The organism is Desulforamulus profundi (genome assembly GCF_002607855.1).
Genome location: NZ_AWQQ01000055.1, coordinates 57,672 through 115,342, shown reverse-complemented (window position 1 = coordinate 115,342; position 57,671 = coordinate 57,672). Strand labels below are relative to the sequence as shown.

Sequence of the window (57,671 nt, the reverse complement as noted above, 5' to 3'; positions counted from 1 at the left end):
TTTCCCGGACTTGATTAATATACATTTTAAAAATGTTAAAAGCCAAAAGAAAAGGGGTGGACTTTTTGGCTAGGAAAAGAAAAAGAAACGCCAGGATAACCAAAGAGCAAACCAGGGAAATAAAAAAGAAAGACATCATCCTCTATAAAGCAGCCACGGAGCAGGTGATAATCCCTGATTTTGTACAGTTGTCGAAGAAGAAGCAAAGGGCAACCGGTGAGGCCTTTGTTCATACAAGTTGTGTTCAGGATCGAGTTTCTCTTCCGCTGGTTTGTGGAGCATGTTCGGTTCCTGCCAGGGAGGGTGCCGGTAAACGTAAACAACGCAGCAGGCAAAGCCATACGACCTCGAATCCCTTTGTTCCAATCAGTTGCATCACACCCTCCACAACCCCGGTGTGTCATTTTTACGGTAAAAGTGTAGAACAAACGAAACTGTCCTTACCTCCAAAGAAAAGGTATAAAAGGAAAAGATCCAGCGGAAACGCAGAATTTGTGCCGGCAAGCTGTATCACCGCCCACGTTTCCCCGGGCGGCTCCAGAAATAACCGGGCAAGACCCGGGAATAATTGCCTGTTCATCCCTGAATGCTGCATTACCGCGGATGTCTCCAAACCATATCTCCCCGCTGTAAAAACGGAGAAAAGTCCTGCCATAACCTATCGCTATATAGACCGTCCCAACAGCCCGGATATCCTGGGTCCTGCCAACAAAAAGAACAAAAGAAAAAGAACCAACGGGGTCCCCTTCGTACCCAAAAGCTGTACCATTGATACAGAAAAACCGGCCCCGGCGGTTCTGCCGAGAAATGAAGCGTTGGCAAAACCGGCTCCGGAGACCCAGCCGAGGGAAGCCAACTCCATTGGCTGGCTGCCGGTGGGAGCATTTGTTCTGGTCATTCTGGTAATTATTGGTTACCTTTTTTACAAATAATTTAATGTCCTTTGTGCCTGCATGTGAAAAGAAAAAATCCTCAATTACTCCAGCGTAAGGTTCGGACTATAATTTTTACATGGGATAGCAACATTGGTTTCTGCTTATACTGCAAATAGAGTAAGATAACTTTAATTTTTCGCCATTTTTGCTCCAGTATACAAAAAATGCCTCTCATATACTAATAGTAAAGGAAGGGGTGATAGAGGAGATGAATCAATGTCTCTCCATAGGAGCCACCCAGCATATAGATTTGTTGAAGGACCGACTTGGTAGAGAGCTGCGCATGCATGAAGGCGATCATATACTCATCAAACTCACGGAAAACCCGGCGGGCAACATTACGTTTTTATCCTGCAACTTCAACGGAACATTATGCGGTGGCAGACAGCTTGATGATGAGTTGCTGTTCAGGCACTTTGTGGCCGATATTATTTCCGATCTTATCTTAAATCATTGGGAGAAGGCCATTTTACTGGACATTATTCGGGAGAATTATTACTACTTCAATGATGAAGAGAAAAAAGTCATCCTCCAATATTCCCTGGATTACACAAATGGCGAAAAAGTCTATCCCGGCAGGATGGACCGGCTGGACAGAAAAAACTTTATTATTAAAAGAATGGTAGAATTTCTGGAACAAAGTGACAGTATCGTCATTGACGGTTTTATCCGTTTCCGTCTCAAGGAATACATTAACGACATCAAAGAGGCCGTGGACCAGGCAGTGGATGAATTTTTGATGGAGCGAGAGTACCGGGAGTTTATTCAGCTTCTCAAATATTTTGTTGAGATTCAGGAACCCAAGGTTGACCTGGTCAACGTTTTGATAAACTCCAGAGGGACCTATAAGCTTTTTGATGAAAATCACAATCCCATCAGCAGTGATTTTCTGGAAGGGTTCATTTTGGACGTCATGGATCATGAAATCAATTATGAAGACCTGCTTATCAGCGCTTTGATTACCATGGCTCCTAATAAAATAGTATTTCACTCTGGTCCCCAATACAAAACCGGCTCCACCATTGAGACCATCAAGAATGTTTTTGAGGGCAAGGTAGCCGAATGCAGCGGCTGCAAATTATGTCAGAAACAGCAGCAGTAAAACAAACCAGGTGCCGGTTGTTGAATTCAACAGCCGGCATTTTAGTTTGTTTTTTGTATTCCCTTGCGCCTCCTGTGACATTTTGATATAGTTAATGTCGTTGATTAACGAATGGAGGGAAACGCAGGATGCAGTGGTGGTCGGTAATCTTAATACCTGTTATTGGGGCCTTTATTGGTTGGATTACGAACCTCATTGCTGTTAAGGCAATTTTCAAACCATACCAGCCGGTGCGCATCTTTGGCCTGCCCTGGGCCATACAAGGCGTGGTACCGAAAAGAAGGGCGGAACTGGCCAGAAGTATCGGCCAGGTGGTGGAAAAGGAACTGTTAAAAGTAGAAGACCTGATCGACCAGATGAAATCCCCCGAGATTTTTAATAAAATTGTACAGTCCGCCAGCGATTCCATCCGCTGTATGGTGGTGGATCGCATCCCCGCCTGGGTGCCGACCACTGTCAGAATGGTGATTCTGGAAATGATGGGGGACATGTTGAATAAACAAATGCCCCAGGTGATTAGCCAGATTGTGGACCAGGCAGGGCACAGTGTCATCGAAAAGGTGAAGCTGGCCCAACTGGTGGAGGACCGGATGAATGCCTATGATATAAGGCACCTGGAAAAAATCATTCTGTCGGTGGCCGCCAGGGAACTGAAGCATATTGAAATGATCGGCGGTGTACTGGGTTTTATCATTGGGCTGGTGCAGGTGGCCATTGTATACCTGGCAACTTGACATTTCTTATAAGTGTCACTATAATTATCCCGTAGGTAAATATCTGCTATGAAGAGGAAAAGTAAGTCAGTACGGTCGTCTAGAGAGGAAGCGCCACAGGCTGTAAGTGCTTCCCGATGCAGCTGTCTGAAAACCACCTTGGAGCAGCTTGCTGAACAAGAGTAAGCAGGCCGGTCAGGCGCCGTTACCGTCGACGAGGTGGGAGATTTTTTCTCCAACCAGGGTGGAACCGCGGAAATATCCCGTCCCTGAACGATTTCAGGGGCGGGTTTTTGTTTTTTCTTGTTTGCATACTGAAAGGAGAGAATTTGCATGATTAAAGTAACGTTAAAGGACGGTTCCGTCAGGGAATACCCGGCAGGAACCACCGTGCTGGAAGTGGCCAAGAGCATCAGCCAGGGTTTGGCCAAAGAAGCTCTGGCGGGCAAGGTGAACGGCAAAACCGTGGATCTCCATTACCCGCTGCAGGAAGATGCTGCTTTAGAATTATTAACCTTTAATGATGAAGAGGGAAGGGCGGTTTACCGTCACAGTTCTGCCCACGTGCTGGCCCAGGCCGTTAAAAGATTGTTCCCCGAGGCCAAACTGGCCATCGGCCCCGCCATTCAGGACGGGTTTTATTACGACTTTGATGTGCCGCAGCCCTTTACGCCCGCCCAGCTTGAGCAAATTGAAGAGGAAATGAACAAGATTATTAAGGAAGACCTCCCCTTTAAGCGGGTGGAACTGTCCCGGGAAGAGGCTCTGGAGCACTTTAAAAAACAGGGTGAGCTTTACAAGGTTGAGCTGATTAATGACCTGCCGGAGGATGCGGTGATTTCCTGTTACCATCAGGGGGATTTTGATGACCTGTGCGCCGGCCCCCACGTGCCAACCACCGGTCGCCTGAAAAGCTTTAAACTGATGAACATTGCCGGCGCTTACTGGCGTGGCAGCGAGAAGAACAAGATGCTGCAGCGCATCTACGGCACTTCTTTCCCCAAGAAGGCGCTGCTGGACGAGCACCTGTTCCGCATTGAGGAAGCCAAACGCCGTGACCACCGTAAACTGGGCCAGGAGTTGGACCTATTCAGCATCCAGGAAGAAGGCCCCGGATTTCCTTTTTTCCATCCCAAAGGGATGATCATCCGTAATGAATTGGAAAATTTCTGGCGCCAGGAACACAAAAAGCGGGGCTACCAGGAGATCCGCACCCCCATTATTTTGAACCGCAGCCTGTGGGAGCAGTCCGGTCACTGGGCCCATTACAAAGAAAATATGTATTTCACCAAAATCGATGAAGGGGATTATGCCGTCAAGCCCATGAACTGCCCCGGCAGTATCCTGGTTTACAAAACCAGTTTGCACAGTTACCGTGATCTCCCCTTGAGATGGGGCGAGCTGGGATTGGTGCACCGCCACGAGCTTTCCGGCGCCCTGCACGGGTTGATGCGGGTGCGCTGCTTTACCCAGGACGACGCCCATATTTTTATGCTGCCCAGCCAAATTAAGGACGAAATTATCGGGGTTATCGACCTGTTTGATTATTTCTATAACACCTTTGGCTTGAGTTATCATGTGGAACTGTCCACCCGCCCGGAAAAATCCATGGGTTCCGATGAGATGTGGGAAACTGCCACCAACTCCCTGCGGAACGCCCTGGAAGCCAAACACATGCAGTATAAGGTTAACGAAGGGGACGGGGCATTTTATGGTCCCAAGATCGACTTCCACCTTACAGACAGCCTGGGACGGACCTGGCAGTGCGGCACCATCCAGCTTGATTTCCAAATGCCGGAGAAATTTGACCTTACCTATGTGGGGGAAGACGGTCAGAAACACCGCCCGGTCATGATCCACAGGGTTGTCTTTGGCAGCATTGAACGTTTTATCGGCATCCTGACCGAGCACTTTGCGGGCGCCTTCCCGGTTTGGCTGGTCCCGGTCCAGGTGCGGGTCATGCCCATCACCGACAAGCACCACGATTACGCCAGGGAGTTGGTCAAGAAAATGGAAGCCCTGGACATTCGGGCGGAACTGGACGCCAGGAACGAGAAAATCAACTACAAGATCCGGGAGGCCCAGACCCAGAAAATCCCTTACATGCTGGTCATCGGCGACCGGGAAATGGAGCAGGGCACCGTGGCTGTCCGCCAGCGCGGCAAAGGGGATATCGGGGCCATTCAAGCCGATGAGTTCATCAAAATGGTGCAAAACGACATCAAGAACAAGACCATCTTCTAGGTCCCGGGTTAGAGGTTGGAAGTTTGAATAGGGACCCCGTAGAAATACCTTTGTCAACTAGAACTTCCTTGGAGAAATCCTTGACTCATCAGGTAGAGTATGGTACACTAATTCAGGTACAATATAAAAGTGCAATGTTTTAAGAAGAAGCATCCGCTTCTCACCTTACAACCGTGGTTCGTAAGGTTATGAGGTTTATTACAATAGGTCTACCTTATTGTATTGCGTCTCTAAGCGGGTGATTTCACCCGCTTTTATTATTCTATCCTTATCTTACTATGTGGAGGTGATCGTGTATTTCCAAAGAGCAGCGCATCAATGAAGAAATTCGAGCACGCGAGGTACGGGTTGTAGACGCCAACAACAACCAGCTGGGTATTATGCCTGTTAAGGAAGCCCTTCGTATCGCTGAGGAAAGACAGCTGGACCTGGTGGAAGTTGCCCCCCAGGCCAAACCCCCGGTCTGCCGTATTATGGATTTTGGAAAATTCAAGTACGAGCAGAGTAAACGGGAAAAAGAGGCCAAGAAAAAGCAGCGTATTATCCAGGTTAAAGAGGTCAAACTGCGCCCCCGTATTGAGGACCATGACTATACAGTCAAAGCCAAAAATGCCGAGCGTTTCTTAAAGGATGGCGACAAGGTTAAGGTTACCATTATGTTCCGAGGCAGGGAAATCGTTCATACAGACCTGGGGAAAAAGCTGTTGGACCGTCTGGCCCAAGATTTGAAAGATCTCTGCACCGTGGAAAGGCAACCTAAACTTGAAGGAAAAAATATGATTATGATCTTAGCACCAAAAAATGAGAAGCAGGACTAGAAAGGAGTTGCCCTAGATGCCCAAAATCAAAACCCACCGCGGGGCTGCTAAGAGATTTAAGAAGACTGCCACTGGCAAAATCCGTGGTTGGCACGCTTTTCATAGCCATATTCTTGGCAAGAAGACTGCCAAACGTAAGCGTAACCTGCGCAAGTCTACCATTATCAGCGAGGCAGATGCTGGTCGTCTGAGCAGACTGCTGCCCTATTAATCGCTGGATACTTTGTTTCAACTAGAAGGAGGTAATAATCATGCCACGGGCGAAAAGCAGTGTGGTTTCTCGTAATAGACACAGAAAAATTCTCAAGCTGGCCAAGGGTTACAGAGGTTCCCGCAGCAAGCTGTTCAGGGTAGCCAACCAGGCGGTTATGAAGGCCCTGTTCTACGCTTACAGAGACCGTCGTCAGAAGAAGCGTGATTTCCGTAAGCTCTGGATTGCCCGCATTAACGCCGCTACCCGTCTGAACGGCCTGTCCTACAGCCGCTTCATCAACGGTTTGAAAAAAGCCGGCGTAGAAGTAAACCGCAAGATGCTGGCTGACCTGGCCGTCAACGATGCCAAGACTTTCAGCCAACTGGTAGAGGTTGCGAAAGCCAACCTGGCCTAAGGGTTTGTATAAAAAGATAAATTCGATTAACAATAAAGCATGGTCATACTGCCATGCTTTTTATTTATCCTCTAGCATAAATTGTATGATTTGTTATAATTTATCCGTTACTATAAACATTTTAGAAGAGGCGATCCTTTGCAAATCAGGAACGGGTTTCTCAGTCACCCGCCCAGGGTGCTGGTCACTGGCTTTGCTGTTCTTATCTTTATCGGTGCGCTGCTTTTAATGCTGCCGGTCTCATCGGCCAGCGGGCAGCCTACGGGTTTCCTGACAGCCCTTTTCACCTCCACCTCCGCCGTCTGTGTGACCGGGCTGGTGGTGGTTGACACCGGGACCTACTGGAGCACCTTTGGGCAAATCGTTATTATCAGTTTAATACAGGTGGGCGGACTGGGGTTCATGACCATGGCGGTTTTATTTTGGCTGATCATGGGCCGTCGTGTTACCTTCAGAGAACGCATGCTGATTCAGGAATCCCTGAACGTCATTGAACTGAGTGGTTTAATACGGCTGGCCAAGCAGGTGATCCTATTAACCCTTGTGATTCAATTCATAATTACCCTGCTGCTGGCGATACGGTTTATTCCCCATTTGGGTTTTTTGAAGGGCATCGGGTACAGCCTGTTTCACGCTGTTTCCGGGTTTAATAACGCGGGGTTTGACCTGTTTGGTGAATTCCGCAGCCTGACGCAGTTTGTGGACGACCCCATCGTAAATTTTGCCATCGGTTCTGACATTATTTTAGGCGGCATTGGTTTTACCGTGATGGCGGACCTGCTGCGGTACAGAAAAAAGAAAAAACTGTCGGTCCATACACGCCTGACCCTGCTGGTGACCGGGGCCTTGCTGTTACTAGGCATGATCGTTATTTTTTTGTTGGAGTTTAACAACACCCTGGCCTCGCTGAATTGGAGCGGCAAATTGTGGGCCAGCTGGTTTCAATCGGTGGTTCCCCGCACAGCGGGCTTCAATACCCTGGATATGACAGCCCTGCGTCCGGCCACCCTGTTCTTCATACTTATTCTAATGTTCATCGGGGCATCCCCCGGTTCCACCGGCGGCGGTATTAAAACGACCACCTTTGGCATGGTTATGTTAGCGGTGATCTCCATGGCCAGGGGTAAAGAGGATGCCGAGATATTTGGCCGCAGAATACCCAAGGAGCAAATCTACAAAGGCTTGGGAATTATCCTTTTGGCCATCAGCTGGATTGTTTTTGCCACGTTGGTGTTGGATGTTGTGGAAAAGGCGGACTTTTTGGCTGTTTTGTTTGAAGTGGTTTCTGCCCTGGCCACGGTGGGGCTTTCTGCAGGGCTTACCCCCAAGCTTTCCGGCGCGGGTCAGGTGATTATCATACTGACCATGTTCCTTGGCCGGTTGGGGCCTTTGACGGTGGCCTATGCGCTGGCCACCCGGCAGCAGAGAAAACAGCAATATCGCTATCCCGAGGAGCGAATCATCATTGGTTAGGAGGCTGCTCGTCATGAAACAGTTTGCCGTTATCGGACTGGGCAGGTTTGGCACCAGCGTGGCCATCACCCTTTCTAAGATGGGCTACGAGGTTCTGGCCCTTGACAGTGACGAAGAACGTGTCAATGAGATTATTGAGGAAGTGACCCACGGGGTTCAGATCGATGCCCTGGACGATCATGCCCTAAAGGCGGTGGGCATTCGCAACTTTGACGTGGTGGTGGTGTCCATTGGCCAGGATGTACAGGCCAGCATACTGGTTACGGTCATGCTGAAGGAGATGGGTGTTAAAAACGTGGTGGCCAAGGCCCAAAATGCCCTGCATGGCAAAGTGTTGGAACGGGTGGGAGCAGACAAGGTTGTTTTTCCCGAAAGGGATATGGGAGTCAAGGTGGCCCACGCCCTGGTTTCCAAAAACATCATGGAACAGATCTCCCTCTCACCCGAGTACAGCCTGGTTGAGATGCTGGCGCCCTCCCAATTTGTTAATAAAACCCTGGAACAGTCCGGCGCCAGAAACAAGTACGGTGTAAGCATACTGGCCATCCGGAGAGGCGAAGAAATGATTATTTCCCCCGGAGCCAGTCAAATGATTAAAGAAGGGGATGTGCTGATTGTGATCGGCAGGGCGGAAAAACTGCAGCATTTCGAGACGGTAGAGATATGATCATTATATCTGCCCAGAACCCAAAAATAAAATACATACGCAGACTATCCCAGCGAAATTTCCGGCAAAAGGAAAGAAGTTTTTGGTCGAGGGTGTCCGCCTGGTGGAAGAGGCCCTGCACAGTCCCTGGCGTACCGAGTGTTTTGTTTATACTCCCCAGGTCATTCAGTCCCGGCGGGGAGCCGGTCTGTTGGAAGCCGCCATGAGTAAAGGGGTCGAAGTATTCCAGGTGCCCGACAGTATCATGGCGGAACTGGCAGATACCGAAACGCCCCAGGGTGTACTGGCGGTGCTCTGGCAGCCGGATTACACCCTGGCCGATGTGCTGCCGCCGGGGCAGCCGCCGCTGGTTGTGGTGGTGGACGGCGTGCAGGACCCGGGCAACCTGGGGACCATCATCCGTTCCGCAGATGCTGCCGGAGCCGGCGGAGTGGTTTTACTGAAGGGAACCGTGGACCTCTACAACCCGAAAACTCTCCGGTCCACCATGGGGTCCCTGTTTCACCTGCCGGTGGTGACGGCGGAGGATGTGACAGGAGCGTTGGCCTACCTGGCTTCGGTGGGGGTTACCCTGGTGGTGGGAAACCCCGCCGGCGGAGAGCCGATTTCTCATGTGGACCTCAAGGTTCCCGTGGGGTTTGTGGTTGGCAATGAAGGGGCCGGACCAAGGGCGTCCGTCTATGAATATAAGCACCGGAAAGTTACCATTCCCATGCCGGCCGGCCGAATCCCTCAATGTGGCCATGGCCACGTCCATCATGCTTTACGAAGCTGTCCGGCAGAGGACATAAAATTCAGTAAACTTCCTTGTTTTGCAAAATGCCATATGGTATAATCAGTGTCGAAAGGTCCCCAAAAAAGGATGAAAGGTCGTGGTTACATGCTGTTAACCGCCGAATTTTTTTGGAGGCTGTTCGAAGCAACTGGATCGGTAAATGCTTACATGATCTACAGGCGACTGGTTATACATTAAATATTGTTTTAAAGTTATGACGGGGAAAAGTACGTTGATTATTTCTTTGCAGGGAGAGAGGGTCGTGACTGGAAGCCCTCTTAAAGAAACTCTTCGGAAAGTTCACCCCTGAGCTGCGGTCTGAACGTATGGTTCCATACCAGTAGGTTGCGCCGGTGCTTCTACCGTTATCAGAAGAGGATAAATTGTGTTTTTATCCTCTAAGTGGTTCTTTACAGCGTTGAAAGAACAATTTGGGTGGTACCACGGAGACATTCCGTCCCTACATTCTAGGGGCGGTTTTTATTTTTTACAATGGATTCAACAGGAGGTTGTCATGGAACAGAGGTTAAGAGAACTGGCCCAGGAAGCATTAAAAGCCCTGGAGGGGGTCAATACCCTGGAGGAAATCAATGAGATCCGGGTGAAATACCTGGGCAAAAAAGGAGAAGTGACCCAGGTTCTGAGGGGCATGGGGGCGCTGTCCGCCGAGGAAAGACCCCGTATCGGTCAGATTGCCAATGAAGTGAGGGAAGAAATCGAATCTGCTCTGGAAGACAGAAATAAACAGGTGAAAGAGGGGCAAAAGGCCCAAAAGCTGGCTGCCGAAACCCTGGATGTAACCCTGCCGGGTGTTCGTTTTAACCTGGGCAAACTGCACCCCCTGACCCAGGTGATGCAAGAAATAGAAAATATCTTCCTGGGTCTTGGCTTCAAAATTGCCGAAGGCCCGGAGATTGAACTGGATTACTATAATTTTGAAGCATTAAACCTGCCCAAGGACCATCCGGCCCGGGACATGCAGGATACCTTTTTCATCAATCCCGAGGTGCTGCTCAGGACCCACACATCCCCTGTGCAGGTACGGACCATGGAAAAGACCGTACCCCATGTGCCGGTCAAGGTCATTTGCCCGGGACGGGTATACCGCCGGGATGACGATGCCACTCACTCCCCCATGTTCCACCAGGTGGAAGGACTGGTGGTGGATAAGCATATTACCTTTGCCGATTTAAAGGGAGTGCTGGCAACATTCGCACGCCAGATGTTCGGACCGGATACCCGTACCCGCCTGCGTCCCAGTTATTTCCCCTTCACTGAGCCCAGTGCGGAAGTGGATATTTCTTGCTTTAGCTGCAAAGGCAACGGCTGCCGGGTATGCAAAGGCAGCGGCTGGCTGGAAATTCTGGGTTCCGGCATGGTGCATCCCAGGGTGCTGGAGATGTCCGGTTACAACCCGGAGGAGGTCACCGGTTTTGCCTTTGGCATGGGGGTTGAGCGGATTGCCATGTTAAAATACGGTATTGACGATCTCCGCCTGCTCTTTGACAATGATTTACGATTCCTGGCGCAATTCTAAGATAAATCGGGAGGTTTACAGATAACCATGCGTGTTTCCTACAATTGGCTGAAAGATTACGTTGATGTTGACCTGACACCCCAGGAGTTGTCCGACCGGCTAACCATGGCCGGGCTGGCAGTGGACGCGGTGGATGAACTGGGGGCGGAAATAGAAAAAGTTGTAACCGGCCGCATTCGAAAAATAGAAAAGCACCCCAACGCCGATAAACTGCTGGTATGTACGGTGGATGTCGGCCAGGGGGAACCCTTGCAGATTGTTACCGGAGCCACCAATGTCCGGGAGGGGCATGTGGTGCCGGTGGCCATCGAAGGGGCTAAACTGGCAGGAGGGCTTCAGATTAAGTGCTCTAAACTGAGAGGCGTGGAATCCAGGGGGATGCTTTGTTCCGGTCAGGAATTGGGGATGGAAACCAAACTGATGTCCTCTGATATGGCCCATGGCATTCTGATCTTATCAGAAGATGTCCCTGTAGGTCTGGATGCCAAGGAAGTGCTGGGACTGAATGATGCCGTGCTGGAACTTGATCTAACGCCCAACCGTGGAGATGCTTTAAGTATCACCGGTGTTGCCAGGGATGTGGCTGCTATCCTGAAGAAGGAGCTAAAAATGCCGTCTCCTCAATTTACAGAGGGTGAGGAAAAGATTGAGGATCTGGCTAAAATTGATATAGAGGATCCAGATTTATGCCGCCGTTACGTAGCCCGGGTGATCAAAGGAATTAAAATTGGCCCGTCACCCATGTGGCTGCAAAACAGGCTGCGGGCGGCAGGTATCCGGCCCATCAGCAACGTGGTGGATATCACCAACTATGTCATGCTGGAGTTGGGTCAGCCTCTGCACGCCTTTGACTACGATAAACTGACCAACGGTCATATTATTGTTCGCCGGGCTAAGGAAGAAGAAAAAATCGTTTCCCTGGATGGCGCGGAACGAACATTAAATCCGGACATGCTGGCCATTACCGATGAGTCAGGTCCGGTGGCCGTAGCAGGTGTGATGGGTGGCCTGGACAGTGAAGTGACCGGGGATACAGTAAATGTACTGATTGAGTCCGCTTATTTCCATCCCATTAATATTCGTCGCACCTCCAAGGCACTGGGTCTGCGTTCCGAATCCTCCATGCGGTTTGAAAAGGGTATTGATATTAACGGCTCCCTCCGGGCGGCAGACCGGGCCGTGCAACTGATCCAGCAATTGGCCGGGGGAACCGTAGTGGCAGGGGCCATCGATAATTTTCCAAGCCCCATTACTGAGAAAACCATCCAACTGAGACCCTGGCGAGTGAACTGGGTGCTGGGGGTAGATATTCCCAAAGAACAAATCAAAGATATTATGGAACGCTTACAGTTCAGAGTACAGGAGCAGGGGGATGATTTGCTGGTAACCATTCCAACTTTCCGACCGGACATCACCGGAGAATGGGACATGGTGGAAGAAGTGGCACGGTTGTACGGATTTAACCAGATTCCTGAGACCCTGCCCTTCGGGGCTTCTACCCAGGGTATCCGGACACCGGAACAGCAATTAACCTGGAATATGAGAAAAGTGATGACCGGCTGCGGGTTTACCGAAGTTATCACCTACAGCTTTGTTCATCCCAGGATCTTTGATTTGATGAATTTACCCCAGGACAGCAGGTTCCGTAACGTGGTAAAACTGCAGAACCCGCTGAGTGAGGAACAGTCCGTCATGCGTACGGTGCTGGTGCCCAGCTTGCTGGAAGTCCTGCAGCGAAACCTGAATCGCCGGGCCCAGAACGGGGCCATCTTTGAAATTGCCCGGGTATTCTACCCGGTGGAAGGACAGCCGCTGCCGGAGGAAGTTCCGGTATTGGCAGCGGTCGCCATTGGCAATACCCCGAAAACCTGGAACCAGCCCGCCCGACCCATGGATTTCTTCTTTATGAAAGGAGTCGCCGAACAGCTGATTGACTCTTTAGGCGTAGTGGGGGCGGAGTTTTTCCGTCATCAGGACCCCAGTTTCCACCCCGGACGCTGCGCCAAGATAGAAATAAACGGTCAATTACTGGGGGTTGTGGGGGAACTGCATCCCAACGTGATCGAGAATTACGACCTGCCTGCCAGGGCCGTGGCCATGAAGTTGGACTTGAATGTACTGAATCAAGCCAACCGCCCGGTTAAACAATACCAGGGTCTGCCCAAATTCCCCATGGTAGAACGGGATCTGGCTGTTCTGGTCAAACAAGATGTGCTGGCCGCAGAGATGTTATCAATCATCAAAAAGGCCGGCGGCAGCCTGTTAAGGGAGATAGACATTTTTGACTTGTACCAGGGTGCCCAGGTGCCGGAAGGTTACAAGAGTGTGGCCTTCTCCATGAAATTCCAAGCCCCGGACAGAACCCTCACCGACGAAGTAATCAACGACAAAATGCAGCGCATTACCAGTTCCCTGACGGCCCAAACAGGTGCCGAGTTAAGGAAATAGGCAAATTAAAACCCGGAAACAATCTGTCTCCGGGTTTCCTGTTTGCTTATTGGCGTACAATTAACATCACGCCGGCAATGACCGCTACAAAAGCTCATTTTGTTAGTTTGCCCGGATCGTTGCCAACAATAATCCTATCGATTTTCATTTTGTACAGTAAATTGTTAAAACATGAAGGAATTTGCAGGTTGACAGCGAATAGACATACAGCAAAGGTTTGAGGGGGTACGTTTATGTCCGATCAGGCAAACAGGGTGGAGGTCGAAATATTTGGTGAGTACTACACCTTAAAAGGCAATGAACCCCCGGAATATATGGTGACGGTAGCGCAGATTGTCAATAAAAAATGGCTGAGATAAGCCAGCGGAACAGAAAATTATCCACCAACAAAGTGGCGGTCCTGACGGCTGTCAACCTGGTGGATGAACTGTTGAAACTGCAGGAGCAGTACAATAACCTGTTGCAAATGATGGATCCGGAAAAAGAAAACTCCAGCAACTCATGAACATTCATGAGTTTTATTTTTGTTAACTTAGGAAGCATAAGAAAAACGGAAGGCTTCCGCTTTCGCCGGCGTACCCACAGGGCGTACCCACAGGGCATACCCACAGGGCACAGGCAGGCAGGCAGGCAAGTAAGCCAGGTTTTTCTTAGTAACCTTTATAAGTTTTTCAGGTTCAGTAAAATATAGTAGTACGACAGAAACGGAGCGGTGTGAATGCAAAATATTGAAATTGCCTGGATTTTCACCGAACTGGCCGATCTGCTGGAGATAAAGGGCGAGGATTTTTTTAAGGTGAGGGCTTACCGCCGGGCGGCCCAAGTGCTGGCAAATCTGGAGCAACCGGTGGATGAATTGTACCGTCGGCGCCTGCTGTCCAAGATTCCGGGCGTGGGCAAAGCCATTGAAGGAAAAATAAAGGAAATCCTGGAGACAGGGCAAATGGCAAAGCACCAGGAACTTCTTAAAGAAATACCGCCAGGAGTTCTGGCCATTAAACAACTGCCCGGCATAGGTCCGAACCGGGCCAGGGTCTTGTTTGAGGAACTGGGCATCAGCAATTTGGACCAACTGGAGCAGGCTGTGAAAGAACGCCGGGTGCGTGCCCTGAAGGGTTTTAGTTCCAAACTGGAATGGGATATCCTGAACGGCATCGAAATGGTGCGCAACCGCCAGGGCAGGACCCGCCTGTCGGTAGCGCTGGAACTGGCGGAAGACATCATAAAGTTTATCAAACTGCTGCCCGGTGTGCAGGAAATGTCCGTGGCAGGCAGTACCCGGCGTTGGAGAGAAACCGTCGGTGACCTGGATCTGGTGGCCGCCGCTGCGGACACTGAACCACTGCTAACCGCTCTGGCCAGCCATCCCAGGGTGAAAGAAGTCATCGAGCAGCAGAGCAACCGTATCCGGGTCTATACCTGGTGGGGGCTGTCCGTGGACCTACAGGTGGTCTCCCCGGAGGAATACATACCCACCCTGCACCGTGGCACAGGGTCCAAAGCCCATTATACCAAACTGCAGGAGATAGCCCAAAACCGGGGCTTTAAACTGAATCACCATGGCCTGTTCGACCCGGCAGGGGAAAGCCTGCCCATTCAACAGGAGGAGGACATTTATAAAGCTCTGCAGATGGAGTATATTCCACCGGAGCTGAGGGAAGACCGCGGTGAGGTAGAGGCAGCCCTGTCCAATAGTCTACCGTCCATCATCCAGTTGGAGGACATTCAGGGGGATTTGCATATCCATACCACCTGGAGCGACTCGGTGATGGAATTGGAGGATGTGGTGAAACGCTGCCTGGAAAAGGGGTATGCCTATGCGGCCATCACCGATCATTCCCGCTCCCTGAAGATCGCCAACGGCCTGGAACCGGACCGGCTGCAGCAGCAGCACCGGATCATCCGGGAAATGAATAAAAAACTGAAGGATTTTACACTGCTCACCGGGGTGGAAATGGATATTCTGCCAAACGGCGATTTGGATTACCCGGATGAAATTTTAGAGCAGATGGATGTGGTCATTGCTTCGGTGCACAGCGGCTTCAAACAGGGCAGAAAAGAAATGACGGCACGTATTACCAGGGCCATGGAAAATGAACACGTAGACATCATTGCCCATATGACCGGCCGCATTTTGGGAAGAAGAGAGTCCTATGATCTGGATGTGGAAGCGCTCATTGAAACAGCGGCAAAGACGGGCACCATCCTGGAAATTAACGCGTCACCGGACCGGTTGGATATCAATGAAGTCTATGCTCGGATGGCCCGAGATGCGGGTGTAAAGATAAGCATCAATACAGATGCCCACGACGCCAGGAGACTGGATGAAATGCCCTACGGGGTGGCGGTGGCCCGCAGGGCCTGGTTGGAACCCCGGGATGTGGTCAATACTTTCGATATTGAATCATTGCTCGAGGTGCTGCGATAATGTTACTGCCGCTTCCTGTGGAGTTTTATGCCCGGGATACCACCCTGGTGGCCAGGGAATTACTGGGTACATTACTGGTCCATGTCACGGCTGAAGGGACCACCATAGGAAAAATTGTGGAAACCGAGGCCTACCTGCAGGGAGACCCCGCCTGCCATGCGGCCAGGGGTATGACACCCCGCAACAGCGTCATGTTCGGCCCGCCGGGCCGGGCCTATGTTTATTTCACCTACGGCATGCACTACTGTTTTAATGCCGTAACCGCTGCCGAAGGTGTGGGTGAGGCGGTGTTGATCCGGGCGGTGGAACCCCTGAAAGGGCTTGACTTAATGAGAAAACGCCGGGGCCGGGAGCGTCTGAATGAATTATGTGCCGGCCCGGCCCGGTTGGTACAGGCCTTTGGCATCACGAAAGAGCACAACAAGGCGGACTTGACCCGTGGGCCGCTGTTTATTGCCCCTGCCCCGGAACCGCCGCCGGAGATCTATGTGACCACCCGTATCGGCATCAAAGAAGGGGCAGACTTACCATTGCGGTTTTATAGTAAGGGCAATAAATTTATCTCCAAGAAGTAACTGTTGGTAGATAAAATGATAGAGAGGGGACCGATCAAGATGAAGTTAAAGGAAATCTACGATTTGATCATTAAAATGGGCATTGAACACGATCCCAGAGGTGTGCAGGCAGTTCAAAAACAGCTGGAAAAAGAAAGAAAGAAAATCGAGGAGCTCAAAGAAGAGGAAAAGAAAGAAGTGGACCAGGACCGCTTGTTTAATCCCTACACCGACACCAGGGTTCTTTACGGCGACCCGGACCGGGAGGTAAAACGAATCCTGGCCGGTGTTGATATGGAAGTGGGCGAGGTCGTCCTGGCGGACCGGCTGGGTGAAAAGGGCCGGCAGGTGGACTTAATCATGGCCCACCACCCGGAAGGAAAGGCAACCGCCGGACTGTATGATGTCATGCACCTGCAGGAAGACCTGCTGGCCCAGTTGGGTGTTCCCATCAACGTGGCCGAGGGAATCATGGCCGGGCGCATCGCCGAAGTCCGCCGGGGGTTAATGCCCTTAAACCACAACAGGGCGGTGGACGCGGCGAGGCTGCTGGACATTCCCATCCTTTGCTGTCATACCCCGGCGGATAACCTGGTGACCGAATTTGTGCAAAAGAAGATTGATGATAACAACTGCGAGACCCTGGGGGACATTGTCAGGGTCCTGAAGGAAATACCGGAATATGCCGAGGCGGTAAAAACCGGCGCCGGTCCCACCATTGTCGTGGGGGCCAAGGAGCGCCGGGCGGGCAAGATCTTTGTGGATATGACCGGTGGCACCAGCGGCTCCGAAGACGCCTACGCCAAACTGGCCACTGCCGGTGTGGGCACCCTGGTGGTGATGCACGTCAGCGAGAAACACCGCAAAGAAGCGGAGAAAAACCACGTCAACGTGATTATCGCCGGGCACATGGCCAGCGATTCCCTGGGCATGAACCTCATCCTGGATGAAATTGCTAAAAACGGCGTAGAAATTGTACCATGTTCCGGTTTGATCAGGGTAGAAAGATAATTTAGTTACCGGGCACCGGTAGGTTATTTTTAAAAACTGACGACCGCTGCCTGACGACTGACGACCAAAATAGGAGGAGACCCCATGACCCAACGACCCGAACTGCTGGCCCCGGCGGGTAGCCGGGAAGCCCTGGTGGCGGCCGTACAAAACGGGGCGGATGCCGTCTACCTGGGCGGTAAGATGTTTAATGCCAGGCAATCTGCCAACAACTTTGATAACGAAGAACTGGCCCGGGCGGTGGAATACGCCCATGTTCGTGGGGTTAAGATTTACGTCACGGTCAATATCCTGCTGGCGGATCACGAGTTGGAGGAAGCCTGGGCTTCCTCCACTTCCTGCACAACGCCGGTGTGGACGCGGTGATCCTGCAAGATTTAGGTTTGGCCCGGCTGGCCAGGGAAGTGATCCCGGAACTCTCCATCCATGCCAGCACCCAGATGACGGTTCATAACACACCGGGTGTCCGGCTGATGCAGCAGGCCGGCTTTGAGCGCATTGTTCTGGCCAGGGAAATGAGCCTGGAGGAAATCACCGCCATTAAAAAGGAAACAGGAGCGGATCTGGAAGTATTTATTCATGGTGCCCTGTGCGTGTGTTACTCCGGCCAGTGCCTGATGTCCAGCCTGATCGGCGGGCGCAGCGGCAACCGGGGCAGATGCGCCCAGCCCTGCCGGCTGCAGTACCAGCTGGTGGATGAAAGGGGCAGGACCCTGGCCGACCCCGGCCAGGTGGGTGAATACCTGCTCAGTCCCAGGGACATTAACACCAGTGCCCATATTCCCGAGCTGATTGCCGCAGGCATCAACTCCTTTAAGATCGAGGGGCGTATGAAACGTCCCGAATATGTGGCAACGGTGATTCGCACCTACCGCAATCTGATCGACCGGGCACTGGAAGATAAGAACACGTACAGGGTGGAGGAGAAAGAAGCCAGGGATTTGGCCCAGATCTTTAACCGAGATTTCAGCCCCGGTTACTTTTTCGGCAACCCCGGCAGGGAATTGATGAGCTTTAAGCGTCCCAACAACCGGGGAGTGCGGCTGGGCAGGGTAAAAGGCTATAACCCGAGAAACAAAACCATTGAAATCATATTGGAAGAACCCCTGCGCATCGGAGACGGCATTGAGGTTTGGGTCAGCGAAGGCGGCCGCAGCGGGGTGGAGGTCAACAGCATCCTGGTTAACGGCAAACCGGTGGAGTCCGCCCCGGCGGGGACACTGGTGGGCCTGGCCATCCCCGGCAAGATCAGACACGGCGACCGGGTCTTTAAAACCCACGATGCGGCATTGATGGAGGGAGCCAGGGAAACCTTTACCTCCGCTCGGGAAACCAGAAAAATACCCCTGCAGTTTTGGGTCAGGGCCGGCGTGGGCGAACCCATGTACCTGCGGGTGGTGGACGACCGGGGTTTTGTTGCAGAGGGAACCAGTGAGGAAGTATGCCAGGAAGCCCTGAAGCGCCCTTTAACCGCAGAATTCTTAAGGGAACAACTGGACAGGCTGGGCAATACGCCCTTTGCCCTAACCGGCCTGGAGACCGACCTGGCGGGCCGGGTGATCCTGCCGGTGCGGGAAATCAATGAGCTGCGGCGCAGGGTGCTGGCTGACCTGGAACACAAGAGGGCCAGGTCCGGCAGGCGGCCCGGTGTGGCGGAACACCTGTTCCGACAACGATTGCAGGAAGCTTTCCGGGGAATTCATCAGCAGGAACCGGTGCAGACACCGGAACCGCTGCTGGCCGTCAATGTGTCCGACCTCACTTCATTACAGGCTGCAGTCAGCTACGGCGCGGATATCGTTTATTTCGGCGGAGAAAGCTACCGCTCCAAGGGGATTGTTACCGAAAAAGACCTGCACGCCGGTCTGGAGTTTTGCCATAAAAACGGTGTGTCCCTGGTGCTGAATTCCCCCAGGATTCTGCACGACAGTGAGCTCAAGACTTTTACCGGCCTGCTGAAGCGGGTCTTTGACCTACCCCTGAACGGAATTCTGGTGGGGAATCTCGGTCTGTTAAAGATCATCAGAGAGTACACCGGCAAACCGGTTGTCGGAGATTTTACCCTCAACGCCTTTAATTCTGCCACCCTTCATTATTTAAAGGAACAGGGGGTCGCCAGAGCGGTCATTTCCCCGGAATTAACGATGAAACAAATTCAAAAAATAGCCGAAACCACACCCCTGCCTCTGGAGGCGCTGGTACAGGGGGCCCTTCCCCTGATGAACACCAAATATTGCCCGGTGGGCAGCTTGCTGGGGGATTTCTCTACCGGAAAAAGATGCACTGGCCCCTGCAGCAGCACAAGGTGCGGGCTCAAGGACAGGCTGGGGCTGATTTTCCCCATTGAGGTGGACCAGTACTGCCGTATGCACCTGTTTAACGCCAAGGACCTGTGCGTCATTGAAGATTTGCCTGCCCTGCTGGCAGCGGGTGTCTCGGTGCTGCGCATTGAGGCCAAAAAGGAAAACCACGAGTATGTGGCAAGAACGGTAAACCATTATCGTAAAGCCATTACCAGATATAAACACGGCATTCGTGATGAACGAAAAGACCGGGAAACCAAAGAAGATCTGGAACAGTTAAGTGCCGCCGGCATTACCAAGGGGCATTATTTCAGGGGAGTTGTATAAGGAGTTTTATTCATGGAACGAACCATAAGACGCTTGGAATTTCATAAAGTGTTGGAACGTCTGGCGGCCCATGCCCAATCGGATCTGGCCAGGCAAAAAATTCAAGAACTGGTGCCCGGCACAGACCCGGTTCTCATTCACCGCTGGCAGGCGGAAACCACCGAGGGCCGGGAACTGTTACGGTTAGACCCCATGGCAGAATTGTCCGGCTGGCATGACGTCCGGGGAGCCTTGAAAAGGGCTGCCCGTTTTGCTGTGCTTTCGGCGGAAGAGTTGTTTGCCGTAGGGGAAACCCTGGCAGCATCCCGCCGGATCAAAAAGTTTTTTAGTGAAAAGTCCGACCGCTACCCGCTGCTCTCGGAGATTGCAGAATCACTGACCAACCAGGCGCAGTTGGAGAAAAATATCCTGCAGGCCATTCTGCCGGGAGGAGAAATCGCAGACGATGCCTCCCCGCAGCTGTTGCAAATCCGGCGGGGCATCCTGCGATCCCAAAACCGCATCCGGGAACGCATGGAAAGCATCATTCGTTCCGCCGAAAACCAGAAGTACCTGCAGGACCCCATCATTACCATCCGCAACGACCGCTATGTGGTGCCGGTCAAGCAGGAGTACCGCAACCAAATCCCCGGCATTGTCCATGACCAGTCCGCCAGCGGTGCCACCCTATTTGTGGAACCCATGTCGGTGGTGGAAGCCAACAATGAGGTGCGCCAGCTGGTGGCAGCGGAGAAACAGGAGATCCAAAGGATTCTCGGAGAACTCTCCAGCGGCGTCAGTGCGGTGGCCGAGGAAATCTCCGTTGCCCTGGAGGCTTTGGGCGAACTGGACTTTATTATGGCCAAAGCCCGCTACAGCCATAAGCTGAAGGCCTGGAGTCCTAAAATAATCGAAGGGGCGAAAATTGATATTAAAAAGGGACGCCATCCCTTATTGCCCGGGGATGCGGTGCCTGCCACCATTTCACTGGGGAAAAATTTCAGAACCATGGTTATTACCGGCCCCAACACCGGTGGTAAGACCGTAACCCTGAAAACCGTAGGCTTATTTGTCCTGATGACCCAGGCGGGACTGCATATCCCGGCCGAATCCGGTACCGAAATGGGAATCTTTCAAAAGGTCTTTGCGGATATCGGGGATGAGCAAAGCATCGAGCAATCCCTCAGCACCTTCTCCTCTCACATGACCAATATCGTTAACATTTTAGAGAGTGCCGGCGAAGGTTCCCTGGTGCTGCTGGATGAGCTGGGAGCAGGCACTGATCCCACCGAGGGGGCGGCGCTGGCCCGGGCCATCCTGGAGGAACTGCATGGCAGGGGCGCCTGCACCGTTGCTACCACCCACTACAGTGAATTAAAAAACTATGCTTATACCACGCCCGGGGTGGAAAATGCCAGCGTGGAATTTGACGTGGAAACCCTGCGTCCCACCTACCGGCTGCTGATTGGCCGCCCCGGCCGCAGTAACGCCTTTGAAATCTCCACCCGGCTGGGTTTGCGTCCGGAGATTGTCAGCAGTGCCCGGAAGTTCCTCACCACCGAACAGGTTCAGGTGGCAGATTTGATCAACAAGCTGGAAAAAACCCAGCAGGCAGCGGAAAAGGACCGGGAGGAAGCAGAGGCCCTGCGGCGGGAAAGCGAACAGCTTAAGGAACGATACCGCAGGCTGGAAGCGGAGTTAAGGGCCAAGAAGGAAGAGATTTTAGCCAAGGCCCAAGAGGAAGCCGGCAGGCTGGTCCGCCAGACCCGGCTGGAGGCGGAAGAAGCGGTCAAGGAATTGCGGGCCAAACTGGCTGAGGAAAGTACCAGGAACCGGGAAGAGGCCATTCAACAGGCCCGCAGCAAGCTGCAGCAGGTTACCGGCAAAGTGGCGGCCAAAGCGCCGGAGCGTACAGACACCGGGGAAATCCCACGTCAGGTTAAACCCGGTGAGGAAGTCTTTCTGCCCAAATACAACCAAAAGGCCTATGTGGTGGGCGTGTCCGGCGACAACGTGCAGGTCCAGGTGGGCATTATGAAAATGTTTGTGCCCCTGAAGGAACTGCGCAGGGTTAAAGAAAACCGGGTCACCACCGGCGAAACCAAGGTGGGCAAGGTGCTGATGGACAAAGCCCAGTCCATCGGAACCAGTTTGGACCTCAGGGGCATGACCGGGGACGAAGCCCTGCTGGAAATCGAAAAATACCTGGACGACGCCTTCCTGGCCGGCCTCAGCAGCGTCATTCTCATCCACGGCAAAGGCACCGGCGCCCTGCGCGCCGCGGTACACCGGGAATTAAAAACCCACCCCCGGGTCAAATCCTTCCGCCTTGGCGAAGCCGGAGAAGGCGGCGCCGGGGCTACGGTGGTAAGTTTGAAGTGATAACTGGTCATAGGGAATTTTACCAATCACCGGTACGCCAAGGACACCGGTAGACTTTTCAATATCCCGGCAGTTTTCTTCATCAAGATCGTACTTATTAATGCAAACGGCAGTCATGTAGCCGAAAGTGGCAGCAACCCGGAGAATCTTCTATTGACATGCACAAGATAAGACCACCCGTACGCTGGAACTGGTCTTTTCTTTGTTTTCAAATCTCCACGTAGTAAAAGGACATAGAGTTTTTTGTCCTTAGCCCAGAATCATGTGATTGAATTTAAAGAGGTGCTGGCTTTTGGCAAATATATTCAAAAGGATTTGTATACTCACTATTTTGCAAAATTAACGTACCCCATAATTTTGTAATAAAAATGCAAGGAAATTGTAATTGATAGCAACGGGGAAGTGAAGTATAGTGTTTTTTAATGTATACCAATATGGTATACATTAATATTTATTACGGTTTTATTTTAATAAGCTTACAAGTACATGAATTATTCTGAAAAAAGCACCGCCCTGGTGGCGGTTGCCCTGGGGCGGTACCTGGTGTATGACCGCATTTCCTTTGAGCAGGCCTTTTTTCTGCTGTTGCTGGCGCCTGAATTTTATTTGCCTTGCGGCTGCTGGGTAGCCAGTTCCATGCCGGCATGGCCGGGGTCACCGCTGCCAACCGCATCTTTGAGGTTCTGGAAACACCTTTACCGGAAACCCGTGCCGGGCAGGAGGCGTTGAATGCGGAAATTCCAACCGCTGAACATTTCCTTCAGGGAAGTGGGTTTCACTTACCAGGGAGGGTCCGACCCGGCCTTGCAAGGGGTTACTTTTAAACTGCCAGCAGGAAAACGGGTGGCCCTGGTGGGGCCCAGCGGCGCAGGAAAAACCACCGTTGCCAACCTGCTTTTGCGCTTTGCCGAGCCCGGTGAAGGCATCATTCAGGTCAACGGAAGTCCGCTACAGCAAATCCCCGCCGATCAATGGCGCAGGTAAGGTTTCCTATGTGCCCCAGAATCCGTACCTTTTTTATGGAACGGTGGCCGAAAATATTTCCCTGGGTCGACCCGGCGCATCCATGGACGAGGTAAGGGAAGCGGCCGAGCTGGCCGGGGCCCATGACTTCATTATGAAATTCCCCCGGGGCTATGACACACCTGTGGGGAATTCGGCCTGCGGCTCAGCGGCGGGCAGGCCCAGCGTCTGGCCATCGCACGGGCTTTCCTAAAGGATGCGCCCCTTTTGATCTTGGATGAAGCCACCGAATACCAGAGGGTGGTTTCATGATTCCGATCACATCACCGGGCACCTGACCACCGTTCACCCCCATTACGACTATAAGACGAAGGAATGGATCAATTATATAACACGTTTCTCTCTTAGATCATCCTGCAATCTTTACCGCATATTCTGGATGCAATATCCTTTCAAGAGGTGGCCAGGGCGGAGATGCCCAATCCGGTACCCTTTGGCTCCCATGGCCAGTATTTTGAATAATATGTGAACAATTAGACCTTGTTTTACGTCTGTATAGAAGAGGACCTGTGGATTATGCTTAAATCCATCAAAAGAGGAAGGTTTAAAGTTACTCTAGCTAATTAGTTATAGTGCGGGGTCAGCTTAATATGGAAAGGATGGTGAATTTTCCCCTTGCTTAAAATTAGAAAATCACTGCTATGCCTTTTGTGTGGGGGAATGCTGTTTTTCTCACCGGTAACCGCTGGAGCAGCAATCACCCATGAGGCCAAAATCGTGATCAATAATGCTCCGGTTGTGATTCCCGGGGGCGATCAACCGGCGATTATCCTGAATGGTAGAACCTACGTACCCTTGCGGGTTATCAGTGAACATCTGGGTACTCAGGTGCAGTGGCTGCCGGAAACAAAACAAGTTGTGATCGCAACAGCAAATAATTTGACATTAACTGTTCCGGAACGACCGGGCAAGCAGAAGGATGTGCAAATTGTCATAGACGGCAAGGCTTTGCAGGTGTCTCCGCAACTGGGACAGACCTTTATCACCGCTATGAACCGTACGGTGGTCCCTTTCCGGGTGGTTGGTGAAGCCCTGGGATGCGAGGTGAGCTGGCAGCAGTCCAGCCGCACGGTGGAGATTAAAACAAAGCCTGCCACCCCGGAACCACCTGTCCAGCAACCGGCAGACAGCACACCGCAGCCATCTCCGGCAGACATTGCCCTGCTGCAAGAGTTGGCCGGTTACAAGACAAACCTGCGTTTGATGGATAAAACCTTCATCAACTCCGAGGAACTGCTTAAAATGGACCCGGCAAGCTTCAGTGCGGAACAAAGGCAGCTGTTTAAACAATACAGGGATCAACTAAGCAAATATGATGCTAAAATTAAACTGCCCGGCGGCACCGTGATAAATACGGCAGACGTGACCATTATGGGACCGTCAGTGGCTACGGCTGACCAGTTAAGGGCCTGGATTGCGGCAGAAACGCCACGCATTCGGGCCAAGATGGAACAAAAGTTGAAACGTGAGTTTATTCCCATACCGGATTTGGCCGAACTCTATATAAAAATTGGCGCCGAATATGGCGTCCGGGGTGATTTGGCCTTTGCCCAGGCTGCCAAAGAGACCCATTACTGGCAGTTTACCGGGGATGTACAACCCTGGCAGAACAACTTCTGTGGGCTATGGGCCACCGGAAGTCCCTGTACCGGACAGGAATCCTTAAACGGCGCTGACCCCACACAGGTCCGTTTTGAGCCGGGTGTTCACGGGGCCATCTTTGTGACGCCCGAGGCCGGTGTAGAGGCCCATATCCAGCACCTGTACGCCTATGCCACCAAAGACCCGCTGCCCCCAGGCAAAGTACTCGTTGACCCAAGATACACCATGGTGAGACGCGGCACCGCACCCACCTGGCAGCAACTCAATGCCCGCTGGGCGGTTCCCGGCACAACCTACGGCCAAAGCATTATTCATGATTATTGGAAGGCTGCCCTGGCAAAATAATTACGGCAGTAAAATCCCGAGGGGAGTCCCTCGGGATTTTTTACCGGAGCTTTCTGATGACCCCGCAGGCCAAACGTTTCCCCATATACCGCTACATGATTGAATATTAAATCACTTTTTCAGTTGACTTATCAATAGGGTTGTGTCTGTGGTATAACAAAACCAAGATGCCCCTGCCAAAGAAGGTAGGGCATTTTCCTATATGTATACATAATATTTCTAATGCTGAATATTGTAACTCTAATGAAAGAGGTTTAAAATTAGATTTATGAAGGAATAAGAAAAGGGAGTTTTTAAAAATGTTTAACACTACTCAGGTCGGTCTGGCAACGCAAACCTCCTCCAACTGGGTAGGTTTTTTTCATTTGCTTGTGGTTTATATCGTCTGGGGCAGCACTTATCTGGCAATCCGTGTGGCGGTACGCGAGGGATCCGGGTTTCCTCCCTTTACCATGGGAGCCATGCGGCTGGCAGTCGCCGGCTGCATTCTTTTGCTTGGCGCATATCTGTTCCGGCAGAGCCTTAAGCTGTCCAGAGAAGAATTCAAGGTTCTGGCCGTATCCGGGATTTTTCTATGGGTGGGCGGCAACGGGCTGGTGATGTGGGCGGAACAGTTTGCTGATTCAGGATACGCAGCCCTGCTGGTGGGCACCACCCCCATGTGGGTGGCTTTAACGGAAGCCATCCTGGACCGCAAACCACCCTCCAAGCTTCTTTTGTTTTCGTTATTTGTTGGTTTTGCTGGAATCGGTCTCCTCACATCGCCTGTGCTTAAAGAAAGTTCCCAGGCGGATGTTTTAAGCATCTTTGCCTTATTAACGGCACCTTTATGCTGGGGTATAGGATCCCTGCTACAGCGCAGGAAACCGGTAGCGTTAAATCCGATCGTCAGTTCGGGTTACCAGCAGGTCTTTGGCGGCATCGGGTTTGCGATACTGGCGCTTGTTCTGGGCGAACCCTCGCCGGCTCCTACCAATGAGGCATGGTGGGCCTTTGGTTACCTGATTGTTTTTGGTTCATTCCTGGCCTTTACTTCCTATATTATGGCACTGAGACTGTTACCCACCAGCATTGTTATGACCTATGCCTATGTCAATCCGGTGGTAGCGGTGTTCCTGGGCTGGTTCATTTTGCACGAACCTATCAATGCTTGGACCATTGCAGGTACGGCTTTGGTACTCCTTGGAGTTGCAGGCACCTTTCAAAATCAAAAAGCAAAGATGGCAGTCCATAAGACATAAGATTCCGGTTAACTGGATAATTGGAATAAAAATACCGGTCACCCTTCAAGGGAAACCGGTATTTTTGGTTTAGTTATACTCTCTTGTTTTTTCCCTTATGGTCTCTCTGATTTTAGCCGCCTTACGGGAATCATTTTTTATTTCATCCGGTTGACGGCGGCCGGTGGTACCGGGCAGCCAGTTGTCGCCGTTCCCTGGCTCCGTTGGCGGGTTTTCCCCTTCACCCGGGTTGCCTTCGTTCGGTTGCGGTAATATCACAGGCAGTTTGTATTTTTCTGCCGCCGCCGGGTCAATGCCGTCCTGAGTATGCAGGGTGCAGGTTTTCAGCGGCGCCCGCAGGGCATAGTCTGCCACAGTGGGGGGACTGTATAAGGCAATTTAATGACTACCTTGGTAATACGGTCCGGGCAGTAATCGTTAGGCAGTTCACCGGTGGTAGCACATACCTCCATGACCTGGTGCAGGTTGTCTACCTCTGTGGGAACCGTTCCTTCAGCAAATAAGTCTGTTACCATATGATCCGCCGGGGTATTCGGCCCCGGCAGCAGGCCGGACTTGCTGTCCACGGTGGCGGTTACAATACCGGCAGGTCTGGAGAACTGGCGAACCGGTACACCGGATAGTGCTTTACTCATCACTTCCCGCCATATCATGGCCGGATAGATGCCACCGTAAGACCGGTCCATGCTCCTTGGCGCATCGTGGCCGATCCATACGGCGCCAACCAGTTCAGGTGTATAGCCCACGAACCAAATGTCCTTCCCCTGGTCCGTTGTGCCGGTCTTACCGGCCACCGGCCTTGCACCCAGGTTTGCCCGGGTGCCGGTACCGGACTGGACAACGGAACGCAGCATATCGGTAACCAGGTACGCAGTGGTTGCCTTCATGGCTCGCCTCTGCTCGGGTTTAAATTCGTCAATCAGGGTCCCGTCATAGCTTTCAACCTTGAGGATGGCATGGGGTTTTACATAGATACCCTGGTTGGCAAAGGCGCCGTAGGCTCCCGCCATATCCAACGGTACCACGCCGGAACTGACACCGCCAAGGGCCATGGCCAGCCCGTCCCGGTTGGCATCAAGGGTCGTAATGCCGAGCCCGTAGGCAAATTTTACTGCCTGGTCCAGCCCTGTTTGTTGCAAAAGCTTTATCGCAACGATATTAACGGAACTTGTTAAAGCAGTCCGCATGGTAATTAAACCCTTAAAACTTCCGTCGGAGTTCTTCGGACTGTAACTGCCAAAGCTGGTAGGAATATCGTCAATGACCGAAGCAGGACCCATACCGTTAAATTCTACGGCGGGGCCGTAAGCCACAATGGGTTTAATGCTCGAACCGGGTTGGCGCCCGATTTTACGACCGTCAGGCAGTACCTGGTACTGCGTCGCCCGGTTGAGCTGTCGCTGCTGTTTATGTTCACGGCCGCCCACAATGGCCCTCAAATGGCCTGTACCAGGTTCCATAAAGACGGCAGCGCCCTGGGGTTGAGGCAGACCCTGTTTGTCAAGTCCAAAATTTGGAAAATATTTTGGGTTGGCCAGTGCCATCTCGGCAATTTTTTGAATTTTAGGGTCCAGGGTGGTGTATACCTTGAGTCCACCTTTGTAAACCATATCCGGGCCATATTTATGAACCAGCTTTTCTGTAACGTAATCAATGAAGTAGGGATACGGATACCGGGTGGCCTGCATTTTGCTGCCGTCCGGCAGAGGTTTGGCAGCCGCTTCCTGACGCTGTTCTTCCGTAATTTTTCCTGCTTCTTTCATACGAAGCAGAACGGTATTGCGTCGGTTTAAAGCCGACTCGTAATCCTTTTGCTGTTTCTCATCCTGCTGTTTCTCATTGATTTTCTGTTTATTCTTGTCGGACTTTTGATCAGCGGACTGGTCATCGATGGACTCCGCACCGTCCAAATAACGGGAATAGGTGGACGGGGCCTGGGGTAAGCCCGCTAAGAAAGCGGCTTCGTCCAATGTCAGTTGATCCTTTTTTAAATCTTTGCCAAAGTAGGTTTGGGCTGCTGACTGAATTCCATAGGCGCCCTGTCCAAAATAAATTTTGTTCAGGTACATTTCAAATATTTCATCTTTGGTAAAGTGTCTTTCCATTTGCAGGGTCAGCACAATTTCCTGCAGTTTTCTTTTGATACTGCGTTCAGGGGATAAATAGGACAGTTTAACTAACTGCATGGTAATGGTACTAAAACCTTCGCGAATTTCACCGGAGGTAACGTTTTTAAAAACAGCCCGACCTAAACTGCGAAAATTAATACCATGGTGGTCATAAAAGCGGTCGTCCTCGGTGGCCAGAAAAGCATCTTTCACCACCGACGGCACTTCGTCCAGTTTAATAGGTTCCCGGTTCTCTGTGCCGATTCTGGTGACCAGATTCCCATCCTTGTCGTAGATTGAAGTGGGTACCATATTTTCCAGGGATCTTGGATCAAAGACAGGCATGTCCGACATGGCATAGGCGAAATACCCCAGTGAAGTAAAACCGCCTATCAGAACAAAAAAGGCTGCTATCAGAAAAAGTAAGCGTCCGGTTCGGAGCCTTCGGCTTTTACGTGTGGCCAAGTATAATCCTCCTTTATGAAAAGTAAAGGTCAATGATAACAGAATTATAACACAATCCAACGAACTCATGACAGCGGTTTTTAATATTCTTGTCACATTCTGCTAGCTCTGGTATAATTATTAAGATTTTGATCACCCGTTATCTATTATTACGCAGAGTCACGAATTTTTAAGTAATAAGGTTTTTCGAAAGGGGTCCAGTCGATGCCAGACGTCCAAAAACAGCTTGAAATTATTAAAAGAGGCACTGCAGAGATTGTTCCTGAAGAGGAACTGGTAGAGAAATTAAAGAAATCCATCGCGAAGAACAAACCCCTCCACATAAAGTTGGGCCTCGATCCCACAGCACCGGATATTCACCTTGGCCACACGGTTGTACTGCAAAAGCTGAGACAGTTCCAGGAATTAGGTCATCATGTTACCATTATCCTTGGCGATTACACCGGTCGCATTGGTGACCCCACGGGAAAATCGGAAACAAGAAAACAATTAACCGAAGAAGAAGTACTGGCCAACGCCCGGACCTATGAAAAGCAGATTATTAAAGTGCTGGACCCTGTAAAAACAAAGGTGCAGTTTAACAGCACCTGGCTGGCACCGTTAAAGTTTGAAGACGTGATCCGACTGGCAGCCACCACCACCGTTGCCAGGATGCTGGAACGAGAGGATTTCTCAAAACGATTTAAAGAAAATCTGCCTATCAGCATTCATGAATTTTTCTATCCTTTAATGCAGGGATATGATTCCGTTGCCCTTAAGGCGGATGTGGAACTGGGGGGGACGGACCAAAAGTTTAATTTGCTGATGGGGCGCACCTTGCAGAAGGAGTTCGGGCAGGAACCCCAGATTGCCTTAATGATGCCGATCCTTGAAGGCTTAGACGGGGTTAACAAGATGAGCAAGAGCCTGGGGAATTATATTGGCATTGATGAGGCTCCCCAGGAAATGTACGGCAAGACCATGTCCATTCCCGATGAATTAATGGTGAGGTATTTTGAACTGGTCACCCCTGTTCCTCTGGACGAGGTGAAGGCAATTGCCAGGGGTTTGCAGGAAGGCACCCTGCATCCAAGGGATGCCAAGATGCGCCTGGCCAGGGAAATTGTTACCTTTTATCACAGCGCAGAGGCGGCGGAACAGGCTGAGGAACACTTTAAAAAGGTATTTCAGAAGCGTGAACTGCCAGACGAAATTGATGAGTTTATGGTCACGGAAGACCTTTACGAAGAGGGACTGGTTTCATTGCCCAGGCTGCTTACCCAGGCCAAATTAGCAGCCAGCAACAGTGAGGCCAGAAGGCTTATTAAAGAAGGCGCCGTCAAGATCAACGGTGAAAAAGCATGCGACCCCAACATGCGTTTCTTACCTGAAGAAGGAATGATCATCCGGGCAGGGAAGCGACGCTTTGCCAGGTTAATACTAAAAAATTAGGCAAGTCCCAATCGGTTATCACCTTTTGCTTCACCTCCACATATAGATAGGATGTGGAGGTGAAAGTTTTGTTTAAGAGAAGAAGACATGTGCCAAGGAAATTCTATGTTTTGTTATTTCTTATGGGCTTACTGGCAATGTTTTTCTTTATAGACCGCAGCCTGCAGCCTACGTTGTTCACCATCGCCAGAGTCAAGGCCATTCATCTGGCCACGGAAATCATGAATAAAACCGTTATGGAGAACCTGGCGAAACAGCAAATCGAATATAAGGACATTGTTCAGGTTCATAAGGATTCACAGGGCAGAATTGTCCTCATGCAGGCGGACACGATTAAAATAAACAGGCTATCCAATGAAATAACGTTAAAAGTTCAGGAGTCGCTGCGCAATCTTGATGATGAAAGCATCGGCATTCCTATGGGCCAACTCCTGGGCATCCATTTGCTGGCTGCTCTGGGTCCGGAATTTAATGTCCGTATGATACCGCTGGGAACCATCAGGGTGGACATTGTCGACAAGTTTGAAGGGGCAGGGATTAACCAGACCAGACACCTCATTTGGCTGGATCTCAACTCGGAATTCCAGATTGCCATTCCTTTATATAAAGAAGTATTTAAAGTGAACACAAAGGTACCTTTGGCCCAGGACATCATCGTAGGCGATGTGCCACCTGCACTTGTAACACTGCCCGGTGGAGTTTTAGGGAATTAGTATAGAAACAAAAAATACTTGTTTTGTGAATAATATTAAGTAGATTGAAAATAATAGCCATAGTTTTAAGGCCAAACTTTAAATGGTAACAAAACCAGGAATTAGTTCTTGTCAAAGGACTCCGGAAGTGTTATGATAACAAATGTCGCCGCGAGGTGATGGTTAAAAATTACCACTTGCAACAAGGTAATCAAAGTGGTAAGATGAAGTTCCGTCGCCGATGAGGCGGTGCGAAAATTACCAAAAACTTTCACTTGAAATGCAAGTGAGGGTCATGGTAAACTAAGATTCCGGTCGTGAGGCCGGGCTAAAAAATGGTCTTTGAAAACTAAACAGYRGATGATGGATGCAAAACGGTCAAGTCAAAAGTCAGCGCAAGCTGAAACTGTGACGACCACAYTTGAATCCTCGTCAAGCGTTAAATAACGCTAGCGAGTAATTCCTGAACAAGTAATAAAGAGCTAAATCAACTCTTCACCCTAACGGGTACGCGAAAAYATTATATAATTTATGGAGAGTTTGATCCTGGCTCAGGACGAACGCTGGCGGCGTGCTTAACACATGCAAGTCGAACGGTTCAGTCGTCGGTCTTCAGACGTCGGACGTCGGGATAGTAAGGAATTCGCCTTAGCGAATTCCAGATTTAAATCCCTGACGACTGCCGCCTGACGACCGACGACCGAATAGTGGCGCACGGGTGAGTAACGCGTGGATAACCTGCCTGGTAGACCGGGATAACAGCTGGAAACGGCTGCTAATACCGGATACGCTTAAGAGAACGCATGTTCTTTTAAGGAAAGCAATYGTGCTATCAGATGGATCCGCGTCCCATTAGCTAGTTGGTGGTGTAAGGGACCACCAAGGCGACGATGGGTAGCCGGCCTGAGAGGCGACCGGCCACACTGGGACTGAGACACGGCCCAGACTCCTACGGGAGGCAGCAGTGGGGAATCTTCCGCAATGGGCGAAAGCCTGACGGAGCAACGCCGCGTGAGGGAAGAAGGCCTTCGGGTTGTAAACCTCTGTCATCAAGGAAGAACAGATGACGGTACTTGGAGAGGAAGCCCCGGCTAACTACGTGCCAGCAGCCGCGGTAAAACGTAGGGGGCGAGCGTTGTCCGGAATTACTGGGCGTAAAGGGCGCGTAGGTGGTCCATTAAGTTAGAGGTGAAAGATCGGGGCTCAACCCCGAGATTGCCTCTGATACTGGTGGACTTGAGTGCAGGAGAGGGGAGCGGAATTCCCAGTGTAGCGGTGAAATGCGTAGATATTGGGAGGAACACCAGTGGCGAAGGCGGCTCTCTGGACTGTAACTGACACTGAGGCGCGAAAGCGTGGGGAGCGAACAGGATTAGATACCCTGGTAGTCCACGCCGTAAACGATGAGTGCTAGGTGTTGCGGGTATCGACCCCCGCAGTGCCGTAGTTAACACAATAAGCACTCCGCCTGGGGAGTACGGTCGCAAGACTGAAACTCAAAGGAATTGACGGGGGCCCGCACAAGCGGTGGAGTATGTGGTTTAATTCGACGCAACGCGAAGAACCTTACCAGGGCTTGACATCCTCTGAAAGCCATAGAGATATGGACCTTACTTCGGGGTAACAGAGAGACAGGTGGTGCATGGTTGTCGTCAGCTCGTGTCGTGAGATGTTGGGTTAAGTCCCGCAACGAGCGCAACCCCTAACATTAGTTGCCAGCGAGTAAGGTCGGGAACTCTAATGTGACTGCCGTTGACAAAACGGAGGAAGGTGGGGATGACGTCAAATCATCATGCCCCTTATGTCCTGGGCTACACACGTACTACAATGGCCGGTACAGACGGAAGCGAAGCCGTGAGGCGGAGCAAAWCTGAGAAAGCCGGTCCCAGTTCGGATTGTAGTCTGCAACTCGACTACATGAAGTCGGAATCGCTAGTAATCGCAGGTCAGCATACTGCGGTGAATACGTTCCCGGGCCTTGTACACACCGCCCGTCACACCACGAAAGCTGACAACACCCGAAGCCGGTGAGCTAACCGAAAGGAGGCAGCCGTCGAAGGTGGGGTTGGTGATTGGGGTGAAGTCGTAACAAGGTAGCCGTATCGGAAGGTGCGGCTGGATCACCTCCTTTCTAAGGAGTAACTTGAACCTTCGGTTCAAGAACTCTGGTCGATCATTCATCATCTCAACTGTTTAGTTTTGAGAGACCAAAATCAACCTCCGGTTGATTTAAAATTTCTCATAGCAAACACGGGACTATAGCTCAGCCGGTCAGAGCGCACGCCTGATAAGCGTGAGGTCGGTGGTTCGAGTCCACCTAGTCCCACCATAATAGGGCGTCGGTCGTCAGACGTCGGACGTCAGCATGAAAGTAAATCTTGAGGGTCAGAAATGAAAGACCCAAAAGAAAAGCTTACAAACCTGACGACTGCTGCCTGACGACCGACGACCAAACGTGGGGGCATAGCTCAGCTGGGAGAGCACCTGCCTTGCAAGCAGGGGGTCAGCGGTTCGATTCCGCTTGTCTCCACCATTTTTATCTTTTAAATYGTTCCTTGAAAACTGAACAGCGAAAAGTAAAGCGTCGTAGAAACAATTTTGCAGGCTACGTAAAGTAACCGAGCAAGCAAYWGGTCAAGAAACAAAGGGCATACGGTGGATGCCTTGGCGCTAAGGGCCGAAGAAGGGCGTGGAAAGCTGCGAAAAGCCACGGGGAGCCGCAAGCAGGCAWCGATCCGTGGATACCGAATGGGGCAACCCGGCGGAGCAAAACTCCGTCACCCTATGCTGAACACATAGGCATAGAGGAGGGCACCCGGGGAACTGAAACATCTAAGTACCCGGAGGAAGAGAAAGAAAYATCGAACCCCCAAGTAGCGGCGAGCGAAAAGGGGCGAGCCTAAACCAGAATTCTTCGGAAATCTGGGGTTGCGGGAACCTCATCACGTGAYGATTAGTCCTAGTCGAAGACACCTGGAAAGGTGCTGCACAGAAGGTAACACACCTGTAGGCGAAAGGACGAAAATTGCAGAGGACATCCCAAGTACCGCAGGACACGAGAAACCCTGTGGGAATCCGGGGGGACCACCCCCCAAGGCTAACTACCCTTAGCGACCGATAGTGAACCAGTACCGTGAGGGAAAGGTGAAAAGCACCCCGGGAGGGGAGTGAAAAAGAACCTGAAACCGTATGCCTACAAACTGTCGGAGCACATTAAAAGTGTGACGGCGTACTTTTTGTAGAACGGACCGGCGAGTTACATCTAACGTGCAGGTTAAGGCGAGCATTGCCGGAGCCAAAGCGAAAGCGAGTCTTAAAAGGGCGACAAGTACGTTGGAGTAGACCCGAAACCTGGTGATCTACCCATGTCCAGAGTGAAGCTTTAGTAAAATAAAGTGGAGGCTCGAACCGACCTTCGTTGAAAAGGAGGCGGATGAGGTGTGGGTAGGGGTGAAATGCCAATCGAACCAGGAGATAGCTGGTTCTCCCCGAAATAGCTTTAGGGCTAGCCTCGGAAGATGGTTAGCGGAGGTAGAGCACTGAATGGGCTAGGGGCCTTCACGGGTTACCGAACCCAATCAAACTCCGAATGCCGCATAACTTACTCCGGGAGTCAGACTGCGAGTGCTAAGATCCGTAGTCAAAAGGGAAACAGCCCAGACCAACAGCTAAGGTCCCAAAGACAGGCTAAGTGGAAAAGGATGTGGGGTTGCACAGACAACCAGGATGTTGGCTTAGAAGCAGCCACCATTTAAAGAGTGCGTAATAGCTCACTGGTCAAGTGGCCCTGCGCCGAAAATGAAACGGGGCTAAGCCTGGCACCGAAGCTTTGGATTGACGTAAGTCAGTGGTAGGGGAGCGTTCTTATTCCGTTGAAGTCGTACCGTGAGGAGCGGTGGAGGAATAAGAAGTGAGAATGCCGGTATGAGTAAGCGAAAAGGCAGRTGAGAATCCTGCCCGCCGAAAACCTAAGGATTTCTGGGGAAGGTTCGTCCGCCCAGAGTAAGCCGGGACCTAAGCCGAGGCCGCAAGGCGTAGGTGATGGACAATCGGTTGAGAATCCGATGCCACCAACGACCGTTTGAGGATGGAGTGACGCAGGAGGGTACGTTTAGCCAGCGGCTGGAAAAGCTGGTCCAAGCCCGTAGGGTGTGTGGTAGGCAAATCCGCCACACAAAAARCCTGAGAGGTGAAGGGGAGCGAAAACAAGTAGCGAAGAAACGGATCCCAAACTGCCAAGAAAAACTTCTAACGAGGTTAGTTGGTGCCCGTACCGCAAACCGACACAGGTAGGTGGGGTGAAAATCCTAAGGCGCGCGAGAGAACCCTCGTTAAGGAACTCGGCAAAATGACCCCGTAACTTCGGGAGAAGGGGTGCCTCGGTATTGTGAAAGATGAACATCTGGAGCAAGAAGAGGCCGCAGAGAAAAGGCCCAAGCGACTGTTTACCAAAAACACAGGTCCCTGCTAAAGCGAAAGCTGACGTATAGGGGCTGACGCCTGCCCGGTGCTGGAAGGTTAAGGGGAAGAGTTAGCGCAAGCGAAGCTTTAAACCGAAGCCCCAGTAAACGGCGGCCGTAACTATAACGGTCCTAAGGTAGCGAAATTCCTTGTCAGGTAAGTTCTGACCCGCACGAAAGGCGTAACGATTTGGGCACTGTCTCAACGAGGGGCTCGGTGAAATTGTAATGACGGTGAAGATGCCGTCTACCTGCGACAGGACAGAAAGACCCCGTGGAGCTTTACTGTAGCTTGACATTGGGTTTTGGTATTTGATGTACAGGATAGGTGGGAGACTGAGAAGTCCATACGCCAGTATGGATGGAGTCGCCGTTGGGATACCACCCTTTAGATATTGAAATTCTAACTTTAGACCATGAAGCTGGTCTGAGGACAGTGTCAGGTGGGCAGTTTGACTGGGGCGGTCGCCTCCCAAAAAGTAACGGAGGCGCCCAAAGGTTCCCTCAGCGCGGGCGGAAATCGCGCGTAAGAGTGTAAAGGCAGAAGGGAGCTTGACAGCGAGACCAACAAGTCGAGCTGGTACGAAAGTAGGGCTTAGTGATCCGGCGGTTCCGAGTGGAAGGGCCGTCGCTCAACGGATAAAAGCTACCCCGGGGATAACAGGCTTATCTCCCCAAGAGTCCACATCGACGGGGAGGTTTGGCACCTCGATGTCGGCTCATCGCATCCTGGGGCTGAAGTAGGTCCCAAGGGTTGGGCTGTTCGCCCATTAAAGCGGTACGTGAGCTGGGTTCAGAACGTCGTGAGACAGTTCGGTCCCTATCCGTCGCAGGCGCAGGAAACTTGAGAAGAGCTGTCCCTAGTACGAGAGGACCGGGATGGACGGACCGCTGGTGTACCAGCTATCGTGCCAACGGTAGTGCTGGGTAACTAAGTCCGGCAGGGATAAGTGCTGAAAGCATCTAAGCACGAAGCCCCCTTCAAGATGAGGTTTCCCACTACGCAAGTAGGTAAGATCCCATGMAGACTACATGGTAGATAGGCCGGGGGTGTAAGCGCAGCAATGTGTTCAGCCGACCGGTACTAATAGATCGAGGTCTTGACCTAATTTGAGATGTGAGAAGTGAGAGGTWGGAAGTGAGAGCTAAACACCATCATTTCTCCTTAAGATACGACCTTACTTAAGAGCTGTTCAGTTTTCAGGGAATGCAAAGTTTGCTAAAGGGAAAAGCCTAAAAAGCTGAAGGCCGATGGCCGACGGCTGAYGGCTAGACCCCAAAGAATTACCCAAAAGCATAAGATTTTCTGGTGGCGATACCGGAGGGGGTACACCTGTTCCCATCCCGAACACAGCAGTTAAGCCTCCAGGGCCGATGGTACTCGGGGCGCAAGCCCCTGGGAGAGTAGGTCGTCGCCAGAGTAATTTTAAACACCCGCAGTTATTGACTGCGGGTGTTTTGCATGTTTGGGAAAGCCGTTGATATTTGCTAAACAGCAACAACGAGTGATTCGCATGTTCTTGGAAATATCCAAAAAAAGATATTTAAATACAAAATCACAACTAGTGATTCCTAATGAAGATTGGGATGAATTATAGCTGTCTCGTAAGAGACCGTAGTTTAATTTTTAACCGAAGTTTGGCGTAAAAATTTTCCAGTACCAGGCGTAGCAAGGGCTGAAGCCATACGCCAATAATATTTTTGGGACTACAATGTATTTTCTAAGGATTTTTTTATCTGTTTTAATGCCTTTGGTTTTAATAATCTTTCGCAGTTAAAGAGTTTTGCCCATTCTTTTTGTTCCTCCGTCATTTCTGTTACGGTAAGTGAATAACCAGGGGTGCCTTTGATACCTACCTGATTTAACTGGCAGCTTTGTACTTGTTCCAAAACGTCTATAGGGGATATTGAATGACCGGCCTTTTTAAGTATGGCTCCATTGTATTTACCAGTAGGTAGGCCAAAATGCAAATGCTGACATGCRCCTTGACTCGCTCAGGACGGGTTAAATGAATTGGCCTTAAGGCGAGTTGAGACTTCATTTCCCGAAAGACCTCTTCAATTTTATTTTTTGCTCTGTATCTCTGAATGACTTCAGCTTGGGGAATTGTTTCGTCGTTGGTAATGAAGCAGGTTATACCATCTAATCGTCGAATGTCTGTTTCTCTAGTTTTGTCAATCGCTGCCGATAAGTGAAACGAATGGGCTATTCGTATAGAGCCGTCTTTTTTAAGCACTTTAACTTCGATAGGTGTAACGCTTACTGTCATCAATGACTTGAGTTTGTATTTCGAAAGCATTTTCTTTATATCGCGTTCAAGTAGTTCCTTTTGTCGTGATTTCTTGGCTACAGCCAGTTTGGCATTTTGTTCGGCAGTCCAAGCCAGGATTTTATTGATTCGTTTCTCTCGTGAAGCAATGTCCTCAAAAAACGGGAAACGTCAAAAGAGAAGATGAACCGTCGTTTTCCTACCCGGCCTTCCCTGGTATAAAAGAACTGATTGTCGTCAGTTGGTAAAAATTCATGAAGAGCCAAAATCTGTTCATAATCCTCTTTTGAGGCAGGCCCCGGAACAAACTCTTGGAATAACGGATGGCATGCTATTTCATCCTTATCCATAGCAGACAAATAGGTCAGTTCTTGGGTTTCAAGTAAATTCAATGTTCACTAGATACCATCCCGCGATCAAACACAAGATGACACTTTTTTAAACCGAATCGTTGTTTAAGATCGTTAACCACACCAGGTAAGGTGGTAACGTCTTGAGTATTTCCTTCAAGCACTTTCCAGTAAAATGGTGAACCCTGCATCAAAAATATTATACCACTACTCAAATCGTACACATAACAAATAATAACCTGGGTATAATAAACACGGCTGTCCGGTCAACTCTCTGAAAGGGGGTGATCGGGTGGAGTTTTATTTGCTAGCAGTCTCGACTCTAGCATTACTAAAACGAGTAACGATTCAAATCATAATCAGTATTAAGTAGCAAATCTTGTTTAAAGTAAAAACCGGACTGCCCGCTAACACAGACAAAAAGTCTGATGTTAGTGTTGGCACAAAATAAAAATATAAAAGTATAAAACAATAACTTTAACAGAAAACTTGCTATCTGCAAGTTTTTTAAATTTTTTATCATGCAAACAAATAAAAAACCCACCATTCATTGGAGGGTTAAAATCTACTCGGAATCATTTTTTATTAATGTTAATTTTTGAATCAAAACTTGGCCATCTGTTACCTCTCTGTTACCCTGCATATATTCTCTTCAGCGGAAAAAATAATAAAAATGATAACGGAGATGAAAATCATGGCAAGGAGACGGAGACGTAGTTTTTTTAAATTCCCCAGAGGCAATAAAAGAGGAAAGCCTGATCTGCAACCTATTATAGCTTTTATAGGACTTTTATTATTAAGTGTTTTGTTAACTTACCCGTTGCAGTCTTTATTGTTTATTGGTCTTATTCTGTCCTGCCTCTGGTATCAACGTAACAAAAATAGAGAAATACTTAGAACATCTGGAATCCAGGAGATAGACCGAATGGATGGAACAGAATTCGAAGATAGAATCAAACTCCTCTATGAAGACATGGGCTATTCGGTAGAAAAAACACCTGAAACCGGAGACTTCGGAGGCGACTTAATTGCCAATAAGCCCGGGGAACGAATTGTTATACAATGTAAGAGATATAGTCATCCTGTAGGATTAAAGGCCATACAGGAAGCAGCTACCGCAGTTTTGTACTATAAAGCTAACCGTGCAATGGTGATAACCAATAATAAATTCACCCCACAGGCAGTTGAATTAGCAAAAGTAAACAAAGTCGAACTGTGGGACCGAACCAAACTAATAGAAGCATTATATTCTGTTACCAGAAGTGAAATAAACGGCATACTGGCAATGGTATATCAAAGATATAAGAAACCAGAAACAGAAGAATAGAAGTAAAGTATGGGAGAACGTCATACAAAAGGAGGGGATATAAAACCCCTCCTTTTGTAGGCTTAAACACTTTCCGGTAATGGTTGATATATCTCTTTCTTCTTTTCCAATCCCTTTGCCCAATACTCTACAAGTTGCTTCCCATCAATCAATTCAATATGAATGGAGTAGTATCATTTTAGTTGAGTCAGAAAACTCGTAATTCTGGGAAAAATATCATAAAAAGGAAGAGGGTAATCCAGATGCGAGAGTATGACAAAGACTTTAAAGAAGAAGCCATCAAGTTATCCTGCGAAATAGGGCCGACAGCGGCCGCAGAGAAGCTGGGAATTCCAGTAACAACGCTATACACATGGCGAAACAACGCAAAACGGTATGGAGAGATTGCTTTTGTTGGCAGCGGGCATAAGCGTGTTGATCCTAAAACAGCTGAAATTCGGGCAATGGAAAAAAAGATCAAAGAACTTGAAGCTGCTAATGATATTTTGAAAAGAGCCTTGGGTTTTTTCGCAGGGAGCCAAAAGAAGTAGCTGCACGAGAACTTTTTCAGTGGATATGGCTGCACAAAACCAAAGAGAAAACCAAGCACAGCATAAAAACCATGTGCAGGGTATTAGGCGTCAGTGAAACCGGATATTACAAGTGGTTAAAAAGGCAGTCCAAGCCCAACAAATACGATGAGCTTTTGGCTAAGATCCGTCAAATTCGTGCAGACAACCCAGACTATGGAGCGCACAGGATCTATCTCCATTTGAAACTTTATCAAGGCTATACCGGCAGTTATTATGTAATCCTTAAGCTCTGTAAAATTCACCATCTCATGCTGAAGAAGAAACACCACAGCAGAGGAATAACCAAAGCAGATCTTGCGGCACAAGCCAGTGAAAACCTGATTCAACAGGATTTTACCGCCTCATCGCCCAATCAAAAATGGCTTGGGGATATTACAGAAATCCCAACAGCTGATGGCAAGCTTTATGTAGCCGCAGTATTAGACTGTTTTGACGGAGCTATCGTAGGGTTTAAAATGGCTGATCATATGAGGGCAGAGCTTTGTGTAGATGCTTTCACTTCAGCAGTTAAGAAATACCAGGCTTTCGGTATGATCTTTCATAGTGATAGGGGAGGCCAGTATACCAGCCGGATTTACCGTGACGTCTTAGCGAGGTATGGAGCAGTTCAGAGCATGAGCAAAACCGGAAAATGCTATGACAATGCCAGAATGGAGTCCTTTTTTGCCACATTAAAAAAAGAAAGCACTAACAAATTCAAAACCGAAACCATGAGGATGGAGACTGTAAAAAGCATAGTGTTTAGATTTATAGAAATTTATTACAACCGAAAACGAATTTACACTACTAACGGAGGTTATCCGCCCTTGGTTAAGCGTTCACACTATTACCAGGAAAACCTGCCCCAGGCAGTGTAAAAGCGTATACGTTAATTATTCAGGGGCTCTGCCCCCGAACCCCCGGAGTTTACCGCTTGGTTCTCCCAGGGATAGATAAAGAAGATACCAGGGTAATCAAACGATTCCCTGGCTATCCCCAGCAGAACTCTACTGGCCGCTCGGGTTGCTCTCCAGCATTGCCCTATCCTGCCAGTAGATAAGAGCTGAATATAGTATTTCCAGAAGGAATCCACTTATTAACATTTTCTAAAATTACGAGTTTAGGGACTAAACCAAATTTGACAACTCCATTGTTACTACAGCAGTACCACCGAAATAGTCTGTAAATACTTTAGCTACAAAATCCTCGAATTTATATGGGTCCTCTTGTTTACCTTCTTCACGTCTAAACCGATGATATAACCCAACTGCTAAAGTTTGTCTCATATCATTATTGGTGCTGGTTATATCAGCAATTAAATCCTCTAGCCGGTTGTAACCCTTACGGTATTTGAAATAAAAGAACCCTGTAACCCCTAATGCTGTTAAGAACAATAGAAATTGAAACAAATCCATGATAACACCTCATTACTATTTTATTGGTATTGTTACCAAAAATAGTAATCCAAGACTATGTTTGGTACTTGGATCTTAATAAAGCCTATAAAGTGATTGATTAGAAAAAAGGAAAACTACCTCCTGATGATGATGCTTTCTTTCTCTATCATCCATTGATGCTGGGGATTTTTTTGAAAGCTATTTACATTCCTCTTGTTTCTCTGGATTATTGGCTGAACTAAATTTAAAAAACAGCCGGTGTTCTTTCACTTTTGCAAGCTGCAAAAGTGGAAGGGCGCCGGATTTTTCTTTAGCCCTTAAATGTTAGGTAACCCGTTGATGTACAAGAAACTTTATTATTTCGAGGATTATCACCATCTTACAGACGTATGATAGGTCGTGTCACAAGGAACAATGACCAGATTAATTTACCCAAGTAAAACGTCTCTTAAGTTCATTTAGACGGCTGTTATAAGGAATAACACCTTCAAATTGAAGTCTCCCCACAATAATCCCCGGAGCTATCCCAAGAGTATTAGCAAATGATAGAATTTCTTGATATTGATAACTTCCGTGTTCTATAAATTTTTTTAGCTTTAGGTGAGGAATTAATTGTTCCGCGGCAAAGATATTCGCCTGGTCTTCTAAATCACTACTAAATTCTCCCTGGTTACCCTCCAAAAAAATTCCTTTTTTACATTTTGCAGAACATGACCTGCCTCATGAAAAAAGGTAAACCATAAGTGGTCATCTGTTTTGTATCGTAGACTTAACTGTATTACAGCCTTGTCTGAATTTATCCAATAAGTAGCACCACTAATACGGCATTTTGGTAGTTCCGGAACAAAAATTACTGCTACTCCTGAACTTGCACAAAGTTGGGTTAACTTATCAACAAATATTTCAGGGGGGCTATTGTTAAATTCCTTACTTCCTTAAGAGTTTTCCTAAAGTTACTGGAACTAAAAGGCTGGCAACTTATTTTCTGTGCCTCTATTTGACCCTTTCTTAACCATGCTGTTACAGACGCCGTATTACTATTAAAGGCATTTGATTGCCTAAACGCTACTTTCGCCTGGCCCAATGCCTTTTCCCAGACATCTACCCAAACCTCAAATGATGCTACACTAAAAAAATTAAGCAGTATTTGTAATTGCTCAACTTCATCCTTCGCCTCTTTAATCCAACCAAACTTAATCATGGACCTTATGGGAAATTGAGCTAACCAGTCTATTTGTTCTTGTAATCGTTTCTTTTCTTCCAATTGTGCTAATTTTTCTCTGTAATTACGCTCAAGGTTATTCCAAAAACTAGCTGGAACCCCCAAGACCCGCTCAAACTGTAGAGCTGTTTCAGGTGTAATGGCTGCTTTACCTTTAATGATTTCATTAATTGTCTTTTTGGGTCTACCTGTACGATCCGCAAGCTCTGCCTGAGACATGCCCATGTGCTCAATGGTCTCAAACAATGTTTCCCCAGGCGGGACTACATAATCAGGATCAAAACCAAACATCTTTTTATTTACCAAGTCTTTGTTAGCCATATATACCCTCCGTTCTAAATTAGTGATAGTCATGCACACCCAGTATAAGAATGGCTGTAACTTGGTTCCGATCAATACCCCCATCACTTCTTAATGGAATGGGATCGTGAGCAGGCTCAAAAATTAATCTGTACGGGTCCTCAAATCTACAGCAAATTTATTTTTCATTACTCCCTCTAGCTCATGTAACCGGGGTGGTGGTAAATGACTAATATCAGCCAAACATTCGGCAGCCTGAAGTTCTAATAATCTTTGACGTATTTTTTTGGCCAATTCGGGACCCCATTCTTTATTAGATTCCTGTGCTGAATTACAAATTTTCTGTAGCTTTTTATACTTAAAGTATATATCCATTAGTATCACCCGTCAATTAAATTATTAACCCTTAGGGTTAATAAAAATATTATTTTTCAACTAGATAATCCTTCAAAATACTTCTCTTTTTCTTTTTGTAATACCTTTTTTTGACAAAATAATTATTTCTAATTACCATCATCAACTAGAAATAAAACCTACTCTACAGGGTGGTCTGTACCTCCTCCGGCTGGCGGTGCTCGCTGCACTTTGCCGGGTAGTAGGCCAGGGCAGTCTTCAGTGCGGCAACGTCGCCTATATGTGCCAGGGACACAACTGTGACCTATGAGGCCTGGGAGCAACAGCTGACCGTCCATTCCTAGGCACAGCCGCGCCAAAAGGCAGACGCCGTCAATTAGCAACGGCACTGGTAACGCAGCACCCTGCTCCTTGCAGCGGTTACTGCCAGCAGCAGCCAGGGTAACTGCCCACAGGTACAGCTGCAATCAGAACCCGGGGCAGCTGCCCGCTCTCGCAGCTGCCACCAACGCCAGCGGGCATATTGACCCGCGAAGCCCGGCAAGCGATCTTCCCTCCGGCCAAACCCCAAAGCACGTCCTACGGTGGCCGGTGGGAAGTTTGCGGCCCTGACCCGCAGAGCCAAGCACCGGTAGCAAGCCCGACCTGTAAGGAGGACCTGAGCGAGGCCTGGTACCGGTGGCTTCCACCGCCCCAAGGCAGTACCCGTGAGTGGAAAACCGGTGCAACTGCACCAGGCTGCTACACGGCTCAGATCCAGACGGTCCATAGCAACAGACCGTTATCCGTGCAGCCATCAAGTCAAGCTACCGAGGTCCGACCAAAAAAACCGGCCCGAGAGCCGGAAGGCTGGCCTACTGGCCAGCCCTGACCTCCTGGACCTGACGGTGTGCGCTACGCTCAGCCGCCTCGTGAGACAACTCGGCCATAGCTACAAAAGCTATATGCATGCAAAGCACGCCGCGATTGATGAAATCATCACAACTGCAACTTGCACCCTTCGGGCTAATGCTAACACTGTATACCTTGCTACTGTACTTAACCTTACCGCGCAACTCAACTCCACGGGCAACAAAAACCCGATGCCTGACTTCCCATTGCCAGCCAGCTTGCAACCCGGCCAATGCCCGGCCAAACCTACCTGCTTCTACCTTGCCTAAAAGCTTTCTTAACATAACCTTCAACCTCCCGTTTTCGATACAGCTACGTAGACGGTGCCGAGCGTCAAGGGCCGCAAAGCGGGTGGAGAAAAAATTTTTTCACGACCCACGGTAGAACCCCAGAGAGTGAAAAAATTTTTTCTCCACGAACCTTGACGCTACGGCATTGCAGCTGCGCCCAACTTATCTGCCACCAGGATACTGCTATCAACAAGGCCATGCTAAAAGCAGCTAGTAGGTTATAACACGCAGCTGCAAAGGCTCCGTATAATGGGAAGAGCGGGAGAATGACCCCAAAGCCTGCCACAAACCGGCAGCGGCCAGCTTAGAACCGTAACATCGTGCAGAGTCCCCCGGCCCCAAGATTGGGGCGGGGGGTTGGGGGGCTGGGGTTGAAGGACCCCAAAGGATGACCCCGGTAGCCGGTGCTGTCCGGCATGACAGCACCGGCCAGACCCCAAAGGAAGACATGCAGAGGACCCGTAAGCAGGGCAGTTACCGGCGACCCCAAAGGCCGGACATCATGGCTGCCGGTATCTGCCAACCCCGGTCAATGACCCGCGGAGGCTGGCCAGTTACCCTGGTGGCCATGAACCCCAGAGGAATACCCCAGGGCCGCCAGGGTATCTGGCCGACACCAGCCGTTTTTAGTTCAATCACGGTAACCGGTAGCGGCAGCCGACCCCAAAGACAGCTTATAATGGCTGCCGGTACTGGTTGCTTCCTTTTCTCTCGGGCTTTGCACTAGCTGATGGGTGCTGAGCATAGCTTGGGGAAGCAAAAACGAGGGCCCCGGCGGCCATAAAGCCGCCATAAGGGGCCGGAGCCAGCAGGCCCTCGTCATTTGCCACGGCCCAAGCGGGCGCAACCGGGACCCGTCAGCGGTTTGCGAAAGTGGACCTTTTGAGGGGGCGGTGCTGGGGGAAAGCGGAACGCTGTCGGCTTAGCCGGCAAGTGGAGCGGGGGGTTATCTTCCTTACCTGGATGATCCCAGTCACCGGCAACTGCGGGCAACTGCCCCGCCAAGCAGCGGCCTGGATCCGCACCGGTCCCGCTTCCGTAATCCGCAAGCCGGTACCCGTCACCAGGGCCGCGGGCCACCGGCTGCAGCCGCCAAGGTGATCCTCTTCCCCACCGGCAGCGGCCGGGATCCCACGCAGCAGCGGGACCCGCAAAGCCCCGCGAGCGATCTTCTCACCGGCCAGACCCCAGAGGATAACCGGCGGGGATCGGTGAGAAGTTCGCGGCCGAGACCACAAAGCCCGGCCCCGATAGGCCGGAGCAGTCGCGCATGAGCGGAAGCGGAGTGCAGGGAGTGGAGCGGGGCTTGTGGCCCGCTACCCCAAAGACCGGCCCGCATTGGCGGGCCACTGGCCAAGCGGAGCGACCGGAACACAGCGGGAGCGTTGCGCGATTGCGGAGGCCAGGACCCCAAAGTAAGACATGCAAAGGACCCGTAAGCTGGCAGTCAGCGGGAGCGGGGAGAATAAAACTTTCATACTATTATACACTCCCTTCCCCGCTGCCCGTGTCTGCAGACCCGGGAGTCAAGACATCCAGAGGCGGGCGAGCACTCTGCCGGAAATTCATGACCCGAAAGACATACTCGAAAGGAATTTCCGGCAGGGTGCCGGACCCCATAGACTGACCCCAAAGACGGCACGCTGCTGCAGGTAGCCGGGACCCGTAATCTCAGCGAGCACTTTGCCAGCAAGACATGACCCCGGACATTACTCTAAAGCGGGCCGCTGGCAAGGTGCAGCCTTTGACCCAGGAGGATGAACCGGCAGGCCAGAGCTGACGCAGGGAGTGGAGCGGTGCTCGTGTAAGCTCAAGGATTTGCCTATAAAAAAGGGCCTAATTTATTGGCCCACATTAAGATACTTTTTAAGCAAAATCTTATCCTGAACTGCAACTTGAAGTAAGTTTTGCACAAAATCTATTTGTTCTTTGTTAGTATTCCTAAGCGTATGAGCTATGCGTTTTATTGCTTGTTGTTGTGCTTTTCTTTCTGCTTCGTCCTGACCTAACAGCATCTCTAGTAACAATTGCAGGATAGCAATTTTTTGACGCAACTACGGGTCAAATTATTTTCGGCCAGATAGGCTATATCTGAAAGTAGATCCTGGAACAATTGTTTTGCCAGTTGATCTCTTTCAGATGCATCGCCCTCTGTAAGATATCTACTGTGAAAATAATTGACGCCGCTTGTCACCAACCGCTCCAAAACTGAGGAAATCTGGGCTGTTCGTATTAGCGATTCTTCTTTCATAAAATCACCCTAAAGGCTTCCAAAAATTTTTCTTTCGTTATGGGCCATCTTTTCTATTTTCATGAGAACCTCTAAGTCTTGTTGACTAGCTTGACTCATTTCTTGGAGTAAGCTGCCAGTCGTGGTAAAGAGCTCCTTTAGTTCTTGGTACGTTGCTGCTTGCCCTTTTTCCAGTTGTACCAATTGATTCAGTAACGCACGATTATCTCTTTGTAATAAGTCAATGTTCTGGAGTAAGCCTTGTACCTGTTGCTCAAACACGGTGAGGCTCTTTTGTTCTTCGTCCATTAAGGATCCTATCTTTGTATATAGCGAGTCTTGAAAGGTTTGTACTACATTGCACATTTCCTTTAGGCAAATTTTTAAACTTTCTTGGTTTGCTAAGGACTGTGTGAAAAGTTCTGTTAAGCCATCTATTTTAGTAGCTACCCTAGCGTTGCCCTGCTCTAATTCTTTGTTCACTCTGTCCAAAACCTCAAAAGTAAGACTGTGTTGTTTTTGAGACTTCTCCAGTAACAAGCCGGAATTTTGTGTGGAATTCACTTGCTGTTTCAGTTGATCCAGTACATGTTGATAAAGATTGTTTCTTTCCTGAACCTGTTTTTTCAGCACAGGGAGGAAGAAGAAGAATAGTCCAGCAGTGAGCCCCAGTTGTAGTCCTACGGTGGCGGCCACGCCCATTTGCTGGGTCATCTGGCCATTAAAGTATAACGTGTTGATGGTCCCCAGCACCAATGTGGAGAAAAAAATTGCCATAATACCTGCAACACTAAAAAGCATTCTCTCAGCCCTTCTACATGATATATTCTGATGATAGTAAATGCCTGATATTGGTCTTGGTTTTATGAATGGCCTGGTGCCAATACTTTGGCAGTGAGATAATAACCTCCCGCTGGAAAGTGGCAAAATCCAGGCGGTCCATTTTTAGGGGGTGCTTTAAAAGTCCCTTTTTAACCCCTTCCACTGTTTGGTCTAACTCTTTTTGGGTGGCTAGCAAAAACTCCCTTTCTGAATCCAGGGCCAGCAGTAGGGCGTAAAAAATAATCGCCAATTGACTGCCCTCTGGATATCCCTGTCTGGTTTTCACCATGTCCTTGACGCAGGTTTCCCAGTGCTGCCAGAACTGTCGGGTCACTAATTGACTTACCTGGTCCTTGAACCAGTATGCATTTCTTTTGTATTCCGTGGGGTTGTTCCAGGAATGGTATACCCTGTTTAGCCAATCCTTTTTCAACGACTCAATGTCAGAAATTAGCTTCAGGTGATCCTGGGTTTCTTGTAAGAGTGATATCTCCGCGGTGTACAAAGGGTCGTCCCCGGGGTTCGCCTCAATTTGGCTCACCACCCGCTGGCAGCAGGAAGCAGTTTCAGAAAATCCCCAGTGATAGATTTCCTTCCGCTCCTCCGGGGACAAAGCACCATAATCCCGGATTTTTAGATCCTCATCGTTAAAGGTAAAGAACAGGCGCTGGTATTTGTGAATGGCATCCTGGATGCACTCCTCCAGGGGCTGGACATCAATACCACTGCTGATTTTAAAGTCCTGGTGCACCCCCAGTAGTATTTCAAAAACAATGACTCGACCCCGCTCCCTCGCCAGTTCGTTCATATCTTTGACAAACTTCATCTCGATGGCTTTACAGAAGGGAAACTCGTCATTCCACAGCACTTTGACAGCCTTTGCAGCTATTTCCTGTTTTATATCCTGTATTCATGCAGTGTTCAAATCCAGATTACCCAGACTTTCTGAAAAAACCAGCAGTGTGCCAGGGTCCAAATCCTCACTGGTTGTGCTAAAAAACAGTGCGGTGCACTTCTCATCCAGCAGGTAATGAGGCACTTCTGTGTGCTGGATTTGCTGCCAGCCTTCGTCTAGCTCAGCCAGGACTAGGTTTTCCGCTCCATAGATGCAGTAAACCCGAAAGCTTCCATTGGCTGGCGGTTGACCCTTCGGCAGCCTTAGATGTAAAAGGTTCTCCAGCAGCAGGATGCGACCAAACCAATCTATACCCGCTATGTATACTCTGGGGTAGGGTGTTTCCAGTACCGTTACAGGGTCAAGGGCCGAAGCAGTTTCCTGGTGTGCCACTGTTTCAAAGGTGTTTTCCTCGTAGTCTTCCAGTTCCAGGTCCAGTTCCAAATCGTCATCCCACTCCAGTTCGGGTTCCACTGCCGCCGCCTGCTGTTGTCCCCCGGCTACCTCGTTTATGGTAGTCTGGGGGACAGCAGACAATAATGAGTAAATTGTGGGGCAGTATTGCCTGGTTTTATCAAGCAGTCTTACGATGGCTTCTGCGGTAAGTTTTTTCATAATTACAGTACCCTCTCCCTGGATTACGCCAGGAGTTGCCCCTTAATGTTTTGCAATTGTCCAGATAGGGCCTGGAGATCCTCCAGTTGTTCCTTGAGCTCGTGCTGGGCTTCACTACTCTTTAGTTGAACCTCGGCCAACTGTTGTTGAAGAAACTCTGACTGACTGGAAGCCCTTTCTGCCACCACTTCACTTACATACAGGGCAACCTGTTCCAAATAGTTTGTTTCGGCCTGCTGTAAAACACTATAAAACTGTTTTAACTGGTTTTTGATCATTTCTTTCAGTCCATCCCTCTGAAAGTCAAGCTGATTCTCCACCTGTTGCTTGCGCAGGGATGCTTCTCGGCGAGCGGTTACCTCGGAAATCTGGCTAATTTGTACTTCCAATGCATCTAGTTCTGCCAGCAATTGTTGTTGCTGGTGGGAGGCTTTCCGCCACTCCACTTCCCTTTGCCCCAGTTGGCTGATGCCACTCTGCAATTTTACCCGCTGCTGTTCGAGGCTTCATCATACATCCTGCGGCTTTCAGGATCCTCTACCAGGATACTCCGTTGTAAGCTGTCACCGTCCATTAGCTGGCCAGCCCGGCGCAATAGCCCCTCTGCAGACAAAAGGTCCAGGGCTTCCCAGACTAAATTTTTGGCTGGATGCTCTGGCATTGCTTGTGAAGCCAGGTGAGCCTGTTGCTTAAATTTGTTGACCTTTTGTACACTACGCACCGTATCAATGAGTTTTTTATTTTTATTGATTTTTTGCAGAACCTGGCCGGCTTTACCCAGCTTATTCAGCTTACCACTCAGTTTAAAGAGTTGTTTGGCCTTTGGTCCTGGATTAGGTAGAAATAACATAGCCCAATCAACCAAATTACCCACGGTAGCCAGTCCATCGGCCCAGCCGCTATCTGGTTCCAGCTCCTGTTCGATGTATTGTGGCTGGTAGGTGACATTTATCCCCTCACTGATCAGCCTTGTAATTCTTGGTGGAAAGCCTTTAATTCCGCCGCCAGTTCCTTGACTTCTTCCTCTTTGTAGCCCAGTTGACTGAGGATTTTCTCGCGGTTTTGCTGGAAGGTAGTCAGTTGATGCCGGAACCTTTCTAGTTCCTGGGTCTCTTCCCAGGTGACCAGTTCCTGAACCGAGGTGTCCGGCAGTTCCACCTTCCAATTCACGTCGAAATTGCTACGGAGGGTTTGCTTAAACTCTGCCTGACGTTGGTCGATGATTTCACCGGCGAAGCCAAGCAGACTATCACCCTTTTCCTCTGTAACCTTACGCCAGTGGGCCAGTCGCTCCTCCATCATCTGTTCCAGCTTGCTTTCCCAGCGCAGGGGGTCCAGTGACCTGTGATCCTTAGCCGTAGATAGTTGACGGTGCAATTCACTCCATTGCTTTTCCTGGTCCAGAACCATGCTCTGGGTCAAGGCTTGCTCCAGTTTTTTTACTTGACCCTGCATATGTTGCAACAATTCCCGGGCGGATATTTGGGCTTGCTTCAATTCCTGCTCCAGATTTGCTCGGATGGGTAAAAGCTCTTCCGTCGCAGCAGTCGTCTCGTTGGCCTTGAGATTTTGCAGTAATTTGATTTCATCCAGCCAATCACCGATATAACGCTCTAGTTTGGTGGCCTGAGAAGCTGCAAAAACATCCTCCCAATCACTAAGGACGTGAATAATGGGGTAATCCTTCACTGCCTCCATTCCCCGGCAGCCACCATTCAGGTAATCTTTGGCAGATACTACAAAAAGCTTTGGCATCTCCAGGCGGGTGTGTTGGGAGAGCACCGCGATATTTTTCTGCAACAGTGCTTCCACACTGGTTTCCGAGGTGTTGATCAGGTCCCTCTGGGTCATGACAAAAATAATATGCTGATTCATTTCCCCGGTCCGCTGCAGGAACTCCAGGTCCTTACTACCCAGGGCCTGGTTAAAAAGGTATAGTACCAGGTCAACCCTGGGTAAAAAATCCAGGGTTAATTGCCTGTGTCGCTCATTCAGGGAACCAATGCCGGGTGTATCAATGATATTGATACGTTCTGGCAGCCATTCTGTGAGCAGCGGCATATCCACAACATCCACGGGGATGCCCCTGTACAGCCCTTCCTTTAATAGCTCTTGGGTTTCTTCCATGCTTAACTGAACATTGCGGCCATCGGGGAAGTGGGCAGTGGGTTGCTCTTCTGAATTAAAGCAACGTGTAATCACCGAAGTGGTGGGTAGCACCGCTGTGGGTAACAGGCCCTTTATCCCCAGGATGGCATTGATAAAGTAGGATTTACCCGCACTAAATTCGCCCATCACAGCGATATTCAGGCTGGCATTCTCCAAGCGCTCCCTAAAAAGTCCTAGACCCATCCTTTTATCCCGGTAGGGGTAGCCCTGGGCCAGGGTTTCCAGCTCAGCGAGCCTGGAAGCTATGGTTGTTAAATTAGCCAATGTTAATCACCCTTCCTCAGGACACTTGATTGAGCACTGTCCGGGCCTTTGCACTCAGGCTAGTTAGTTCTTCTATTTGCTGGCGGCACTGTAATATCTGTTGCTCCTGATCTCCCTGGTTTTGCTCGATAAAGCTCTCAATTTCCTCCAGGCGCAGGATTTCCTTATTAATCTTTTCATCCAGATCCTGAGCCAACAATGCAGCGGCCTGTTCTGCCACTTGATCAGGCAATTGTTTTAGTAAATCCTCAAAGTATCTAAGCAAACTGTGCCCTGTGTCTTGTACCGCAGCGAAATAAAGCTCCTTCAAATGGTTTAATTCCTTCTGTTGTTTCTTCCGGTTAACCTCCTGGTACTTTTGCCTCTCTTGCTCAATTATTTGTTCCTTTTTAGCAATGATTCTTTGAATCTGTTCTTCTCTTTTCTTTAACCTAGCTAGTATTACCACAATAATCAATCAGTTCTCGAACTTCTTCCAACTCAATATTACTCTGCTTAGCAATAATTAGGCTAAGTAAATTAATACTTTTCTGTAAGTCCCTGATGGTTGGTTCCAGGCGCAATAACAAGTAGCTGCTACCACCATTGGGAAGCCATAGTTTGACGCCAGTTTAAAAAGTTCTTCCATTATATCACCTCCGAAGTAAAAAGGGAGGCATTCCGCCCCCCTCCCTGTTGGTTATTTACTACAGAATATCCATTTCGGTTACTTCACGGCTTACGATACGGGCACCGGATACACCGGTCAGTGCTCCACCGGAGCTGGTGAAAATATCTTTAGCTACGATTGTATCCATGACGGTTCTTACTTCAGCTTCGGTAATGTCATCCCTGGGATCAGTTACCCTGAGGGTCACTTTATCGCCGGCCACGTTAACAAAGATCATTTCCAGTGTTTTGCTCATGGTTCCATCCTCCTTCGCTCAAAAATAAGGTTATTAAGGTAACTTCTTTAACTTTACTGGTTAATTAATTCACTGTCGTCTGCCCGGTAGATACCAACCAGGGATGCATTCTGCAGGCTGTTAATCGCCTGGGCCACATCATAGAGATCTTGATCGGCGGCTGTAATTTTGGCCTTGGCGTAGGTGCGGTTAACAAAGATGGGGTTACCCTGGGCGTTGACACCGGTTTGGTACCTTAACTTTATGCTGCAAGCATAGGGTTGTTTTACGACTGCCATACTACCATCCTCCATTCATTTTATTTTACGGAAGCGGGTCCCGACCGGTGGACCCGCTTCCGTATAAATAGAAAAAGCCGACCCAAACATACGTCCGGTCGACTTTGGTACTATTTGAGAACAGCTACAGCAGCGAAACAATGAAATAACGGTAAAGAGAAACCAACCAAGTTTAATAATGTATTTGCTACCCCTGTAAGATAGAACCAATCAAAACCAATAATTGATACGGCACCAGCAATTAACCATCCTGGTTGGAGCAACCCTATTCCTATACCGGAAAAAAATTAGTGACCCTATAATAGCTGGCCAACCAATGAATACCTGTGCCCACCACATAAACTTCATCCCATATTACCCATACCTAGAGAGCGGCAATATCAGCTCCGCCGTATTGGACCAACTTAAGACCAGGGAAGATGAAAAACTAATGCTCCAGGGCCAATTAATGGAGCTATCCAAACAAGTGGAGATGGATTACACCAAAGAAGACGTATTGAATTACCTTGAAGCGTTGTATCAGCAGTTTAAAGAAAAACGATGAGCAAACAAAGCCCATCGTTCAGCAATTTGTTAATCTAGTTACCGTTTTCGACGAAGAAGTCGAAGTCGATATGAAAATAGTTTTGGTTACAAGTGGTGGAGGCGGGGGGAGTTGAACCCACCGTCCGAAAGAGCAACCACAACAGGCTCTACGAGCGTAGACTATGGTTTAGATTTCGCTTCATTGGCGGCCATAGTCAGCCTCCGCTGTTGCTAGTCCGGTAGTCTTAGCTATAGCCCTCCGAACATCAGGCTATAGAGCGTCCCGCTAAGTTGACCCCCTATCCCGCACCGCGGGCCCAGCAGGTAGAAGGTTAGACAGCAATTAAGCTGCTAAAGCGTATTCTTCGTTGGCAATTATAAGTGTTCACCGTTTTACGGGCTGGTGAGATCCCGGCTCGCTCCTCTTGCCATCGCTTCCCCCGTCGAAGCCATTTCGCCCCCTTGTTTAAAGAAAAATGCTTGCCAACAGGTAATTTATTATATTTTCTGCCGCTCCCGAATGGCACGGTCCATTTCCCGTTTGGCATCCCGGGCGGCAATATCGTGACGTTTGTCAAAGGATTTTTTACCCTGGGCCAGGGCCAATTCTACTTTAACGCGGCCTCTAGGGTTAAAGTAAACTTTTAATGGAATAAGTGCAAGTCCTTTCTCACGAACTTTGCCGTAGAGACGTAAGGTTTCTTGTTTATGCATCAGCAGTCTCCGGGTTCTCTTGGGTTCGTGGTTGAACCTGTTGCCCTGTTCGTAAGGCTTATATGCATATTGTACAGCATCATTTCGCCGTTTTCAACACGGGCAAAGCTGTCCTGAAGGTTGGCTTTTCCTGCCCGCAGGATTTCACTTCGGTGCCTGTCAGGGCAATGCCAGCTTCATAGGTTTCCAGGATATGATACTCGTGCCGGGCACGGCGGTTTTCAGTAATTGTCTTAAATACCTTGGCGGAAGGTACAGGTTTGGCAGCCATGGAAAACACTCCTGACAGATAAAGCCCTGTTCTCACTTGAGACTCGGGCTTTGGGCAAACAAAATCTTTTAAGCAAGTATCTATATTATAACAAACTAGACATTTCTGTCAAGCTTCGCTTTGTTTTAAAGACCCAGCTGATCCGAGGCGCCCTGCATGGCTTCCAGGCTTAAACCTAAAAATTCTTCCAGGGACAGTCCCAGTTCGGTGCAGGAGCGAATTTGCTCGCGGTTGGCTCCCCGGGCGAAGGATTTTTCGTTCATTCTGTTTACTAAAAACGAGACATCAATGGCAGAAAGTTTCTTTTCAGGCTTAATCAGGGCGCCTGCTACGATTAGACCGGTGGTTGGGTCGGTTGCGTAGAGGGCTTTGTCCATTAAGCTTGTACGGGGCAGACCGTGTCTTTCATTATGTACCTTTACGGCATAAACCACGTCTTCCGGCAGGCCCATTTCTGCCAGCATCTTGGCACCTTCAATGCTATGGAGTTCAGGATTATCTTTCGTGTCATCATAGTCTATATCGTGCAGCAGACCCGCCAGGGCCCACTTCTCCTCGTCTTCACCAAAGTGCTGGGCCAGACGTTTCATGACCACTTCAGCCGCAATGCAATGATTCACCAAGTTTTTATTTTTGAGATTCTTCCTGAGTATCTGTAGCGCTTCTTCCCGATTCAATCTGCAATCCCCTCTCTGTCTTGACAAATTTAGCTGTGGCCCGGGCCACCTGGGTTCCGTCGGCCAGTGTAACTTCTGCTCCATGTTGGCGATGCGCCCCCTGTCCACTTGCTGCCTGGCGGTCACCACGATGGGTTCGCCGATGGGAACAGGCTTTAAATAGCGGGCGGTCATTTCCACTGTCATGGCGGGAGTTCCCCGACCCCAGAGCCAGTGGGCCATGACTTCATCCATAATGGTGGACAGGAGACCACCGTGCATCACATTCAGCCAGCCGGAATGTTCCGGCTTCGGCGTGAAGGTGGTGTAACAAATATCGTCTTTATGTTTGATGGAGAGTCTGAGCCCGATGGGGTTGTTCCGACCGCAAGCGAAACACTTGTTCACTTCTTGCCATTCCTGACTATTGTACAAGTCTTTGTAGTTTTGCAATCCAAGCACCCCCATAAATTATTCACTGTAATATTTTACTAAAATTTTGACCGACTGGCAAGGAAGGGAAGTACCTGAAAGGGGGTTAAGGTTTTGAGATAGATTTACACATTAATATTCAAAAACACCCATTGTAATTCAAATCAAGAACCGTCCCCACTTGAATACACAGGGAATGGCCTATAAATAAGTCAATAAGTCAAGCCTGACCCCCGGGAACGGGAAAAAATATGCCGGCCAGAGGCCGGCATATTTTTGTTCTTACAGTCTGGTAAGAAGGGGACCAAGGATCAGGGAGATGGTACCAGCAACCTTGATCAGCGGGTTCATAGCAGGACCGGAGGTGTCTTTGCAGGGGTCACCTACAGTGTCACCGACAACGGCTGCTTTGTGAGCATCGGACTTCTTACCACCCAGGTTACCTTGCTCGATCCATTTCTTAGCGTTGTCCCAAGCGCCACCGGCGTTAGCAGGAACAGAGCCAACAGAACACCAACGGTGGTTAAGCCGCCTAAGAAACCGGCCAGAGCTTTGGCGCCAAGGATGAAGCCTACCAGGATAGGAGCAGATACAGCCACGATACCGGGAGCAATCATCTTGGAGATCGCGGAACGGGTAGCGATGTCTACGCAGCGAGCGTAGTCAGCCTTTGCACCGGGCTTGCCTTCCAGCAGGCCGGGGATTTCACGGAACTGACGGCGAACTTCTTCAACCATTCCGTAAGCAGCTTCGCCAACGGCGCGCATGGTCTGAGCGCCTACCAGGAAGGGCACAGCGCCACCGATAAAGATACCAACCAGAACCATCGGTTCGGTCATGTTAACAACGAACTGTCCGTTGGGAAGTACATCTTTAAACTTGTGGGTTACAGCTTCAACATAGGCGCTGAACAGAGCCAGAGCGGTCAGGGCAGCGGAACCGATCGCGAAGCCCTTGGCGATAGCAGCGGTGGTGTTACCAACAGCGTCCAGTTTGTCGGTCTTAACACGAACTTCCGGAGGAAGCTCAGCCATTTCGGCGATACCACCGGCGTTGTCAGCAACAGGACCGAAGGAGTCCATAGCAACAACGAAACCGGCGGAAGAAAGCATACCCATAGCAGCCATAGCGATACCATAGATCGCCCACAGTTCTGCTTTGTCAGCAGGAGCAGCGGAACCTACGGACCAGAAAGCGAAGTAAATAGCACCGGCGAACACCAGCATGGGAAGGAAGGTGGATTCCATACCTACAGCCAGACCGTGGATAACGTTGGTAGCAGGACCGGACTTGGAAGCTTCAGCAATACGGTTTACAGAAGGCTTACCGGTTCCGGTGTACAGCTCGGTTAAGTAACCAACGGCTACGTTAACGATCAGACCGGCTACTACAGCCATGAATACGCCGGTAGCGATGCCAGCAGTTTCACCAAGGAAGGTGGCCTTAGCTACGAACCAAACACCAACAGCGGTCAACACGTTGGTGGTCCAGAGACCTACGTTCAGAGCAGCCTGGGGGTTGCCATCTTCGGTAGTACGTACGAAGAAGGTACCGATAATGGAAGCGATAATACCAACAGCACCTACTAACAGCGGGAAGATAACGCCAGGGAAACCAAACAGGGTGTTACCAATCAGCATAGCAGCGATGGTGGTAGCGGCATAGGATTCGAACAAGTCAGCGCCCATACCGGCGGTGTCACCCACGTTGTCACCCACGTTGTCAGCGATAACGGCGGGGTTACGCGGATCATCTTCAGGAATACCAGCTTCTACTTTACCTACCAGGTCAGCACCTACGTCAGCAGCTTTGGTATAGATACCGCCGCCGACACGGGCGAAGAAAGCGATGGCAGAAGCACCGAATGCGAAGGAGTTGATGATGGTAGGGTTTTGGAAAACAATGTACAGAACGGAAACGCCCAGCAGACCCAGACCTGCTACGGACAGACCCATAACAGCGCCGGCGCGGAAGGATACGTTCAGGGCCTTGGCCATACCGTGGCTGCGAGCAGCTTCAGCGGTACGGGCGTTGGACTTGGTGGTGGAGGTCATGCCGATGTAACCGGCCACGGCAGACAGAGCAGCACCCACTAAGAAGGAGATCGCGGAAGCGGGGCCTACAGGCATGTGTGCGCTGCCGCCGCCCTCTACGAAATACTGAGCGGCCCAGAGAATTACGAAAATGATAAGAGCAAATGGAATCAGGGTTTTGTACTGACGGTTTAAGAAAGCCATCGCACCTTCGTGCACAGCTTCGGAGATCTCACGCA

The 57,671-nt window shown here is 49.8% G+C and carries 49 protein-coding genes, 2 tRNA genes, 3 rRNA genes, 1 other RNA gene, 6 pseudogenes and 3 other annotated features (1 of these 64 only partly in view); of the genes and pseudogenes, 38 read left to right on the top strand and 23 right to left on the bottom strand.

Annotated features, from left to right (window positions below; translation table 11 throughout):
- The first annotated feature begins 65 nt into the window (after positions 1–65).
- The 26 genes and pseudogenes from P378_RS10475 to P378_RS10375 all read left to right on the top strand — a co-directional run bounded on the left by P378_RS10475 (position 66) and on the right by P378_RS10375 (position 26,515).
- Entirely contained in the window at positions 66–932 is an 867-nt protein-coding gene (locus P378_RS10475; RefSeq protein ID WP_099083220.1) for a hypothetical protein, read from the top strand.
- Between the two features lie 211 nt (positions 933–1,143).
- Positions 1,144–2,037, top strand: coding sequence for a putative sporulation protein YtxC (ytxC, locus tag P378_RS10470; protein ID WP_099083219.1), 894 nt, complete (start codon positions 1,144–1,146; stop codon positions 2,035–2,037).
- 128 nt (positions 2,038–2,165) lie between these two features.
- Complete coding sequence (locus tag P378_RS10465; protein WP_099083218.1) at positions 2,166–2,771, top strand: DUF445 domain-containing protein; 606 nt, start codon at positions 2,166–2,168, stop codon at positions 2,769–2,771.
- A 39-nt stretch (positions 2,772–2,810) separates the two neighbouring features.
- Positions 2,811–3,024, top strand: a binding site (T-box leader).
- Between the two features lie 59 nt (positions 3,025–3,083).
- Positions 3,084–4,994, top strand: a complete 1,911-nt coding sequence (thrS, locus tag P378_RS10460) for a threonine--tRNA ligase (protein WP_099083217.1) — start codon at positions 3,084–3,086, stop codon at positions 4,992–4,994.
- 135 nt (positions 4,995–5,129) lie between these two features.
- Positions 5,130–5,260 (top strand) — a sequence feature (ribosomal protein L20 leader region).
- 30 nt (positions 5,261–5,290) lie between these two features.
- Complete coding sequence (infC, locus tag P378_RS10455; protein ID WP_099083216.1) at positions 5,291–5,812, top strand: translation initiation factor IF-3; 522 nt, start codon at positions 5,291–5,293, stop codon at positions 5,810–5,812.
- A 16-nt stretch (positions 5,813–5,828) separates the two neighbouring features.
- Positions 5,829–6,023, top strand: coding sequence for a 50S ribosomal protein L35 (gene rpmI / locus P378_RS10450; RefSeq protein ID WP_099083215.1), 195 nt, complete (start codon positions 5,829–5,831; stop codon positions 6,021–6,023).
- 40 nt (positions 6,024–6,063) lie between these two features.
- Entirely contained in the window at positions 6,064–6,420 is a 357-nt protein-coding gene (rplT, locus tag P378_RS10445) for a 50S ribosomal protein L20 (RefSeq protein ID WP_099083214.1), read from the top strand.
- 138 nt (positions 6,421–6,558) lie between these two features.
- Complete coding sequence (locus P378_RS10440) at positions 6,559–7,893, top strand: TrkH family potassium uptake protein (RefSeq protein WP_099083213.1); 1,335 nt, start codon at positions 6,559–6,561, stop codon at positions 7,891–7,893.
- 13 nt (positions 7,894–7,906) lie between these two features.
- A complete protein-coding gene (locus P378_RS10435; RefSeq protein WP_099083212.1) occupies positions 7,907–8,560 on the top strand; it encodes a potassium channel family protein in 654 nt (217 codons plus the stop codon).
- Between the two features lie 82 nt (positions 8,561–8,642).
- Positions 8,643–9,395 carry a TrmH family RNA methyltransferase gene (locus P378_RS10430; RefSeq protein ID WP_238473112.1) on the top strand — a complete coding sequence of 251 codons (753 nt, stop codon included), beginning with the start codon at positions 8,643–8,645 and terminating at the stop codon, positions 9,393–9,395.
- Between the two features lie 145 nt (positions 9,396–9,540).
- Positions 9,541–9,800: a binding site (T-box leader), on the top strand.
- Between the two features lie 49 nt (positions 9,801–9,849).
- Positions 9,850–10,872: a phenylalanine--tRNA ligase subunit alpha gene (gene pheS, locus P378_RS10425; RefSeq protein ID WP_099083211.1), complete on the top strand. Its 1,023-nt coding sequence runs from the start codon at positions 9,850–9,852 to the stop codon at positions 10,870–10,872.
- Between the two features lie 27 nt (positions 10,873–10,899).
- Positions 10,900–13,320, top strand: coding sequence for a phenylalanine--tRNA ligase subunit beta (pheT, locus tag P378_RS10420; protein WP_099083210.1), 2,421 nt, complete (start codon positions 10,900–10,902; stop codon positions 13,318–13,320).
- Between the two features lie 233 nt (positions 13,321–13,553).
- Complete coding sequence (locus P378_RS24510) at positions 13,554–13,679, top strand: cell division protein ZapA (RefSeq protein WP_274378693.1); 126 nt, start codon at positions 13,554–13,556, stop codon at positions 13,677–13,679.
- A complete protein-coding gene (gene zapA / locus P378_RS24505) occupies positions 13,667–13,825 on the top strand; it encodes a cell division protein ZapA (protein ID WP_238473111.1) in 159 nt (52 codons plus the stop codon). Before P378_RS24510 ends, zapA begins: the two co-directional genes overlap by 13 nt.
- Before the next feature lie 213 nt (positions 13,826–14,038).
- Complete coding sequence (polX, locus tag P378_RS10410) at positions 14,039–15,748, top strand: DNA polymerase/3'-5' exonuclease PolX (protein ID WP_099083209.1); 1,710 nt, start codon at positions 14,039–14,041, stop codon at positions 15,746–15,748.
- Complete coding sequence (locus tag P378_RS10405) at positions 15,748–16,323, top strand: DNA-3-methyladenine glycosylase (RefSeq protein WP_099083208.1); 576 nt, start codon at positions 15,748–15,750, stop codon at positions 16,321–16,323. Before polX ends, P378_RS10405 begins: the two co-directional genes overlap by 1 nt.
- Positions 16,324–16,362: 39 nt before the next feature.
- On the top strand, positions 16,363–17,313 hold the full coding sequence (locus P378_RS10400; protein ID WP_099083207.1) for an NGG1p interacting factor NIF3: 951 nt from the start codon (positions 16,363–16,365) through the stop codon (positions 17,311–17,313).
- An 84-nt stretch (positions 17,314–17,397) separates the two neighbouring features.
- A pseudogene (locus tag P378_RS10395) lies at positions 17,398–19,943 on the top strand (U32 family peptidase).
- Between the two features lie 12 nt (positions 19,944–19,955).
- Positions 19,956–22,304 carry an endonuclease MutS2 gene (locus P378_RS10390; RefSeq protein ID WP_099083206.1) on the top strand — a complete coding sequence of 783 codons (2,349 nt, stop codon included), beginning with the start codon at positions 19,956–19,958 and terminating at the stop codon, positions 22,302–22,304.
- 486 nt (positions 22,305–22,790) lie between these two features.
- A complete protein-coding gene (locus P378_RS21660; RefSeq protein WP_238473110.1) occupies positions 22,791–23,033 on the top strand; it encodes a hypothetical protein in 243 nt (80 codons plus the stop codon).
- Entirely contained in the window at positions 23,034–23,288 is a 255-nt protein-coding gene (locus P378_RS21655; protein WP_238473109.1) for an ATP-binding cassette domain-containing protein, read from the top strand. It begins immediately after the preceding gene.
- A gap of 10 nt (positions 23,289–23,298) precedes the next feature.
- Positions 23,299–23,520 (top strand): hypothetical protein, encoded by a 222-nt coding sequence (locus tag P378_RS21650; RefSeq protein WP_238473108.1) that lies wholly within the window; start codon positions 23,299–23,301, stop codon positions 23,518–23,520.
- On the top strand, positions 23,496–23,579 hold the full coding sequence (locus P378_RS24135) for a hypothetical protein (RefSeq protein WP_420795993.1): 84 nt from the start codon (positions 23,496–23,498) through the stop codon (positions 23,577–23,579). Before P378_RS21650 ends, P378_RS24135 begins: the two co-directional genes overlap by 25 nt.
- Before the next feature lie 96 nt (positions 23,580–23,675).
- Positions 23,676–23,789 carry a carotenoid oxygenase family protein gene (locus P378_RS24130; RefSeq protein ID WP_143338462.1) on the top strand — a complete coding sequence of 38 codons (114 nt, stop codon included), beginning with the start codon at positions 23,676–23,678 and terminating at the stop codon, positions 23,787–23,789.
- Between the two features lie 198 nt (positions 23,790–23,987).
- Positions 23,988–25,274: a stalk domain-containing protein gene (locus tag P378_RS10380; RefSeq protein WP_099083205.1), complete on the top strand. Its 1,287-nt coding sequence runs from the start codon at positions 23,988–23,990 to the stop codon at positions 25,272–25,274.
- 299 nt (positions 25,275–25,573) lie between these two features.
- Positions 25,574–26,515 (top strand): DMT family transporter, encoded by a 942-nt coding sequence (locus P378_RS10375; protein ID WP_099083204.1) that lies wholly within the window; start codon positions 25,574–25,576, stop codon positions 26,513–26,515.
- 69 nt (positions 26,516–26,584) lie between these two features.
- On the opposite strand, the pseudogene P378_RS10370 reads toward P378_RS10375, so the two are convergent.
- A pseudogene (locus P378_RS10370) lies at positions 26,585–29,088 on the bottom strand (transglycosylase domain-containing protein).
- Positions 29,089–29,292: 204 nt separating this feature from the next.
- Between P378_RS10370 and tyrS the strand changes: the two are divergent.
- From tyrS to rrf, 7 genes are all read left to right on the top strand, one after another.
- Complete coding sequence (gene tyrS, locus P378_RS10365; protein ID WP_099083203.1) at positions 29,293–30,519, top strand: tyrosine--tRNA ligase; 1,227 nt, start codon at positions 29,293–29,295, stop codon at positions 30,517–30,519.
- 68 nt (positions 30,520–30,587) lie between these two features.
- Complete coding sequence (yunB, locus tag P378_RS10360; RefSeq protein ID WP_099083202.1) at positions 30,588–31,232, top strand: sporulation protein YunB; 645 nt, start codon at positions 30,588–30,590, stop codon at positions 31,230–31,232.
- Positions 31,233–31,739: 507 nt separating this feature from the next.
- Positions 31,740–33,342, top strand: a 16S ribosomal RNA gene (locus P378_RS10355).
- A gap of 121 nt (positions 33,343–33,463) precedes the next feature.
- Positions 33,464–33,540: transfer RNA gene (locus P378_RS10350), tRNA-Ile, on the top strand.
- Positions 33,541–33,668: 128 nt separating this feature from the next.
- Positions 33,669–33,744: transfer RNA gene (locus tag P378_RS10345), tRNA-Ala, on the top strand.
- A 99-nt stretch (positions 33,745–33,843) separates the two neighbouring features.
- Positions 33,844–36,779, top strand: a 23S ribosomal RNA gene (locus P378_RS10340).
- 197 nt (positions 36,780–36,976) lie between these two features.
- A 5S ribosomal RNA gene (gene rrf, locus P378_RS10335) occupies positions 36,977–37,092 on the top strand.
- The 16S, 23S and 5S rRNA genes sit together here with 2 tRNA genes alongside, the layout of an rRNA operon.
- Before the next feature lie 286 nt (positions 37,093–37,378).
- Here rrf and P378_RS24125 read toward each other — a convergent pair.
- Positions 37,379–38,491 (bottom strand): annotated as a pseudogene (locus P378_RS24125) (IS1634 family transposase); the annotation flags it as partial.
- Between the two features lie 725 nt (positions 38,492–39,216).
- On the opposite strand from P378_RS24125, the gene P378_RS19570 reads away from it, so the two are divergent.
- From P378_RS19570 to P378_RS10310, 3 genes are all read left to right on the top strand, one after another.
- Positions 39,217–39,618, top strand: coding sequence for a restriction endonuclease (locus P378_RS19570; protein WP_180261061.1), 402 nt, complete (start codon positions 39,217–39,219; stop codon positions 39,616–39,618).
- A 242-nt stretch (positions 39,619–39,860) separates the two neighbouring features.
- Entirely contained in the window at positions 39,861–40,148 is a 288-nt protein-coding gene (locus P378_RS10315; protein WP_099083238.1) for a transposase, read from the top strand.
- A 23-nt stretch (positions 40,149–40,171) separates the two neighbouring features.
- Positions 40,172–41,047, top strand: coding sequence for an IS3 family transposase (locus P378_RS10310; RefSeq protein ID WP_338013899.1), 876 nt, complete (start codon positions 40,172–40,174; stop codon positions 41,045–41,047).
- A gap of 249 nt (positions 41,048–41,296) precedes the next feature.
- Here the strand turns inward: P378_RS10310 and P378_RS10305 are convergent, their stop codons facing one another.
- From P378_RS10305 to P378_RS10290, 5 genes are all read right to left on the bottom strand, one after another.
- Positions 41,297–41,584 (bottom strand): hypothetical protein, encoded by a 288-nt coding sequence (locus P378_RS10305; protein WP_099083197.1) that lies wholly within the window; start codon positions 41,582–41,584, stop codon positions 41,297–41,299.
- Between the two features lie 405 nt (positions 41,585–41,989).
- On the bottom strand, positions 41,990–42,247 hold the full coding sequence (locus tag P378_RS20125; protein WP_207654025.1) for an ImmA/IrrE family metallo-endopeptidase: 258 nt from the start codon (positions 42,245–42,247) through the stop codon (positions 41,990–41,992).
- Between the two features lie 202 nt (positions 42,248–42,449).
- The gene (locus P378_RS20120) at positions 42,450–43,109 is read right to left on the bottom strand and encodes a HigA family addiction module antitoxin (protein ID WP_207654024.1); all 660 of its coding nucleotides are present in this window, start codon (positions 43,107–43,109) and stop codon (positions 42,450–42,452) included.
- 709 nt (positions 43,110–43,818) lie between these two features.
- On the bottom strand, positions 43,819–44,211 hold the full coding sequence (locus P378_RS19005; RefSeq protein WP_143338460.1) for a hypothetical protein: 393 nt from the start codon (positions 44,209–44,211) through the stop codon (positions 43,819–43,821).
- Between the two features lie 85 nt (positions 44,212–44,296).
- A complete protein-coding gene (locus P378_RS10290) occupies positions 44,297–44,617 on the bottom strand; it encodes an SWIM zinc finger family protein (RefSeq protein ID WP_099083196.1) in 321 nt (106 codons plus the stop codon).
- A 394-nt stretch (positions 44,618–45,011) separates the two neighbouring features.
- On the opposite strand from P378_RS10290, the gene P378_RS10285 reads away from it, so the two are divergent.
- Complete coding sequence (locus P378_RS10285; RefSeq protein ID WP_099083195.1) at positions 45,012–45,350, top strand: hypothetical protein; 339 nt, start codon at positions 45,012–45,014, stop codon at positions 45,348–45,350.
- A 130-nt stretch (positions 45,351–45,480) separates the two neighbouring features.
- On the opposite strand, the gene P378_RS10280 is transcribed toward P378_RS10285, so the two are convergent.
- The 11 genes from P378_RS10280 to P378_RS10225 all read right to left on the bottom strand — a co-directional run bounded on the left by P378_RS10280 (position 45,481) and on the right by P378_RS10225 (position 52,801).
- Entirely contained in the window at positions 45,481–45,861 is a 381-nt protein-coding gene (locus P378_RS10280) for a hypothetical protein (RefSeq protein WP_099083194.1), read from the bottom strand.
- Positions 45,862–46,105: 244 nt separating this feature from the next.
- Positions 46,106–46,243 carry a hypothetical protein gene (locus P378_RS19565; RefSeq protein WP_180261060.1) on the bottom strand — a complete coding sequence of 46 codons (138 nt, stop codon included), beginning with the start codon at positions 46,241–46,243 and terminating at the stop codon, positions 46,106–46,108.
- A 640-nt stretch (positions 46,244–46,883) separates the two neighbouring features.
- The gene (locus P378_RS10270) at positions 46,884–47,654 is read right to left on the bottom strand and encodes a hypothetical protein (RefSeq protein ID WP_099083192.1); all 771 of its coding nucleotides are present in this window, start codon (positions 47,652–47,654) and stop codon (positions 46,884–46,886) included.
- 13 nt (positions 47,655–47,667) lie between these two features.
- Entirely contained in the window at positions 47,668–48,543 is an 876-nt protein-coding gene (locus P378_RS10265; RefSeq protein WP_099083191.1) for a hypothetical protein, read from the bottom strand.
- 42 nt (positions 48,544–48,585) lie between these two features.
- Positions 48,586–49,185: a hypothetical protein gene (locus tag P378_RS10260; protein WP_099083190.1), complete on the bottom strand. Its 600-nt coding sequence runs from the start codon at positions 49,183–49,185 to the stop codon at positions 48,586–48,588.
- Between the two features lie 23 nt (positions 49,186–49,208).
- Positions 49,209–49,667, bottom strand: coding sequence for a hypothetical protein (locus P378_RS10255; protein WP_099083189.1), 459 nt, complete (start codon positions 49,665–49,667; stop codon positions 49,209–49,211).
- 2 nt (positions 49,668–49,669) lie between these two features.
- Entirely contained in the window at positions 49,670–50,035 is a 366-nt protein-coding gene (locus tag P378_RS10250; protein WP_099083188.1) for a hypothetical protein, read from the bottom strand.
- Positions 50,036–50,148: 113 nt separating this feature from the next.
- Entirely contained in the window at positions 50,149–51,618 is a 1,470-nt protein-coding gene (locus P378_RS10245) for a dynamin family protein (RefSeq protein WP_099083187.1), read from the bottom strand.
- 16 nt (positions 51,619–51,634) lie between these two features.
- The gene (locus tag P378_RS10240; RefSeq protein ID WP_180261059.1) at positions 51,635–52,075 is read right to left on the bottom strand and encodes a hypothetical protein; all 441 of its coding nucleotides are present in this window, start codon (positions 52,073–52,075) and stop codon (positions 51,635–51,637) included.
- A 229-nt stretch (positions 52,076–52,304) separates the two neighbouring features.
- The gene (locus tag P378_RS10230; RefSeq protein WP_099083185.1) at positions 52,305–52,523 is read right to left on the bottom strand and encodes a DUF2922 domain-containing protein; all 219 of its coding nucleotides are present in this window, start codon (positions 52,521–52,523) and stop codon (positions 52,305–52,307) included.
- Between the two features lie 53 nt (positions 52,524–52,576).
- Complete coding sequence (locus tag P378_RS10225) at positions 52,577–52,801, bottom strand: DUF1659 domain-containing protein (protein ID WP_099083184.1); 225 nt, start codon at positions 52,799–52,801, stop codon at positions 52,577–52,579.
- 316 nt (positions 52,802–53,117) lie between these two features.
- Between P378_RS10225 and P378_RS10220 the strand changes: the two genes are divergently transcribed.
- A complete protein-coding gene (locus P378_RS10220; RefSeq protein WP_099083183.1) occupies positions 53,118–53,345 on the top strand; it encodes a hypothetical protein in 228 nt (75 codons plus the stop codon).
- 93 nt (positions 53,346–53,438) lie between these two features.
- Here P378_RS10220 and ssrA read toward each other — a convergent pair.
- The 5 genes and pseudogenes from ssrA to P378_RS10195 all read right to left on the bottom strand — a co-directional run.
- Positions 53,439–53,788: a transfer-messenger RNA gene (gene ssrA / locus P378_RS10215) on the bottom strand.
- Positions 53,789–53,824: 36 nt separating this feature from the next.
- A pseudogene (gene smpB, locus P378_RS10210) lies at positions 53,825–54,311 on the bottom strand (SsrA-binding protein SmpB).
- 125 nt (positions 54,312–54,436) lie between these two features.
- Positions 54,437–54,988: an HDIG domain-containing metalloprotein gene (locus P378_RS10205; RefSeq protein WP_099083182.1), complete on the bottom strand. Its 552-nt coding sequence runs from the start codon at positions 54,986–54,988 to the stop codon at positions 54,437–54,439.
- Between the two features lie 174 nt (positions 54,989–55,162).
- A pseudogene (locus P378_RS21635) lies at positions 55,163–55,210 on the bottom strand (PaaI family thioesterase); the annotation flags it as partial.
- Between the two features lie 471 nt (positions 55,211–55,681).
- Positions 55,682–57,671 (bottom strand): annotated as a pseudogene (locus tag P378_RS10195) (sodium-translocating pyrophosphatase) (it continues 103 nt past the right edge of the window).

Coding starts and splice junctions, on each gene's coding strand:
- ytxC (WP_099083219.1), top strand. CDS start 1,144: ATGAATCAATGTCTCTCCATAGGAGCCACCCAGCATATAGATTTGTTG.
- P378_RS10465 (WP_099083218.1), top strand. CDS start 2,166: ATGCAGTGGTGGTCGGTAATCTTAATACCTGTTATTGGGGCCTTTATT.
- thrS (WP_099083217.1), top strand. CDS start 3,084: ATGATTAAAGTAACGTTAAAGGACGGTTCCGTCAGGGAATACCCGGCA.
- rpmI (WP_099083215.1), top strand. CDS start 5,829: ATGCCCAAAATCAAAACCCACCGCGGGGCTGCTAAGAGATTTAAGAAG.
- rplT (WP_099083214.1), top strand. CDS start 6,064: ATGCCACGGGCGAAAAGCAGTGTGGTTTCTCGTAATAGACACAGAAAA.
- P378_RS10435 (WP_099083212.1), top strand. CDS start 7,907: ATGAAACAGTTTGCCGTTATCGGACTGGGCAGGTTTGGCACCAGCGTG.
- pheS (WP_099083211.1), top strand. CDS start 9,850: ATGGAACAGAGGTTAAGAGAACTGGCCCAGGAAGCATTAAAAGCCCTG.
- pheT (WP_099083210.1), top strand. CDS start 10,900: ATGCGTGTTTCCTACAATTGGCTGAAAGATTACGTTGATGTTGACCTG.
- P378_RS24510 (WP_274378693.1), top strand. CDS start 13,554: ATGTCCGATCAGGCAAACAGGGTGGAGGTCGAAATATTTGGTGAGTAC.
- zapA (WP_238473111.1), top strand. CDS start 13,667: ATGGCTGAGATAAGCCAGCGGAACAGAAAATTATCCACCAACAAAGTG.
- polX (WP_099083209.1), top strand. CDS start 14,039: ATGCAAAATATTGAAATTGCCTGGATTTTCACCGAACTGGCCGATCTG.
- P378_RS10405 (WP_099083208.1), top strand. CDS start 15,748: ATGTTACTGCCGCTTCCTGTGGAGTTTTATGCCCGGGATACCACCCTG.
- P378_RS10400 (WP_099083207.1), top strand. CDS start 16,363: ATGAAGTTAAAGGAAATCTACGATTTGATCATTAAAATGGGCATTGAA.
- P378_RS10390 (WP_099083206.1), top strand. CDS start 19,956: ATGGAACGAACCATAAGACGCTTGGAATTTCATAAAGTGTTGGAACGT.
- P378_RS21660 (WP_238473110.1), top strand. CDS start 22,791: ATGAATTATTCTGAAAAAAGCACCGCCCTGGTGGCGGTTGCCCTGGGG.
- P378_RS21655 (WP_238473109.1), top strand. CDS start 23,034: ATGCGGAAATTCCAACCGCTGAACATTTCCTTCAGGGAAGTGGGTTTC.
- P378_RS10380 (WP_099083205.1), top strand. CDS start 23,988: ATGCTGTTTTTCTCACCGGTAACCGCTGGAGCAGCAATCACCCATGAG.
- P378_RS10375 (WP_099083204.1), top strand. CDS start 25,574: ATGTTTAACACTACTCAGGTCGGTCTGGCAACGCAAACCTCCTCCAAC.
- tyrS (WP_099083203.1), top strand. CDS start 29,293: ATGCCAGACGTCCAAAAACAGCTTGAAATTATTAAAAGAGGCACTGCA.
- P378_RS19570 (WP_180261061.1), top strand. CDS start 39,217: ATGGATGGAACAGAATTCGAAGATAGAATCAAACTCCTCTATGAAGAC.
- P378_RS10315 (WP_099083238.1), top strand. CDS start 39,861: ATGCGAGAGTATGACAAAGACTTTAAAGAAGAAGCCATCAAGTTATCC.
- P378_RS10305 (WP_099083197.1), bottom strand. CDS start 41,584: ATGGATTTGTTTCAATTTCTATTGTTCTTAACAGCATTAGGGGTTACA.
- P378_RS20120 (WP_207654024.1), bottom strand. CDS start 43,109: ATGGCTAACAAAGACTTGGTAAATAAAAAGATGTTTGGTTTTGATCCT.
- P378_RS19005 (WP_143338460.1), bottom strand. CDS start 44,211: ATGGACCGTCTGGATCTGAGCCGTGTAGCAGCCTGGTGCAGTTGCACC.
- P378_RS10290 (WP_099083196.1), bottom strand. CDS start 44,617: ATGTTAAGAAAGCTTTTAGGCAAGGTAGAAGCAGGTAGGTTTGGCCGG.
- P378_RS10285 (WP_099083195.1), top strand. CDS start 45,012: ATGACCCCGGTAGCCGGTGCTGTCCGGCATGACAGCACCGGCCAGACC.
- P378_RS19565 (WP_180261060.1), bottom strand. CDS start 46,243: ATGGGGTCCGGCACCCTGCCGGAAATTCCTTTCGAGTATGTCTTTCGG.
- P378_RS10270 (WP_099083192.1), bottom strand. CDS start 47,654: ATGCTTTTTAGTGTTGCAGGTATTATGGCAATTTTTTTCTCCACATTG.
- P378_RS10260 (WP_099083190.1), bottom strand. CDS start 49,185: ATGAAAAAACTTACCGCAGAAGCCATCGTAAGACTGCTTGATAAAACC.
- P378_RS10250 (WP_099083188.1), bottom strand. CDS start 50,035: ATGTTATTTCTACCTAATCCAGGACCAAAGGCCAAACAACTCTTTAAA.
- P378_RS10230 (WP_099083185.1), bottom strand. CDS start 52,523: ATGAGCAAAACACTGGAAATGATCTTTGTTAACGTGGCCGGCGATAAA.
- P378_RS10225 (WP_099083184.1), bottom strand. CDS start 52,801: ATGGCAGTCGTAAAACAACCCTATGCTTGCAGCATAAAGTTAAGGTAC.
- P378_RS10220 (WP_099083183.1), top strand. CDS start 53,118: ATGAATACCTGTGCCCACCACATAAACTTCATCCCATATTACCCATAC.